Raw genomic sequence first — 54,444 nt, forward strand, 5'->3', positions numbered from 1 at the left:
GCGCTGGAATTGCGGCCGCTTCGCCCTGGTCGCGGTGGAGGCGGTCACCGGCACCAGGCCGCGGCTCCGCGTCCTGCCGGATCTCGAGGCCACGGCCGACAGCGCCGGCTTCCCGCGCCTCCCGCCCGCCTTCGCCCGCCCGGGCGATGTCGTGCTCGCCGGCGATCCGCCGCGCCTCGGTGTCGTCGTCGATGGTGGCCGGGCTGCCTTCGTCGGCCCGCGCGGCCTGCTGCGCCAGCCGCTCAGCACCTGCACCACCGCCTGGAGGATCGGCCGATGCCCGCCGCCGTCCCGCTGATCGCCGTCGTGGCCTCCGGCGTCGCCTCGGCCGCGGTCGGCGGTGGCGTCATCGGCGCCCTGGTCGGCGCCGGCGCCGCCCTGGTCGTCTCCGCCGTCGGCGGCGCCATCTTCCCGGCCAAGAAGCCGAGCGTGCCGACCACCCCGGCGACCACCGGCTTCGACGCCAGCGCGCCGGGGGCTGGTCGGACCCAGTCCTTCCGCCAGCCCATCACCGAGCACCAGATCGTCTTCGGCCGCTGCAAGGTCTCGGGGCCGATCGTCTTCCTGCACTCCGCCCCCGACGACCAGGGGCGGGAGGACGGGTACTTCTACGCCGTGGTGGTTTTGGCCGCACACAGCGTGCGGGCGATCGGCGAGGTCTGGCTCGGCGACAAGCTGGAGACGGACGCGTCCTTCACCGGCCTGGTCCGGGTCGACCGCCACCTCGGCGCGCCCGACCAGGCGGCCAACGCCAACCTGGTGGCGGAGACCGGCGGCAAGTGGACCGCAGCGCATCGCGGCCGCGGGCGGGCCTACATCGCGGTCCGGCTGAAGCTCACCGCCGAGGCCTTTCCCTCCGGCCCGCCCAACATCGCGGCGATCGTCGAGGGCGCCGACACCATCCTCGATCCGCGCACCGGCGCGACCGGCTGGAGCGACAACCCGGCGCTGTGCCTCGCCTGGTATCTGACCGCGCCCTTCGGCTGGCGCGCCTCCTGGACCGACATCGACATCCCCGCCCTGATCGCCGCGGCGAACGTCTGCGACGAGTTGGTCGGCACCCGTCGTGGGGTCTACGAGCGCCGCTACACCTGCAACGGCCGCGTCTCGCTCGGCGAGGGCAAGATCGCCATCACCCGCAAGCTCATCTCGGCCATGGCCGGCGCCCTGGTCGTCTCGGGCGGGCGCTTCTTCATCCACGCCGGCGCACCCGCGCTGCCAGCAGCGACGCTGACCAGCGACGACCTGCGCGGCGACGTCACCATCCAGGGCAGCCGGCCCCGGCGCGATCTCTTCAACGGGGTGCGCGCGGTCTATGTCGAGCCGGCCGCCAACTGGCAGCCGACCGACGCACCGCCGCTCCTGGCCAGCAACTACGTCGCCGAGGACGGGGGCGAGGCGATCTACCGCGACATGGAGTTCCCGCTCACCACCTCGGTCAGCACGGTGCAGCGGATCATGAAGGCCGAGCTGGAGCGCAACCGCCGCCAGCGCGAGGTGGCCTTCCCCGCCAACCTCTCCGCCCTGCGGCTGCGGCCCTGGGAGGCGGCGATGGTCGCGCTCGACCGCCTGGCGCCCTTCCCGGCGCGGGTCACCGGCTGGTCGCTGTCGCCGGACGGCGGGGTGAACCTGACGCTCGCCGAGGAGGACCCGGCGGTGTGGGCCTGGAACCCGGCAGTGGACGAGCGCGCCACCGGCGACAGCCCCGCGGTGGTGCTGCCGAACCCGGGGCGCATCGCCGCGCCGGCGAGCATCGCGGTCGGCACGCCCACCGGCACCAGCTTCGCCGCCCTGGCGGTGTCCTGGGCGGCCGTGGCCAGCGCCCACCTGGCGAACTACGAGGTCGAGTTCATGCCGGCCTCGGTCGCCGCCTGGCAGGGCTACGGGGCCGGGCAGGGCGCGACCGCGGCCTCGATCCCCACCGCCGAGCCGACCGCCTTCCGGGTGCGCGCCGTGGCCCGCAGCGGGGCGGTGTCGGGCTGGCGCGAGGCCCTGGTGCCGGCCGCCGTCTCCGCGCCGACGGCCACCGGCATCACCGGCGGGATCCGCCTCTCGGGCGGCTTCCCCGCCGATGCGGTGCGGCTACAGATCTTCGAGGCCGCCTCGAACAGCCTGGCCGCGGCCGCGAAGCTCCCGGCCGAGCCGACCGGCCTCTTCTACGACCGCACCGGGCTCAGCGCGGGCGAGACCCGCTGGTACTGGCTGCGCGCCGTCTCGGCCGAGGGCAACGCCTCGGCGCTCGCCGGGCCCGTCTCCGCCACCGCCCTCTGATCCGGAGGCACGCACCATGCCCGCCCGCATCGACGACCTGCTGGTGCTCGACGCCGCGGTCAGCAAGACCGACCTCGCCAAGTACCTGCGCGACCGCGAGGCGGTGCTGCCCAGCGACTTCGGGGGCCTCGGCGACGGCGTCGCCGACGACCGCGCGGCCATCCAGGCCGCCTTCGACCGCGCCGCGGCGGACCAGAAGTTCGCGGTGGTCCCGCCCGGCACCTGGAACGTCTCCGCCGGCGTCACCCTCGGCGGCGGCGCGCGCGGCCTGCTCATGCGCGGCATGATCCAATACACCGGCACGGCGCCGGCGACGGTGCTGACGCTCGGCGACGGCGGCACGGTGCGGAACGGGGAGAAGCTCTACGCCGGCCTGCAGGTGCGCCGGCGGACGCAGTCCGATTGGCTCTCCGAGGCCGACATCGGCATCCTGGCCCGCAACCTCGACGCCAGCGTGCTCGACCTCCGCCTGGTCGAGGGCTTCACCATCGGCCTGCGCACCCTCGGCGACGGCCGCGGCTTCGAGGACACGACGCTCCACCTCGGGCGCATCCTCAACAACAAGATCGGGCTTGACGTCCACTGCGCGACGGTGACGGCCTGGAACACCTCGGTCCGCTACTACGGCGGCCACTTCGCCTGCGCCACCGGCATCAACCCGACGGTCGACCGCTTCGGGATCCGGCTCGGCCAGGCGCCGGGGGCCTACACCAACCACAACCGGCACGTCTTCGACGCGCCGAACTTCGAGCTCCGCCAGCTCGACCCCAACGTCGCCATCCCCTTTCTGAACGAGACCAACGGCTCGGCGGTCATCGGCCGGGCGCTGCGCATGGAGGCCTGCTCGCCGATCGTGGCGCGGCACACCGGCGCGGCGCAGGACTGCGAGTACGAGGTGGCCTGGAGCAACACCTACGCGGTCGGCATCGAGTACACCGCCACCGCCACCCGCTGCGGCAACGCCGTCCTCAACCGCCACCGCGCCCCGGCCTCGCGCCACCTGCGGCTGCTCGGCAATGTGCCGAACCTCCGCGCCGCCGCCTTCCGGCACAGCGCCGCCGAGATCGGCGTCGAGGGGCTGGCCGCCGTCGCCACCTCGACCACCAGCGCCACCACGCTCGCGGAGCTGTCCTTCAACGGCCTGGACGGAATCACGCCGACCGCCCGCGGGCTGCTGCTGGAGGCCACCAAGGGCTTCGCCTTCGTGGTGGACTGCTCCCGGGCGAAGGAGTTCGCGCTCGCCCACTGGCTGGTCGGCGGCGCCGACGGCGGGCGGATCTTCGTGCGCTGCTTCGACGCGGGCATGGCCGTGCGCGAGGACGTCGCCGGCGACGTGCTGGCCTCGCTCAGCACCATGCTGTGGAACGCGCCCTCGAAGGCCTGGACCGGTGGCGCCACCATGGCGGATTCCTCGCTGAACCGCCGCATGACGGTGCGGCTCGGGCCCGCGGTCGCCGTCGCCCAGATCGGCATCGTCGGCTTGGACGGGGCGATCGAGCTCGAGGCGCTGCGGCTCTACGGCCTGCCGGAGAACGCGCCGGCGCTGCTCTGCGGCACGCCCGCCCTGCCAGTGGGCCAGCGGGAGTTCGCGGCGGAGGTCGCCTGGGACCTGCCCTCGCTGGCGCCGGGCGCCACCAGCCTGCTCGACGTGACGGTCACCGGCAGCCGGCAGGGCGACCTGACCGACGCAGCGCTCGCCGCCTCCACGCGCTTCGTCGAGCTCGACACGACCGCCTGGAGCAACAACACAGTCCGGGTGATGGCGCGGAACATCTCGCCCACCGCCACCTTCGACCTCGGCCCGGCCACGCTGTCCGTGCAGGTGACGAAGCGCAGGGTGCCGTGAGAGTCAGGCTGCGCGGGAGAGGAGGATCTGGACCTCGGCGGCGAGGCGTCGTGGATCGAATGGTTTCGCGTAGGTTCGCTCATAGGTCCCAGGAGGCAAGCGCTCCAAGTTGCTGGTGTCGCCGCTGACCACAACAAGACAGACCCGTGGCCAGCGCCGACGCACCTCGCCCGCAAGAGCAATGCCGTCCATCCCGGTGCCAAGATTCACGTCGGTGATGATGACAGTCGGCGGCGCCGCATCATCATGGATCCTGGCGAGGGCGACTTCGGCGCTCGATGCCTCGGCGACAGAGAGGCCAGTCTCAGCCAATTCTTCAGCGATCAATTCGCGGACCAGCGGTTCATCGTCTACTACCAAGACTTCCATGCGCCTGACCGTCCTCGTGTGCGAACCGCAGCGGTGATGACGCTTTTCGAGTCCCGCGGCGTCGCAGAGCTAAGCCGTCGCGTTCGGGTCGGTTTGTTGCCATGCTCAACCAGCCCTGCTGTCAAGCTTCCGATCACGGGCAGTTGTGAGTACGCGAGCAGGTCTCGTGAGCTACGCCTCGATCGCAGGCCAGGTTTCGGAGATTCCGACTTGGTTGCAGGATGCGGTCAGAGAATTTCTAGATACCCAATTTTTGGAATGCCGCGAACGTGGGTGGGTTTATTTGTCATTATCTTCTACGCTGCGCCGCAGCAAAGAGGATTTATTCGTGAACTTCAGAACAATGATGCAGAGCGGCCCGGCCAAGGCGATCGAGCTGTTCTCGCGGCTGGCCGACACCTCGGATGGTGCGGTGAAAACCCGGGAAAGGCTGTTCGCCGAACTCAAAGCGGAGCTCGAGCTCCACAGCAGCCTCGAGGAACAGCACCTGTTCCCGATCCTCCGCAAGAACGCGGAGACCCGCGACCTGGTCGCGGACGCCATCCGGGACAACAAGGAGGTCCGTGCGAAGCTGACTGAGCTCGAGGCCATGCCCAAAAATGACCCGGCCTTCGCCGAGAGGGTCACCGAGCTGCAGAAGGCCTTCCGTCAGCACGCGCGCGACGAGAAGAAGGAGTTGCTGCCCGCCGTGCAGCGCGCGCTCAGCGACGAGCAGGTGCAGGACGTGACCGAGCGGATGGAAGCCGGCTTCGCCGAAGCGGAGCAGGCGAAGCAGGATGAGGCGGAGGAGCGCCGCGCCAGGCTGCGGCAGGAGCGCGAGGAGGCCGAGTTCATGGCCCGCCAGGCTGAGCTCCGGGTCGAGCAGGCGCAGGCAGCCGAGCGTGAGCGCGCCGCCGCCGAGCAGCGCGCCCGTGCCGAGGCGCGGCGGATAGCCGATGTTGCAGCCATGCCGGCCAAGGCCGTGGGCGAGACCGCTCGCCTGGTAACGGCCGCCTCCGACGATGCGCGCCGACGCACTCAGGCGCAGGCGACGGCTATGACCAACATGTTCATGTGGCCCTGGATCGGTGTCATGCAGAACATGTCGCAGCCTCGGCAGGCCACGCCGGCACGAGGCCCCTCCGGCATGGAGGAGGTTATCCCGCTCGGCGAGGAAGTCCTTGAGATCGGCAAGCGCACCGAGAACCGCGGCATGGCGCGCATCCATCGCTTCGTCGTCGAGACCCCCGTGGAGCAGCAGGTCACCCTGCAGCGCGAGAGGGTGGTTGTGGAGCGCCGGCGTCCTGTCAGCGACAAGGTGACGGGGGAGATCCTGACCGAAGTTACGGTCGAAGTTGTCGAGACCGAGGAGGTCCCGACTGTCGGGAAGCGCATGCGGCTGCGCGAGGAAGTTGTCGTCCGCACCGAGCGCACGCAGCGGGTGGAGACGGTGCGAGATACGGTCCGCCGCGATGAGGTCGAGATCGAGCAAGCAGGCCGGAAGGGCGCGAACCGGCAGCTTCGGACGGTTGCCGCGGAGCACTGAACTCTCGGACGGTCAAACAGGAGGCGAGCATCAGGAGGCTGTCTGAACAGCCGACCTGGTGCCCGCCGCGACCACGCTGGTGGGAAGATCACGGCTCCGCGCCGAGCACGGTCATTCCCGGCCGGTGCATCAGGGCTGGCTCGCGCCCGCTCCGCTGCCGCTACGAATCTGCCGAGGTACAGTCTTCCGCACCTCTATGCGGCAATGACAAAGCGCACGCCGAGCATGATGGTGGCAAGCGCCACGAGGACTGCGAGACCGGGCCCGATATGTATCCAGGTCAGAGCTGCAGCAGCAGCTGCGAGCAACGCCGCTACCCCCCAGTAGATCAGAGCACCGGCCATGGTGTGGATCCTTCCGGGCATTGGGTGTAGCCGAGACACAGCTCCGCCGCAGGTAGCGGTCGGCGGGACATCGGCTTATCTGGCTGCCGGACGAGCTCCTGTCCGGACCTGCAGCGGATTCTGAAAGGACAATGCGCCCGTGCAGGGTCTTCGGCACGGCGGCAAGGCCTCCCTGCGGAGGCGGTCTGCGTCCGGCCTGACCCTACTAGGTTTGGTGCCCCCTGGACTGTGCGGGGGGATAGGCCGATTGCGTCTCGGCTTCAATGCGCTCGCGCGCGCGATACCAGTACTCGTCAGACCTACCCTCCGGCCTGCCCTCCGCTTCCCACATCAGGTAGGCACACAGCTGGATGCGGCGTTCAAGGTCCTGATCGGCTTCTGACATGCCCTTCCTCCCGCCATGCAGCCCCCAACGCTCTTGCATGGGAGAACGCCGCACGCCGCAGCAAAATGAATCGGGTTGGACGTCGCGCACGGCGCGAGTCATTGCCGGTACGAAGGTGATTCGAGTTCTCCGGTGCGACCTCCTGGGCGACGGGGCGACTGAGACAGAACTCGAGTGGGAGATCGGGCGACGAAGGCATCGTGACATTGAGCTTGTCGTTCAGCCGCCGACCTGCACCGAGCGTTACCATGTGACAGGCGATCATCGTCAGGGCCACGGGCATGCATCGAGACTTGAGGGACGACCCGCGGCTGAGCCAGCTGCCCAAAGAGCCCATTGATCGCCTGACCAGGCCGCTTACGCGTTTCCTGCGCATCGAGACGGCCAGCGGCGCAGTGCTTCTCCTGGCAGCCGCGGCCGCGCTGATCCTTTCCAACTCGCCGTGGGCCGACAGCTTCCTCGCGGTCTGGGAGGCGCCTCTGGGCCTCCAGATCGGCACGCTGACGCTCGTCCACCCGGCAAGGGACTGGATCAACGATGGCCTGATGACGCTGTTCTTCTTCGTCGTCGCTCTGGAGCTCAAGCGCGAGTTGGTGCTCGGCGAACTCAGGCACCCGCGGGTGGCGGCGTTGTCCATCGCAGCAGCGCTCGGAGGGATGCTCGTGCCGGCAGCCATCTATCTCGCGCTGCAACTAGGCGAGTCTGGCCAGCACGGCTGGGGCACGGTGATGGCGACGGACACCGCCTTCGTCATCGGATGCCTCGCCATCCTCGGCAGGCGCGCCCCGACAGGTCTGCGCGTGTTCCTTCTCTCGCTCGCCGTTGTCGACGACATCGGCGCTATCCTCGTGGTCGCGGTCGGCTACAGCGACGAGATCGGCTGGGCCTCCCTCATCGCCGCCGGAACCGGTGTCGCAGCCGTGCGGGCGCTGGCGCTGGTCGGCGTCCGGAGCGTCCCGATCTACATCCTGGCGGGAGCTCTGATCTGGCTCGCCGTCGATGCGTCCGGGATCCATCCCACTGTTACCGGTGTGGCGCTCGGCCTGCTGACGCCGACACGCGGCTGGGTGAGCGACCGGCGCCTCCGCGCCATTCTGGGCCGTGTCCTCGCCTTCCCACCAGGCGGCGACCACTGGAGTGGCAGCACGGAGGACCGTAGGGCGCTCCGCTCAGCTGCACGAGCTGCGCGGGAGACGCTGTCCCCGGTCGAGCGGCTTGAGGCCGCCCTACACCCCTGGGTCGCCTTCGGCGTGATGCCACTCTTCGCTCTCGCCAATGCTGGAGTGGTCCTCTCCTCGGACGCCTTAGCTGAGCCGCTTGTCTTGGCCATTGTGGTGGGCTTTGTGTTTGGCAAGCCTCTCGGCGTGGTGAGCTTTGCCTGGCTCGCGGTGCGCTCGGGCCTGGCAGCTCGACCCCGCGATCTTGGCTGGGCCGCGCTGGCCGGAGGCGGCATGCTCGCCGGCATCGGCTTTACCATGGCGCTGCTGATCGCTGACCTCGCCTTCGAGGGCGCGCTTCTCGACGCCGCAAAGCTCGGCATCCTGGCTGCGTCCATCGTGTCGGCGACCGCCGGGCTAGCCCTCCTGGCCTGGCTGGGCCGACCAGGCCGGGACTTCGCCTCGATTTCGGACCGCACGAATGCAGACGGCCGGTCCCACATCAGGTCCGAGAGGAAGGAGTCCGCAGTATGACCAACCTAAATCTGGAGAACAGCCGTCGCGCCCTCGCCCTGGCGAGCAGCGCTCTGAGGGCAGTTGGGATCCGGCGTGTCTGGATCGAACAGGGAGGCGCCCACGGCGCGGTGTTCCTGGTCGAGACAGAGACACCCGGCCCGAGTGCCTCCGATCCGCCGCGTGAGGCCACCGCCGCGCTGCGCCAGGCTCTCACCGGTCTGCATGCACCGCGCTGGCAGGCTCGGGACGGATCTCTCACTCCAGACGAGTTGGTGGTCTGCCGTGTCAGCGCTCCGGGGGCAGGGGCATCACACGGCGTGGATTCGATCGCCTGGCCGCCCGCCGAGATAGCTGTGGCGCTCGAGCGCGACCTGACGCGTGGCGACGAGTACAGCAGGCGTCTGTCCGAGGCCCTCGCGGAACTGATCCGACTGGAGCAGAAGAGCGGCGCGAGCACTGCCGTAACGCCGCCTGAGAGCGACGACTGACCGAGGTCCTCGGGCTTCAGGGTGCGCCTGCGTGAGTGATGGCTGCCCGGTGGCATCCCCCAATGCTGCCACTCTACCGTTCAGCCGCGCTGGCCCTCTTCGTCCTGGCTTTCGAGCCTCCGCAGCAGACTGACAGGTTCGTCGTTGACATGGATTTGGCCGCCCGTGCCGACCTCGACCTCGTATGGTCCCCAGGTGCCGCCCCCAGCCTGGATTGCCCGCGCACACGCAATGAGCGTCATGGCGCCGGCTGCGGTGTTCGTATCGCCCGGTGCGTCTCGGTGCCCCTGGCGGACGCGACAGGGCGCCACCTCTCCTGAAAGCTGCCGCTCTCGCTGTTGGTCCGAGGCGTCTTGCGCCAGACCCTGCAGCGGCAGAGCGAGCGCGAGGGTCAACGTCACTCCCTGCATGGTCCTCATGACGTTTCCTCTGCGAACGCCGGACACAGTAGACCTCCAAGGGGATCGCATGCCGCTTGTCGTGTGAACTTGATTTCCCTCGCTCCCGATCCCGCCTGGTCGCAGTGGTCGCTCGTCTTGGACGCGCACCGATTAGGGATAATGGCCAGTCGCCGGCCGCCATACCAGGGCGGCCAGAGCGACGCCGGTCGGATCATGTATCACTTGGGACGCTTCCCGTGCTCAGCACCACCCATCCGACGTTCCGTGGCGGACCCGGACCAGGCTCTTGGTCTGGCCGAGGATCCGGACGCCCGAGTAGATGCGTGCCACGATCAGATCGGCAGACCTGAGTTCTGCCGTAACGTTGTAGGTCCTTCCATCCTCCGGATTGTAGAACCAGCCGCCGTCCCAGCGACTGGGACCAGACGAGCGCAACCCCCACAGAATGGTCATCCCACACAGCCGCCGCTGCCGCAGCGCCGGGTCGGGGTTGTGCCGGTCCCGGTTCAGCTGACCCTGTGGGTCGCGGGGCGTCTGCAGCCAGAGAATCCTCCCGCAGAGCAGACCGTCGCAGTCGAAAATCTGCACGGCCGCCTTCCCGTCGATGAGCCAAACGCCCTCCGGAACGGCAGCCAAGGCGCTGGTGCGCAGAATCGCCAAGGCCATGAGGGCAGTGAGTATTAAGGCCGCTCGACAGAGCCTGTGCGGCAAGCCGGACCGAGAGTTCCCCATTCGATCCGGGCGGGGACCGGCGTCAACCGAACGTGGCAGCACGGCCGCCTCCTCCATGTTGTTGCCCGCCGTCCCTCCCTCAGCTTGAGCGGCGGGGTAGCGGGCCCGAGAGCACGTAATGGTGCTCCGGGGCACGCTGTTATTCGCCGTCACGAAACACGATCTCATGCACACAGGCGCACGCGGTGCACCTTGCTCCACAAACGCCGCGACCATGCGCTGAGCCGCGATCTTCGCGGCCGAACGATCGTGGAATACACGTGATGAAGCCCAACCCCGCTGACGAGATCGCCGACCGTGCTGCCGAGGAGCGGAGCGAGAACGAGGGCATGCCGGAGCACGCAGCCAAGGCCCGGGACCCGGTCCGCTGGGCCGCGGACCGCGGGAAGAGGGTGAGCGCACGCTCGCCCAGCCGGAGCGGCGTCCTTGGTTTCGCCTTCGTTGCATGCGCCGCGACGGCCGCGCTCACGATCGCTCGGGACGCATACCGCTGGGCCCGGCAGGAACGCCCCGGCACGGCGTCCCGATCCGGCGCTCACCGCGCCGCTGCGCACCGGCCCAGTGCACCGGCCGGTGGACGCCCGACCGCGCCACCGACCTCTTGAACCAGGAGAGCACCCATGGCCAAGGGCCAGAAGCGGAAGAGCCGCGAGGCGAAGAAGCCCAAGCAGCCGAAGGCGAAGCCCGTCGCAATCGCCTCACCGTTCGCGGCGGCGCGGGCGCAGGCTGCACCCGGATCTCCGAAGAAGGGATAGCAGTGCGCAGATCGACGGGAGCATCGGCCATGGGTAAGGACAGGATCGGGCCGACGAACACGGTGTCGCGCCTGGAGGTCCATCTTCCGGTGGCGGCCGCCAGTTCGGACGAAGCAATCGCCGAGCGAGTATTGCAGGTCCTGTTCTCCGCTGCACCGCTGCGACGCGAGCGCATACGGGTGAGGATTGCGCAGGCGCGGGCCACACTGACTGGAACGGTCGGGACCGAGGTGGAACGCGTGGAGGTCGAGCGACTCATCGTCGGTGTCGAGGGTGTGGTGGCTGTCGCCAACCAGGTCACGGTCGAGCGTGACGGACGGAGCACTGAGGCCACACGCGGCGTCGCCGAGGCCTATGGCGGTGACGCGGAGAGCGGCGATGTCGCTGGCCGCATCGAAGCCGTCTTCGTACGCGAGGCCGGACTGGGCGCGATGGAGGTATTGATCACCGCGGTCGGCGGCAAAGTAGTCCTGAGCGGGCAGGTGCACTCCTGGCGGGAGCGCGATCTCGCCGAGCGCATCGCCTGGGCAGCCCCCGGCGTCACCGAAGTGATGGACCGCATCACGGTTCGATCACGTAGCCCAGGGCAGAACGCGTTGACTGGGCGAGGAGATGACAATGCAGATCCACACACGACGTCCATACCTGGCGCCCTTCACCGACTACGTGTCGGAGCACCGCTTCCGCCTGGTCATGGCGCTCTGTCTGCTGTCGATCGCGATCATGCTGGGAGCGATCTATAGCACGATAGGCTTCGGCCCGCTCTGGGCTGTTCCAGTGATTCCAGTGGCGTCGTAGCAGCTCGCCGAGCGCATAGGGCACCGCCAGGGATGAAGTCTTTGTCCGGTGAGGAAGCCAGAGCGAGAACAAGGGCGTGCTGGAGCAGTGTGGGATAGCGGGCGAGGAGAGGGCTGTGCTGGAAGGTGGACGGACAGTCTTCGCTCCAGGTGATGCAGGCCCGCAACTCCAGCGGGAAGCCCGACCGCACCAGAGCGGGAGGAACGCAGTCAATGGGCACCAAAGATTCGCGCAGTGTCGATGTCGGGCGGAGCAGCGGACGGCAAGCCGAACCCGCATCCGGAGGACCACAGCCCCTATTCTCGCTCTCCCTCGACGACCTCTATGCGGCGCGGGTCGAGCGGGACCGTCGCAGCGAGGCCGCCGCGGAGGACGTCGCGCGACGCGCGCGCGAGCAGCGGGCCGACGCTCGCGGACGCTTCGAGGCTCGTCGCCTGACCGACGCAGATCGCAACACCATGCTCTCGAAGGTCAAAGCCGCCTTCGAGAATGACCAGCGGGAGGTGATGCTGGTCTCGTTCCCGTCAGACTTCTGTACAGATGGCGGGCGGAAGATCAACAACCGGGTTCCAGGCTGGCAGGACACGCTGCCGGCCGGCGCACAGGTCTTCGTCGAGTTCTGGCGTGACGCCTTGCAGCCTGGTGGCTTCGGTCTCGGCGCCCGGATCCTAACCTTTCCGGGTGGGATGCCCGGCGACGTCGGCCTCTTTGTCACCTGGCCGCAAAGCAGAGGCTGATGCCGCCGGCCGCCGGCATCGACGCCCACCGCCCCGCGACGACGCAGGGCCGATCCGATCGGCGCGATCTCAGGACAGTCGCCTTGCGCTTCCAGGAGGCGCTACCGCGTGCCGCCCTGTCGCAGATCGCGACAACCTTCCCGCCGCTGCTCGCCCTGCTCGCGGCGATGCACGCCGGCCTCCGTCTGGGATGGTGGCCGATGTTCGTGCTTGCGCTCCCGGCGGCAGGTCTCGTGGTCCGGGTCTTCGCCCTCCAGCATGACTGCGGGCACGGCTCGTTGTTCCGCTCCCGGCGCGCGAACGACGCGGTGGGCCGTTTCTGCTCCCTGTTCACGCTCACGCCATACAGTCACTGGCGGCGGCAGCACGCGGCGCATCACGCGGTCTGGAACGACCTCGACCACCGGGACCGCGGCGCCGACATCTACTCGACCTGCACGACTGTCGCCGAGTACCAGGCATTGGGACGCTGGCGGCGGTTGGGTTTCCGCGCAGTGCGGCATCCGCTCGTCGCGCAGCTCCTCCTGCCGCCGCTCGTTTTCCTCGTGCTCTACCGCATCCCGTTCGACGCACCGCCGGCTTGGCGCCGGGAACGTCGCGGCGTGCATCTGACGAACCTCGCGCTCGCCGCCGCCTATGGTGGCCTCTGCTTGATACTGGGGTTCTGGCCGATGGTGTCGGTGCTGCTCGCCGTGATGGTCCCGGCGAGCATCGCCGGCGTTTGGCTGTTCTCGGTGCAACACCGCTTCGAGGGCGTGCGCTGGATCCGGCACGCGGCGTGGGACCCCTTGACGGCGTCGCTGGAGGGGAGCTCCTACCTGCGGCTGCCGCCGATCCTCCGATGGTTCACGGGCCGGCTCGGCTTCCACCACGTGCACCACCTGGCGCCGCGCATTCCAAACTACCGGCTGGAGGACTGCCACAACGCGCACCCGGCCTTCGCCGGCGCGCACGTCGTCACCCTGCGCGACGCGCTCTCCGCGCCGTGCTATGTGCTGTGGGACGAGGTTGCCGGACGCATGGTAACCTTCGCGGAGGCCGCGGGCAGGCAGCCACGCGGCCGAGACTAGGCGTCAGGTAGATTTGGGCGGGCTTTCCCAGGGGGAATCTGGCATGTTGCCGGGCAGCATCCTTGCCGCATCCGAAGGTGGTTAACAGGGTACGACGGCAAAGGAGCCTTCCTTGGCGCCTCGCTGGCCTCCAGCCGCTCCGCGACACAGGTCGCCGCTGCCAAACCAGGAGAAAACCATGCGCAGGGCCGAGAAGCGCTTTCCCGTCGTCGGCATCGGCGCCTCCGCTGGCGGCGTCGAGGCGCTGCAGGCGCTGTTCCGCGCCATGCCCGAGCCGCCCCTCGCCATGGCTTTCGTCGTCGTCACCCATCTCGGTCCAGATCATGAGAGCGCCCTGCCGGCGATTCTCCGCGACTGCACCTCCATGCCCGTGGTGCCGGCGCGTGATGCCGAGGCGGTGGAGCCGGGCCACGCCTACATCCTGCCGAATGACGCGGTCATCACCATGGCGGCCGGGAGGCTCGTCCTGCGACGCCAGCCCCCGGAGGCCCGCCGTGAGCGTCAGCCGATTGATGTCTTCCTGGCCTCGCTCGCGGAGGACCAGGGTGAGTGGGCGGTCGGCATCGTCCTCTCCGGCAGCGGTAGCGACGGCACGCTCGGTCTCAAGGCCATCAAGGAGTGGGGCGGCCTGACCCTGGCGCAGGGCACCGATGGCACCACGCCGCGCTACCCCGAGATGCCCGCCAGCGCCGTCGCCGGCGGCGCCGTGGATCTCGTCCTCCCGGTCGAGGAAATGCCGGTCAGGCTCGCTGAACTCACCGGGGGGCTCGGCACGCCCGGGGACGCCATCGCCGCGGATGCGCACGCCGAGGAGGCCGGGCGTGCCGCCGCGGCGCAGGAAGCCATCTGCGGGGTCCTGCGCGCCCGGATTGGCCACGACTTCTCCGGCTACAAGGACAAGACCTTCTTCCGCCGGGTGCAGCGCCGGATGCAGGTCCTGCGGCTGCCGGACCTCGATGCCTACCTTGCGCGTCTGCGGCAGGATCCGGAGGAGGCGGCCACCCTCTTCCGCGACCTCCTCATCGGCGTCACCGGCTTCTTCCGCGACGCGGACGCCTTCGCCGCCCTGGCCGAGCGCGTCATCCCCGCCCTGTTCGAGGGCCGCGGTGCCGACGACACGGTGCGCGTCTGGGTGCCCGGCTGCGCCACGGGCGAGGAGGCCTACTCGCTCGCCATCCTGCTGCGCGAGCGGATGGACGCGCAGCCCGGCGGCCCCCAGGCGCAGATCTTCGCCACCGACATCGACGAGGCGGCGCTCGCGGTGGCGCGCCGTGGCCGCTACCCCGCCTGCATGATGTCGGGTGTCGCGCCGGAGAGGCTTGCGCGCTTCTTCGCGGGCGACGGCGCCGCCTACGCGGCGTCGAAGGAGCTCCGCGACCTCTGCGTCTTCTCGACGCACAGCGTCATTCGCGACGCGCCGTTCTCCCGCATCGACCTTGTCTCCTGCCGCAATCTGCTGATCTACCTGGGCGGACAACTGCAGGAGCAGGTGATCCCGCTGTTCCACTACGCGCTGCGGCCGGGCGGCTTCCTGTTCCTCGGCGTTTCCGAAACCATCACGCGGCACGCCGACCTGTTCACGCCCGAGGACAAGGCCCACCGCATCTTCCGGCGCCGCCAGCATGCGCCGATAGCGGGGGTGCCGCTCCAGATCCAACCCGCCGCGCAGGGCGCCATGCGGCCGTGGCGCGCCGCGCCACCGCCTCGCCGGGCCTACGCCGGCGGCGGGACCGGGCTGCGACAGGCGGTGGAGAGCTTTGTCCTCGAGCAGTTCACGCCGCCCCACGTTGTGGTGAACCGCGACGGCGACATCGTCCACCAGTCGGCGCGGCTCGGGAAGTACCTGGAGCCGACCACCGGAGCGCCGAGCCGCCAGCTCCTCTCGATGGCCCGGCGCGGCCTGCGGCTGGAGCTTCGCGCCGCGCTCCGCGAGGCGGTTGAGACGCGCCGCCAGGCTGTGCGACCGCGCGTCGAGGTCGAAGTGGAGGACCGCAGGCAGGCGATCGCGCTGACCGTCGCGCCGCTGCCGGTGCGTGATGACGCCGACCCGCTCTTCGTCGTGCTGTTCGCCGATCTTGGGCCGCCGCTGCCTCGGACGGATGCGCCCATGCCTGCCGGCGCCGAGCTGCAGGGGGACGGCGCCGTCGTGCAGCTTGAGCGCGAATTGCGCGACACCCGCGAACGGTTGCAGTCCACGGTCGAGGAGTACGAGACCGCCACCGAGGAGCTGAAGTCCGCCAACGAGGAAATGGTCTCAGTTAACGAGGAGCTGCAGTCCGCCAACGAGGAGCTGGAGACCTCGAAGGAGGAGCTGCAATCGGTGAACGAAGAGTTGCGGACGGCCAATTTCGCGCTCTCCGGCAAGGTGGACGAACTCGACCGGGCGAACGCCGACCTGCGCAACCTCTTCGACAGCACGCAGATCGCGACGGTGTTCCTCGACCAGCACCTCGTGATCCGCAGCTTTACGCCGGCGGTGACCGCGATCTTCAACCTGGTCGCCACCGACCGAGGCAGGCCGCTCACCGATTTCGCCAGCCACCTCGACCGGGTGGACCTGCGGCGGGAGACGCGCCGCGTGCTGGACGAGCGGGAACCGGTCGAGCGGCGCGTCACCGCGCGCGACGGCGCCGCCCACTACCTGATGCGGATGCTGCCTTACCGGACGGCGAAGGGGGCCGTGGACGGCGTGGTTGTGACCTTCTTCGACGTCACCCAGGTGGTCGAGGGCGAGGTCCTCGGGACCCTCGTGGACGAGCTGAATCACCGGGTCCGCAACATGCTGCAAGTGGTGCAGGCGGTCGCGACCAGCACGCTGCGGCGGGCCTCGTCGCTGGAGGAGTTCGGCCGCACCTTCGGCGGCCGGATCCGGGCGCTCGGCCGCGCGCACGAGCTGGTCTCGCAGGGGGGCTGGAGTGACGTACCGCTGCGGGACCTGGTCCTGAAGGAGCTGCGGCCCTATGCGGAGGGGCTGGACCGCGTTGCCGCTCAGGGCCCGCCGGTGCGGCTGAAGCCAAAGGCGGCCCTCGCGCTTGGTATGGTGCTGCACGAACTGGCGACAAACGCGACAAAGCACGGCGCCCTGTCAGCGGAGCACGGGCGGGTGAGGGTGGCGTGGTCGGTGGCGGGCGAGGGCGCGGCGGCACGGCTCGTCCTGCGCTGGTGCGAGGAGGACGGCCCGCGGGTGCAGCAGATCTCCGGGCGGCGCGGCTTTGGTTCGGAGCTCATCGAGCGGCAGCTGCGCCACGATCTCGGCGGCGCCATCGAGGTCGAGTTCGCCGAGGCGGGGCTGCGCGCCACGCTGACGCTCCCACTCAGCGTCACCTCGGGCCCTGGCCGTGGCGGGCTGGACGACGTGGTCGCGAGGGGCGGGCCCCCGCCGTCAAGCTGAACGAGAGGCCTGACAGAGAGGGCGGAGGCGGAGCCCTCGGAGCGGAGCACCCGGGAGCGCCGGCCGCGGCCGGCACCACCGATGGCGTCATGCACCGCGGCCAACGGCGCCAATAACCAGCGCCGCTGCAGTGCTGGATGAAGGCCATCCTCGCGCCCATCCACAGGCAGGTTGGACGTGCTATCGGCGTGCTCGAGATTGCGGCGGCAGCGAACGATACCTCAGAGATGGTTGGATTCCGGTTCCTCTCGCCACACCATTCCTTCCTATAAACTCGCTCTCCGGTTGGGTAGGCGGCGCCTGGAACCGCAGGTTGCGCCAGGGTTGGCGCGTGAACCTTGGGAGTGCCGGGGTCTGAGCGGGCCGGAATTCTCTCTCCAGACGGCGCATCCTCTCCAAACCTTGGGACTTGGCCGCTTCAGTCTACAAGGCCTAAAGCATTGATTTCAGTATGATGTTGGGCAACTTTGCAACCAGTTAGCTTGCGTTTTCGATGCTGGCCGATCGAGCCTGAACGCGAAACTTAAGGCTGGCCCAGCCACACGGTCCGGCGCGGTGCCAAACTCGCCGCCCGGGAAACTGGCCTAGTGGGGTACGTCCAACCTCTGGCGTGCTGTGCCCGCCAGGGTCGGACGGCCGTGCACACAATGATGTTCTGCCTCTCTTCCAGGCTGCGGCGCATTCAGGGCCAGGATCTCCTAGCAGCCAAAGCATCCCGCAATTGACCGACTGAGGCGATTCGCCTTGGCGCCGATCCCGAGAAAGCAGCTTGGCTCCCGGCCGGCTCAGCGCAGTGAGTGGGCTCCACGCACCTGGAGTTCCCAATGGCCGACTCACACCCACAAGATTCTACTTATCCCGGCTATCCACAAGCGGCGACGCTCGAAGCAGGTCCTGCTTCAGCGTATGATGCGAATCATCATCTGATTCGCGGCGCTGACGCCGCGTCGTGGAACGAAGACATGCGGGCAAACCTCAAGGCAGAAGCGGATCAGAAGGCGATCTTCCAGGAGATCCGAAACTTCCTAGCAGGCCGTATGCTCGGCGCAACGCGAGATCGAGCCTTGCTCGAGGAGGTCATGAAGTGCCTCTTCGCTCGCAAGCAGATGCTCCTGCTTGGTGCCCTAACCGCTCGCACCCCAGTCGACGATCTTGATTTGGCTCGGAAATATCGCGAGCACTTTGAGCCAATCCCCGGGGTGTTCAATGAGCGGGACGAGATCCTGCTCGATCCGAGTGCAATACGCTATATTGACCGGCAGCTCGCACGCATCGACCTCTTCGCTTCCGACCGTGACCCTGTCGGTGATCTCTACGAGACGTTTATCGGTGCCTCAATCCGGGGCTCCGAGGGGCAATTCTTTACTCCCCAGAATGCGGGGCGTTGGCTGGTGGATGCAGTGGCCCCTTCCTCAGGCGAGAAGGTCATTGATCCTGCCTGTGGGGCTGGCGGTTTTCTGGTCTGGGCGGCACAAAACACGCCAAAAGGCCTGCATCTATTTGGAATCGAAAAAGACAGTTATCTCGCAGCGCTTGCTCGCGCCCGTACTGCCATCTTAGGTGTGCCTGCCAAGGTTTATGGGGCGAATGCGCTGTCTTTCGAGACAGACGAAAAAGATCTTGATCCGTCTGATCTCCTTGGCGAATTCGATGTGGTTTTGACGAATCCGCCCTTTGGTAAGAATATCCAGAGCGTCTCACCTACTACACAGCTTGGATTCGCGCTTGGCCGCAAGTGGAAGCGAGCTAAGAGCGGCGGTTACGAGCAAGGCTCCCTGGCAGCAAGTAAAGCGCCACCGCAGGTGCTCTTTATGGAACGGATTATCTCGCTTTTGCGAAAGGGGGGGCGAGCTGGCATTGTCGTTCCAGAAAGCATGCTCGGTAGCCGCTCCTATGGCCATGTAGTGCAGTTCATACGCGACCATGCCGCAGTTCGCGCTGTGGTCGGCATGCCAGAGGCACTCTTCAAGTCTTCGGGTAAGGGAGGCACTCATACTAAGACGTGCCTGCTGGTCATCGAAAAAGGTGCGCGCGCGTCCAGCATTTTCATGGCCGAGGCCAAATGGTGTGGCCATGATTCCCGCGGACGCACTATCCCGAAGGATGATCTTCCCCAAATCGCAGACGACTATCAGGCATTCAAAGAAGGAAAAGCGGGGGAGCTTGGCTACAAGGTCGATCCAAAAGTCCTGAAGGCGAATATTCTATCCCCTCGCTATCACGAACCGACCGCAGCCAGGGCGACGCATCACCTAACTAAAACGCACGAGCTCGTATCGGTACAAGAACTGGTCGATGAAATGGCAATCGAGATCAGGACCGGTGATGAGGTCGGGAAGCTTGCATACGGGACAGGACCAATTCCCTTCGTTCGAACGTCTGACTTGTCCGGCTGGGAAATAAAAATTGACCCGAAGCATTGCGTGTCAGAAGAAGTCTATGAGCGCCTAAAGGAAAGTCAGGATGTTAAGCGTGACGATATCTTGATGGTTCGTGACGGCACATATCTCATTGGAACTTGTGCAATCGTTTCTGAGTATGATGAGAGGATTGTATATCAGAGCCATATTTATAAAATCCGTTGCCTTCGTCCAGACCGTCTCTCGCCATACCTCCTCCTGGCGGCGCTCTCGTCTGAACCTGTCCAGCGGCAGATTAAGGCCAAGACCTTTACGCAAGACATCATTGACTCGCTTGGGAATCGGATTAACGAACTTGTCCTGCCACTGCCAAGATCTCGTGAGGCTCGCCAGGAGATTGAGGAAATTGTCAGGAAGGTTGTAGCTGATCGAGTCGAGGCCCGAGAACTAGCTCGCCGTGCAAAACTCTTGATCGTTGACCCTAAATTCTCTCCGTCAGCAGGGAGTCACTCTAAGTCTTCCTCCGAGGCAGATGCATTCATTGCCGCTGCTGTGGCCTCTCCCTCGATTTGAATCTCACCGAGGTCAAAATATCGCCCGATGAGTTTCACGAAATAAATTCGTGATTCTCGGAGGGTCATATCGCCTTGGATGAGGTTGCTCCTTTTTGTGCGCCACGCCGTGTTATCGGGTGTGTGCTTCGGTTTGCGCGTTGGATCCTCATGCCCGAGGTGAAAGCTTGAGTGTCCATGCTTCGGGTTGAGGCCTTCAGCGATCAAGTCATTGAAGTCAAAGCGCTCCAGCAGAAGCGAGTCCCTGTAGGTTCCAGGTTCAATCGGGTGACCTAGGTATTGATCTTCAAAGATTTGCTTGAGATCTGGGCCTAGAGGCTTAATTTCAGCTCCCACACGCGATAGTTGAGTAGGCACTGGCGGGGCGTTGTCGAAGCAGAACGCCTGCGCGATAAGCTTAACAAATATAATCTTGCAGTCGTGTTCTGTCCCGTATTGAGGATGAGAGGTGGACTCCTGCCATCTATACTCTCGGTTCGTGGCATGAAGGCCCGTTGTCTTGCGGGCTGTTTTAAGCGCTTTTGTGCGAATTGCGGTGACAAAGTCACCGGGCACACCTGCTCCACGTAGCGCAGCACCGGCCGCTATCCCGTGGAGATTGGCCTCGGCCAGCGAAGGATATTTAACCATCTACGCAGGATGGCCGATCCCTTAATCAACTTCAATCATCCGCTTGGGCTGCAATCCCAAAGGTGGGTTGGCCCTGTGGGGTGAACCGCGGGAGGTGTTCACCGCGTAGGTGCAGAGGGGATACCGAAGCTGCTGGTGCGTTGCTGGTCCCACTCTACTGGAAATGGCTCCAGCAAGGTCGGCAGCCTGAGGTCGACTGGCTGCCGTCCATCCAGGATCGCCTCGACGATGTCCGGGGCGAGCAGCGTCAGCTGCAGGAGGCGGCCGAGATAGCCGCGGTCGATTCGCTCGGCGGTGGCCATTTCGCTGATGGAGCCATAGCGCCCCTGGTCCAGTAGTTTCCGGTACCGGAACGCCCGGGCCAGCGCCTTGACCAGGGCCGGATCTGCCCGCGTGCGCGCCGGAGCGGCACCAGGCACGCTGCCGTCCGGCGTGACCACCAGCTTCCGCCCGCCACGGCGCCGGACGGTTAGCGGGACACGGACGGTGATGCTGGCGGCCGTGGTCATGCGGCTCTCCGGGTATCAGCGCCGATGCCGCCGAGGTCACGCACGAGACTGGCAAGCCCCTCCAGCCGCAGCCGGATGTCGGCCCCGGTGGGGCTGACCTCGACTCGCTCGACCAGCAGCCGGACGATGCGGGCCTGCTCGGCCGGGAACAGTTCGTCCCACAGCGGGTCCAACCGCTCCAGGGTGGCCAGGGTCTCGGCCTCGGTCAGGTCCGGCGCCTCGGCTCGCGCCGCCCGCCATGTGCCGACCACCACCTCGGGCTGGCGCAGCAGTGCCCGGACCTGGTCCACCACTGCGGCCTCGATCTCGGCCGCCGGCAGCCGCCGGACCGGGCAGTCGCTGCTCTCTCCTTTCAGCACGGCTTGGCTGACATAGTAGCGGTAGAGCCGCCCCCGTCGTCGGGTGTGGGTCGGCGACATGGCGCGCCCGTCCGGCCCGAAGATCAGGCCCCGCAGCAGCGCCAAGGTCTGCCGCCGGTTCTGATTGGCGCGGACCCGCGGGCTCTCCTGCAGGATGGCATGGACGCGGTCCCACAGCTCCTGCGGCACGATGGCCTGGTGCTCGCCGGGGTAGACCTTCCCCTTGTGTGTAACCTCGCCGAGGTAGGTCGCGTTGTTCAGCAGCCGGTAGAGCGCTCCCTTGTCGAAGGGTCGACCGGTCTTGGTCAGCACGCCTTCGGTGCGCAGCCGCCGGACTGCCTCCACGCCGGAGCCGGTCTCGGCGAACAGCTCGAACACCCGTCGCGCCCGCGCCGCCTCGGCCTCGTTCACCACCAGCTTGCGGTCGCGCACCTCGTAGCCGAGCGGGACCGAGCCGCCCATCCACATGCCGCGCGCCTTCGAGGCGGCGATCTTGTCCTGCACCCGCTCCCTGATGACCTCCCGCTCGAACTGGGCGAAGGAAAGCAGGATGTTGAGCGTCAGCCGGCCCATGCTGGTCGTGGTGTTGAAGCTCTGCGTCACCGAGACGAAGGTGACGTTATTGGCGTCGAAAACCTCAACCAGCTTGGCGAAGTGCATGAGCGATCGGCTGAGGCGGTCGATTTTGTAGACCACCACCACATCGACCCGCCCGGCCTCGATGTCGCGCAGCAGGCGCTGCAGGGCGGGTCGCTCCAGGGTGGCCCCGGAGACGCCGCCATCGTCGTAGCGGTCCGGCACCAGCACCCAGCCCTCGGCGCGCTGGCTGGCGATGAAGGCCTCGCAGGCATCGCGCTGGGCGTCGAGGCTGTTGAACTCCTTCTCCAGCCCCTCGTCGGTCGACTTCCGGGTGTAGACGGCGCAGCGGAGCTTCTTCACCGTGGCCGGCATCGCGGTCTCAGCCGCGGCGGTCGCCTTGCGCCTCATGCCTGCCCCCGCTGGCTCTTCAGGCCAAAGAACGACCAGCCGTTCCAGCGCGTCCCGGTGATGTGCCGGGCGATAGCTGAGAGGGAGCGGTAGGGCCGGCCCTCATACTCAAAGCCGTCCGCCAGTACGGTCACCGTGTGCTGGATACCCTGGTACTCCCGGACCAGCCGCGTACCGGCGATCGGCCGGTCCTCGCCGGCACGGACGCGGCGCAGCACCACGTTGCCGCCATCGAGCTGCTCGCCCAGGGCCTCGAGCCTGGCCACAGTCTCCGGTTTGAGCCCGCCATAGGCCAGTTCCTGGATGCGGTAGGCGAGCCGGCTCTCCAGGAACTTCCTGTTGTAGGGTGGCGGCTCGGTGCCGCAGAGCTCGCGCCACTGCTGCTTCAGCTCGGCGATGTCGGCGGTCTGCAGGGCCGCCAGCCGGGGCAGCACGCTGGCCGGCGGAATGCTGGTGACCACCGCGGCCGGCGCCTCGGGGGGCTGGGTGGTGCGATTCGGGCGTTTCGTCATGCCTGTCTCCGACGAGTCGGGTTGGCATGACGGCGCTGCCGGGGCGCGGAGTGTAGGCGACCCTCTCCCGGCTCCCGAGGCTGTTCCGCATCCTGGGCCAGTTCCTCGGCAGCGCGGCTGCGCAGCCGCAGGAGACCAGCAGCCAGGATGGCACAGACCTCGCGGAGGTGGGGTGGAAGGTGAAGGTTGATGGGGCTCGGGCGCATGATTGCGAGCAACATCGGGCGGATTGGCCAGAAAAAACAGCAAAAACAATCGTCTAGCGAAGCATCGCGGCTAGAAAGGAACGGGCGCGCAGTCGTGCGTAGGGGCCTTCAAGCCATCCAGCCGGCGTAGGCGCGAGGCGACTCCGCGAATCGGACCTGCCTTCGCAATGCCGTCCGAAAATCCCAGGCCCATGAGAATTCGTCGCTTGACGGAGGACTCGCCCCCCGACTACGGCAATCAGCGAAGTGCTGAGGCAAGGATTTCGCTGGATGCAAAGGATATGACGGCGCGGACGCCTACTCTGGGGCAGGCCATCGTTGCCGCCAGAAAGGCCAAAGGGATTAGTCAGAAGGACCTTGCGGCGGCGGTCCAGAAGGACGACGGCACCGGCCCGATATCGCCGCAGTACCTCAATGACATCGAACACGACCGCCGCAGCCCGACCTCCGACCAGCTGATTCGGGAGTTTGCGAAGGCGCTGGACGCCGACGAAGACTACCTCTTCGTTCTTGCGGGCAAGATTCCCGACGAGGTTCGACGCGAAGCGAAAGATCCTGCTACTGTTGCGCAGGCATTCCGGGCCTTCCGGAGGAATTTGTCGCAATAGAGCTGGAGCCGTGGCGAGCTGGTCGATTGACAAGTCGGGACGCTTCCCGCAGCGCCTCTACCTACGTGCGGCCGAGATCGACCGCGATTCCGAGCGGCTCGTCGCTGACTTCCTGCAGCGGCGGTATGGGGAGGTCCGCTATCCGCTACAGACGGATGACCTCACAGTCCTGGTCGAACAGTACAGCAGCAGCCTGGACCAGTACGCCGACCTCTCGGCCGAGGGCGACGACGTCGAAGGGATGACCTGCTTCCTGCCAGGCGAGATGCCGCAGGTCATGATCTCCGAGCACCTGGCGAACGAGCCAAAGCGAGAGAATCGCCTCCGCACGACCCTGGCCCATGAATTCGGCCACGCCTTCTACCACCGGGCCGTCTTCGACCAGCTGTTCGCCGCTCAGCCGCACCTGTTCCGCAGTTCTCCCGCCGACACCCGGACGGTCTGCAAGCGCGCGACTATGGTGGAGACCAAGGAGTTCGACTGGATGGAATGGCAGGCCGGCTATGTTAGCGGCGCCATCCTCATGCCGGCATCGGTGGTCCGGCGCGCCATCGCGGACCTCCTCTCTGGCTATGGTATCCACGGCGCGGCGCTGATCGGGACGGCGCCGGCGGAGGAGGCCGAACGCCACGTCATGGCCAAGTTTCAGGTGTCCGCCGACGCGGCCAGGGTGCGGCTCCGGAAGCTGGGTCTCGTCTCCGACACTCCGACCGCCCCGACACTGTTCGGCTGACCAGGGCGAGCTACGCATAAGAGCGTAGAATTTCTCTTGCGCTCGCGCACTGGAGATTGATACGTCAATCCGCGAAACGCCGGATAGGCCGGCGCGATTCGGAGTATCGCCTCCCTTGCCCACCGTTCCCGACTTCATCCGCAGCACGCCACCCGCGTCCCTGCAGTCCTACTTCGCCGCCATCCATGCCGTCCTGCCGGACGACGTCGTGTGGGAGGGCGCGGCCAGTGCGATCGTGCCTCCCCTGCTGCGGGCGGTTGATGCCATGACCGACACCGATCGCATGCGCGTCATGAACGACGCCGACCGCGTCGGCGCCATGGCTGACGAGGCTGGGCAGGCGGCGCTCTACGCCGTCACGACCGCCAGCGAGACACTAGACGCGTTGGAAAACGGCCATGCCCGCGCGCTGTGGATGTTCCTCAACGACCAGGGTGGCTTCGACCGTGCCGAGGAGGTCCGCTACGCTGACGATCGGCGGTACGGCCGCATGTGGGACGCCTTCGAGTGCCAGCCCGGGCTGACGGTACCGCGCGCCGGCACTCCCGTGACCACCTTCCAGAAGGCGATTGCCGAACGCTTCGACAGCCAGAATGTCGAGGCCGAAATCTGCGACCGCTCCCGGCCGTCGTTGGAGGGTGACGACGCGGAACTCATCCAGGTCGCCATCTACCGGGAGGGGCGGGCTGGGGACCGGCGCGCCTTCGTGAATGGCAAGCTCGACCGGCTGCCCTTCAGGCCGGTGATCGAGGCGGCGATCACCTATGAGCCGGCCACCGGCACGATCGAGGTGGTGGCGCAGGCCCGCGAGACACGTGAGGACCTGGTGCGGCTCTTCGCGGAGCACATGCTGGGTGCCCCCTTCCAGGGCGAGCGGATCCCGGTTCGCCAGTATTCGCTGGACCACCTCCTGCAGCCCTTCGACTTCCCGACGGACCTCGAGGACAACATCGAGTCGGTGAAGCTGACCATGATGCGCCTGATGCCCTATGAGACTCAGGGCGAGCGGGTGACCCTGGAATGCATGCGTGGCGCGGAACGCAGCATTTGGCAGGCCGCAGCCGCGCGCTTTGGCGAATACGACCCGCTTGCCGGCGGTTACAAGATCACCCAGGTGCGCTTCACCATTCGCTTCCGAGCGGTGCCTGGCTCCCGCGGTGGCAGGACGCTGCCGATCACCATCTCCATGCCGAAGGGCTGCGACTTGAAGGACCGCACCGATCGTGAGCGCCTCATCGGCAGGAAGTACCTGCGGCGCTGGCGGTTGCTGCGCGATGTCTGACAACCCTCCACGGTTGTCGGCCGAGGCCGTAACCCTGCTCCTCGAGGTCCTGGACCTTGAGGAGCCCAACCTCAGCGGGGCCGTGGCGGAGTTGTCGCCCGGCCCCGTTGCCGTTCTGGCCACCCGCGGCCTCCTGGCCCCGCATGGGTACGAAGCAGTTTCTGCGTCCCAGGCGGACCACGACGACGTGCCGGTGGCTCTGATTCCCGCCATCGGTGGACTTGCCTACTTCAGCTCCGCCGCGGGCCTGACCCAGGTGCCAGCAGAGCGGCTGACCCGCTACCAGGTCGGGTTTTCTCCCTTGTTTTCTGCCTTCGGGGGCAAGCTCGATTGGGCCGCTGGCCGCTCTCCCCGACAGCTGGTGGACGGGCTGCTGTGGGAACTCGGTGAAGCCAGGCTCGGCAAGCGCCCCGCGCGGACCCCTATCTGGTTCGCCCGTCGCTTGTGGGAGCCCGCTGCACGCCGGCAGGTGGAGGCCGCACTCTCGGCCCGGCCTTATCCTGGCGATGTGGTCCTTCTCTGCAGTAGCCGCCCTGCGCGCCTGCAGAGCATCTCGCTGCCTGGCGCGATCGTTGTGGCGATCAGGGATGTGCTGGCCGCGGACAATGGTCTGGCGGTAAGCCCCGAAATCCTGGATGCCAGATTGCGCGGCGTCGCCATGGCCCCTTCGAGAGGACCTCTGGATCTATCGCCCGATGGAACCCGGCTCCGTATCGGCAATGGCGACCCGATCCCCTTCAAGTCCGCCGATCAGATCGCCGCCATTAAGAAACTGGTGGCTGCCTACTACGCCAACAAGCGCTTGCGCATCGGCGAGCTGACTCATCATGGCAGCCTTGCTCGCCTCTTTGGCCGGGAGAAATGGGCCTTGCTGAAGCCGCACATCAAGTCGGTGAACCGGCTTTGGGGTTTCGACCTCTAGCCGGATTTCTCCCGGTTTTTCTCCCGGTCGCTGGCTCGTTCTTCTCCCTGCTCTGAAGCGACCTTCCCCGCAGTCGTTGGACACGAAGCGGGGAAAAGCGCCATGACGCTGAGGCACCTTAACCAGACCGAGCTGGCCCGCCGCTGGGGCGTTTCGCCGCGCACGCTGGAGCGCTGGCGCTGGATCGGCCAGGGCCCTCGCTTCCTGAAGATCGGTGGCCGCATCGCCTATCGCCTCGAGGACATCGAGGCCTTCGAGGCGGCGCAGCTGCGTGACAGCACCGCCGCCGGCGCCCCCGCGCGCGCCGCCTGATCCCACCCGGTTTCCTGCCGGGTCTTCCAGGGAATGCAACACCGCCGTCAGGCGGAAATACCTGGACGGTCTGCTCCGAACCGCGTCGGGGCCCGGCAGTCTCCACCACGACAAGACGGAGCGCGACGACACAGGAGTTCGCGCTCATGTTGAAGATCAAACTGCCGCCGCCGCGGTCCGTGGAAGCGGCTGCGCAAGAGGCCCGGGAAGCGTTCGCCGCCTCCCTCGGTGCCCATCAGATGGCGACGACCGCGAACCGGCTCTGCGATGGCATCGCCGACGCGGCGCCGGGCACCGTCTTCATCTACCACCTGGGCCTGCTTGCCGAAGACCGCGAGCCGACGGCCTCCCGCCTGCCCGAGGAGCAGCGGCGCGAAGTGCAGCTCGTGGCCGATCAGGCGCTGGGCTTCGCCGAGAGGGGCCGGGCTCACCTGCTGCAGCGCCGGATCGGGCCGCACGCCTTCGCTTACCTGCTGGTCGTGCGCCCGAAGGCTCGGCCTCGGTCGGCCTCGGTCGTGCGCCTTTCGCCCGCGGTCCGCGGAGGGGTGGCGTGATGCCGACGGCCATCCACAACCGGCCGACGCTGGACTCGGTGCGGCAGATGCCGCTCGGCGACATCGCCGCGCTTTCGGCTGACCAGCTGGCGCTGCTGCAGGCGGATGCCCGCGAGGCGGCGGACGGCGCCAAGCGCATGCTGGACTGGATCGAGGGCGCGATTGCGATCCGCTACGAGCAGCATGCCATCGCAGCCCGCGCCCAGGCCGGCAAGGACACCGGCACGGTCCGCTTCGAAGATGGTCCGGTCACCGTCGTGGCTGATCTGCCGAAGAAGGTGGAATGGGACCAGCGTCGGCTCGCCGCGCTCGTCGAGCAGATCCGCGCCGGTGGTGAGGATCCGAGCGAGTACGTCGAGGTCAGCTTCAAGGTGCCCGAACGCGCCTATGTCGCCTGGCCGGAGCGCATCCGCCAGGCCTTCGAGCCAGCCCGCACCGTCCGCACCGGCCGGCAGACCATCCGTCTCACCCTGAACGGGGAGGCCGGCTAATGGCGCTGCGCATCATCACCGCCGACGAGCGGCTGGCCGAGCCGCGCGGCGTCAAGGCCGTGATTTTCGGCAAGAGCGGCATCGGCAAGACCTCGCTGCTCTGGTCGCTGCCCGAGGACAGCACGCTGTTCGTCGACCTGGAGGCGGGCGATCTCGCCGTGCAGGGCTGGCCGGGCGCTTCCGTCCGGCCGCGCACCTGGGAGGAATGCCGCGACCTGGCGCTGTTCCTGGCGGGCCCGAACCCGGCACTGCGTGACGAGCAGCCCTATTCCACCGCGCAGCACGCCCGCGTGGTGCAGGCGTATGGCGACCCGTCCAGCATGGCGCGCTTCCGGACGCTGTTCATCGACAGCATCACGGTCGCCGGCCGGCTGTGCTTCCAGTGGTGCCGCGGGCAACCCGAGGCCTTCTCGGAGCGCACCGGCAAGCCGGACATCCGTGGCGCCTACGGGCTGCACGGGCGCGAGATGCTGGGCTGGCTCACCCATCTGCAGCACGCCCGCGGCCGCGACGTCATTTTCGTCGGCATCCTCGACGAGCGTCTCGACGACTTCAACCGCAAGGTCTTCGTGCCGCAGATCGACGGCAGCAAGACCGGGCTCGAGCTGCCCGGCATCGTCGATCAGGTCATCACCATGGCCGAGATCAGGCCGGAGGTGGCCGCGGGTCAGGAGGCCACGCCGCCGTACCGCGCGCTGGTCTGCCAGACGATCAACCCCTGGGGCTTCCCGGCCAAGGACCGCTCCGGCCGGCTGGACCTGGTCGAGCCGCCGCATCTCGGGCGGCTCTTCGAGAAGATCGCCGGCCCGGCGCGCCCGCTCGCGGAGCGCCTCGCGCTGCCCGCGCCGCCGGCGCTCGCCACCCCTTCCGACACCACCGACGCCTGAGCCGAGGAGCAGACCCATGGCTTCCTGGAACGACTACAACGACGCCCAGCAGAACCCGAACCTGATCCCCAAGGGGACGCTGGCCAAGGTGCGGCTGACCATCCGCCCCGGCGGCTTCGACGACCCGGCGCAGGGCTGGACCGGCGGCTACGCCACCCGCGGCAGCACCGGTGCGGTCTACCTCAACGGCGAGTTCACCGTGCTGGAGGGGCCCTACGCCAAGCGCAAGATCTTCACCCTGATCGGCCTCTACAGCCCCAAGGGCCCGGACTGGGGCAACATGGGCCGCAGCTTCGTGCGGGCCATGCTGAACTCGGCCCGCGGCATCTCCGACAAGGATGTCTCGCCCCAGGCGCAGGCGGCGCGGCGGATCAGCGGCTTCGCCGACCTCGATGGCCTGGAGTTCGTCGCCCGCATCGACCTCGGCACCGACGCCTCCGGCGAGGCCAAGAACGAGATCCGCGCCGCGGTCACGCCGGATCACCGCGACTATGCCCAGATCATGGGCACCCGGACCGCGGCGGCGCCGGCCTTTGCCCCGCCGCCCATGGCGCAGGGCGCGTTTCCCGCCGCCCCCGCCGCCGCGCCGGGCGCCGCCGCCGACCCGCGGCCGGCCTGGGCGCGCTGAGGGGCACCGCCACCGGCATGCTGCTCCGTCCTCGCCAGAAGCTGTTCGTCGAGCGCAGCCTCCGCGCGCTAGACGAGCACGGCAATACGCTCGGCGTCGCCCCCACCGGCGCCGGCAAGACGATCATGCTCTCCGCCGCCGTCGGCGAGCAGATCGGCAGCACCGCGGCCAAGGCCGCGGTGCTCGCCCACCGCGACGAGCTTACGGTCCAGAACCGGGCGAAGTTCCGCCGCGTGAACCCGGGGCTCACCACCTCGGTGGTGGACGCCTCGGAGAAGTCTTGGGCCGGTCAGGTCACCTTCGCCATGGTCCCGACCTTGGCGCGGCCGGCCAATCTCGACGCCATGCCGCCGCTCGATCTGCTGGTGATCGACGAGGCGCAGCATGCTGTGGCGGACAGCTACCAGCGGATCGTCGACCGGGCCAAGCGGCGCAACCCGGCTTGCCGGATCTACGGTGTCACGGCCACGCCGAACCGGGGAGACCGCAAGGGGCTGCGCGCCGTCTTCTCGAACGTCGCCGACCAGATCCGCCTCGGCGAGCTGATCCGCTCCGGCCATCTGGTGCCGCCCAGGACGTTCGTCGTCGATGTCGGCGTGCAAGACGAGCTTCGGGCGGTCCGCCGCGCCGGCGACGACTTCGACATGGCCGAGGTGTCGCGGGTGATGAACACGGCGCCGGTGACCGACGCGGTCATCGCGCACTGGCGCGAGAAGGCCGGCGATCGCCAGACCGTGGTGTTCTGCTCCACGGTGGAGCATGCCACCGCGGTCACCGCCGCCTTCAACGCCTCCGGGGTGCCGGCGGTGCTGGTCACCGGCGAGATGCCGGACGGGGAGCGCAGGGCGGCGCTCGCCGCCTACGCCGCGGGCAGGACCCAGATCGTGGTCAATGTCGCGGTTCTGACCGAGGGCTGGGACCACCCGCCGACCTCCTGCGTCGTCCTGCTCCGGCCGAGCTCCTTCAAGTGCACCATGATCCAGATGGTCGGCCGCGGGCTGCGGACGGTGAACCCGGAGGAATACCCCGGGGTCGTCAAGACCGACTGCATCGTCCTGGATTTCGGCACCTCCTCGCTGCTGCACGGCTCGCTGGAGCAGGATGTCGACCTGGACGGGCATGTCGCCGAGGGCGCGCCCCCGACCAAAACCTGCCCGTCCTGCGACGCGAGCATCCCGCTCGCGGCCAGCGAGTGCCCGCTCTGCGGCCATGCCTTCGACGCCGGGGGGGACGGCGCCGCCGCACCGCTGTCCGACTTCGTCATGACGGAGATCGACCTGCTGCGGCGCTCCAGCTTCGAGTGGTGCGACCTGTTCGGTGACGACGCGGCGCTGGTGGCCAACGGCTTCCACGGCTGGGGCGGCATCTTCTTCCTGAACGGCCGCTGGCACGCCGTCGGCGGTGGCAAGGGCGAGCGCACGCGGCTGCTGGCGGTCGGCGAGCGCCTGGTCTGCCTCGCCGCCGCCGACGACTGGCTGAACGAGCAGGAGACGGACGAGAGCGCCCACAAGAGCAAGGCCTGGCTGCGCCAGCCGCCGACCGACAAGCAGCTGGCCCACCTGCCGCCCACCGCCCGGGCCGATTTCGGCCTGACCCGGTACCAGGCCTCGGCGCTGCTGACCTTCCAGTTCAACCGCAGCGCCATCCGCCGCCTGGTCATGGCAGCCGATGGGGCCGGGCTGGAGCAGGCGGCATGACCGGCCATGCGCGCCCCCGTCCCACCCTGCGCCGTCTGCTCGCGCCCGGCGCGTGGCTTTGGCTGGTTCGACCCGGTGCCGGGGAAGAAGCCGCGGCCCTCGGCCTCCTTCTGCTCCATGCCCTGCCAGGGCTTCTGGACGCGCTTGGCACGGAGCTCGCCCGCCATGGTTGACCTCACCGAGCAGGAACAGGCGGCGATCCGCGCTGCCATGCGCCGGGTCGCCGAGACGATGGCCGAGATCGGCTGGGACACCCGCCTGCAGGACCTCACCGAGGCGCAGGTGCTGACGCTCATCGAGGTCGCGGTCGGCGGCTTCCAGGAGGCGATGGCGAAGATCGCCCGAGGCGAGCCGGCCTGGGAGGCGGTCCTCTGATGCTGGACTTCAACAGCCGCGGGCAGACCGCCCTACATGTCAACGCCGCGATCGACGCCGCCCTGGTGGCCCGGCAGGCGGCGACGCCGCCGCGCAGCTACCTCGGTGGCTCCCGCCTTGGCCACGCCTGCGAGCGCGCCCTGCAGTTCGAGTTCCTCCACGCCCCGAAGGACGAGGGGGCGGAGTTCGACGGGCGCATCCTGCGGATCTTCGGCATCGGCCACGCCCTGGAGGACGTCGCCGTCACCTGGCTCCGGGGCGCCGGCTTCGCCCTCTACACCCGCAAGGGCGACCGTCCCGACGGTGAGCAGTTCGGCTTTGCCGTTGCCGGCGGGCGCATCCGTGGTCATGTCGACGGCATCCTGGCCGGCGGGCCGGAGATCCCCGGTCTGGCATTCCCGGCGCTCTGGGAATGCAAGACCATGAACGCCAAGGCCTGGCGGGAGACCTCCAGCAAGGGCGTCGCCGTCGCCAAGCCGATCTACGCCGCCCAGATCGCCGTCTATCAGGCCTACATGGACGCCGTGGTCCCGGGCGTCGCCGACCACCCAGCGCTGTTCACCGCCATCAACAAGGATACCGCCGAGCTCCACCACGAGCTGGTGCCGTTCGATGCCGAGCTGGCGCAGCACATGTCGGACCGGGCGGTGCGGGTGCTGCGGGCCTGCGATGCCGGCGACCTGCTGCCGCGCATCGCCACCAGCCAGGACTTCCACGAGTGCCGCTTCTGCCCGTGGGCCAAGCGCTGCTGGAGCCTGCCGGCATGAGCCTCTGGGGCGACTTCAACGACGCGCCGAGCCTGCCCTGGGAGGAGGAGCCCGGCATGCCGGCGATCAACCTTGGCGCCATCGCCACCTTCCTCGAGGTGGTGTTCGGCTACTGCGACGGGCTGATCCCGGTGCGGGGCTTCGTGGATCAGGGCCAGGGCATCGACAGTCGCCCCCATAACATCTGGATCCCGGCCGATCGGCACGCCACGGAATCCCTTGGCGCCTACGCGACCTGGGCCGCGCGCGAGGGCACCGCGGTCTATGTCATCCCTGGCACGGTGGCGGAGCACGGCCAGGCCCGCGCCGAGCACGTCCAGCAGATGCAGGCCGTGGTCGTGGACCTGGACGCCGGCGACATCGAGGCGAAGCTCGGCCACCTCGTCCACCACCTTGGCGCGCCCACCCTGCTGGTGGAGAGCGGCGGTCGCACCGCCGAGGGCGCAGCGAAGGTGCACGCCTGGTGGCGGCTGACCGAGCCGGTCGAGGGCGAGGACCTGGCCCGGCTGTGCCGGCTCCGTGGCGAGATGGCCGAGAAGGTCGGCGGCGACCCGCACTTTCGCTCCGCCCACCAGCCCATCCGTGTCCCCGGCACGGTCTACCGCAAGGGAGGCGCCGAACGGGTCGTCGCCATCCGCCACCACGACCCGCGGCGCGAGGTGGACTTCGCGGAGTTCGCCGAGGCCGTGGCCGCCATGCCCTTCCTGCCCGGCCAGGAGCGCCCCCAGCCCGCCCCGGAGGGCGATCGGCCGAGCCTGGACGCCGTGCTCACCACCCCGGTCCGCGAGGGCGCTCAGGACGGCTGGACCCGCTTCCAGGGGGCCAGCGCCGCGATCGGCCACTTCGTCCGCCAGGTGCATGAGGGCCGCCTGACCCCCGACCAGGGCTGGGAGGCGATCTGCGGCTACAACGCCGCTTGTCTCCGCCCTGCCTGGCCGCTGGAGCGCCTCAGGGCCGAGGCGGACGCGATCTGGGCCCTGCATGTCGAGCGCAATGGTCCGCCGCTGCTCCGGGCCGAAGCGCCGCCTGCAGCCGTCCCCGCCCATACCCTCGGCGCCTTGCTCGACGACACCTCGCCGATGCCGGAGGACCTGATCGGGCCACGGCTGCTGACACCGGGCGGCATGCTGGTGCTGGGCGGGGCGCCGAAGGTCGGCAAGTCCGACTTCCTGATCAGCCTGCTGGTGCACGCCGCCGCCGGCGCGCCCTTCCTGCGCTTCATCGCGCCGCGGCCGCTACGCGTCTTCTACCTGCAGGCCGAGATCCAGTACCACTACCTGCGCGAGCGCCTGCAGCAGCTTCGCCTTGACCCCGCCATCCTAGCCCGCGCCCGCGACACCCTCGTCGTCACGCCGAAGCTGCGCATGTTGCTGGACGCACAGGGCGTGGCGCTGGTCGCTGCGGCGATCCGCCAGGCCTTCCCCGACGCACCGCCCGACATCCTCTGCATCGACCCGATCCGCAACCTGTTCGATGGCGGCCCTGGCGGCGAGGGTGAGAACGACAACGCGGCGATGCTGTTCTTCCTGCAGAGCCGCGTCGAGGCGCTGCGCGACCAGGTCGCGCCCGAGGCCGGCATCATCCTGGCCCACCACACCAAGAAGCTGAGCAAGCAGCAGGTCAAGGACGACCCCTTCCTGGCGCTCTCGGGCGCCAGCGCGCTGCGCGGCTTCTACACCTCAGGGATGATCCTGTTCCGACCGGACGAGGAGCACACCGCGCGCGAACTGCACGTCGAGCTTCGCAATGGCCCCGGCCTCGAGCCGATGCGCGTGGACAAGGTCGCGGGCCGCTGGGTCGAGCTCGGCCGCGACGGCGAGCGCCTGGTGCGGAGGGAGCTGGGCCGAAAGCTCGATGCGGAGCGCACCCGCCGCCACGACGTCATTCTGCGTCTCATTGCCGAGGAGGCCGAAGCCGGCCGGCTCTGCACCACCAACGCCTTCGCGTCGAGGTACGAGAACAAGCGCGGGCTCGGTGGCAAGGACACCATCCGCGACCGGATCGCGGTGCTCGCCACCAAGGGCTACATCAAGTTCCGTCGCAATGCCCGCGACCTCGGCCAGCCCTACACCAGGTCGAAGAACGGCTACCTCGTCGTGCAGGACATGGTCCTCGCGACGGGTGAGGAGACGGTCGATCCCGAGACCGGCGAGATCGTCCCGACCACCGTCCGGGTGCTGCCGAGCCACTTCCAATGCCCCCGCAGCGAGGCTCTGCTCGAGGTCGAGAACCCCGAGGTGTGGGTATTGCACGACCCCGAGGAGGCCGCCTGATGGCTCCCTCGGACCGCCTCCGCACTGACCGAAACTGCTCCCGAAACTGCGCAGTTTCGGTCCGAATCTGCTCCCCCGCCGAAACTGCCAAACTGGTTTCCGCCAAGCAAATCAATAGGTTCCGAGCGAAAGCAGTTTCGCGTAACGAATCTGCCCGAAACTGCTCCGAATCTGCTTTTTCCGCTGTAAAATCAGTGGCTTGGAGCAGTTTGGCAGATTCGGTTTTTCGCCACCCCCCTACGGGGGGTGTGCGTGCGCGCCAGTTTGGCGCGCGCACACCACACCCGGGGCGAAGGGGACGGGCGCGTGGACCACCCCCTGCCGACCCCTGACCAGGCAGCCGGGCAGCGACGGCGAGCTCCGCCAAGAACCGCGCCGTCGCCGCCCACACCACAGCCATCCCCTCTCGGAGATCACCATGGCAGCCCCGACTCTCACTGCGCCCGCCGCCGAGGCAAGCTCGCCGGCCGGCATCGACCCGCCCCTCCGGCAGACCGGCAGCACCGTCCTCGCCCTCGACCTCGGCACAACCGTGGGCTGGGCCCTGCGCATGGGCGACCACAGCATCCTCTCGGGGACGCAGACCTTTCGCCCCGGCCGGTTCGAGGGCGGCGGCATGCGCTACCTCCGCTTCACCGACTGGCTCGTCGAGGTCGCCATGCGGGCGCATGGCATCCGGCGGGTGGTGTTCGAGGAGGTGCGGCGGCATGCCGGCACCGACGCCGCCCACGTCTATGGGGGCTTCCTCGGCACCCTGACCGCCTGGTGCGAGGAGCACGAGATCCCCTACCAGGGCGTCCCGGTGGGCACGATCAAGCGCTTCGCCACCGGCAAGGGGAACGCCGACAAGGCGGCGATGATCGCGGCGGTCAGGGCCCGCGGCTTTGCGCCGGCCGACGACAACGAGGCCGACGCCATCGCCCTGCTGCTCTGGGCGACCGATCCGCAGGGCGGCCGCGCATGAGGCTCGCCGGTGCGCCGCGCCCGCCCCGGTCGTCTCTGGACCTGGCTCACAGCCCGACCTCCGCGGTGGAGCTCGATGCCATGCGCGCCGCCGCCTGGCACCGGCATGGCGTTGCCGCCTTGGCCGTGGACGACATCGCCGATCCCTGGCTCCGCCAGGCCGTCATCAACGAAGCGAACCGGCGCTGGGGGCGCCGGCATGGAGGGATGCAGCATGGCCGGTAAGCGCAAGAGGAAGCACACCATGCCGGAGGTGGAGGATTTGTCGAAGCCCTCGAAGTGGCGGCTGCAGCATGGCGACTTCTCCGAGGCCATGCGCGAGGCCGATCCGGAAACGGGGACACCGGTGCTGCATCGGCGGGCGGTCGATACGCTGGGCCAGATGCTCGCCAACGGCACCATCACCCAGGAAATGCACGACGCTGGCGGCTACTTCCGCGCGCTGTTCCGACGCGCAGCGCTCGACGGCATGGCGCGATCGCCGCTGATCCGGCTGCCTGGCAAGACCGCGGACGCCCTGTCGGAACGGAACATCGACGCACGTCGCAAGGTCGCCGAGGCGCTCGACGCGCTGGGGGGACACGACAGCGCAGCGGGCTCCTGCGCCTGGTACGTCGTCGGCCTGGAAATGTCCGTGCGCGAGTGGGCGATGCGCCAGGGATGGGGCGGGCGGCCCGTCGCGCCGCCGCAAGCGCAGGGGATGCTGGTCGCGACGCTCAGCGTGCTGGCGGGGCACTTCGGGCTCGTGCCGCGGACGCGGGCGGCGTAAGGCCCGCAGTGGACAGGGAACGCCTGGCGTTCCCATGATCGAAGGATCACGATGGGAAGCGATGGTCGGCCTGCAAACCGAGGTGAATGGATGGCTTTGAAGCCCCTCGATGTGTTCCGGGAGCTCACGGCTCGTGAGCCGGTCGCATTGGACGCGCTACCCTATGATCACGGGATTTATGCGCTTTACGACCATACCGGCCTAATCCGCTACATTGGTATCACCAAGAATGACAAGTACGGATTCCATGGACGAATCCATGGCCGCCACGTTGGTGGCTCAGAGGGACGCAGCCATAAGTTCTCGCACGCCTACAATACGGGTAGGATGTGGCGAGCCAAGAAAGATGATAGCGCGGATGCTCTGCAAGCGAAGGCGCTGCGCAGGGCATTTGCCCGACGGTACTGTCGCGCGGCATTCCTCGTGGTGCCATCGACGCTCTCTAGCGATCTGGCAGCGCTTGAGCTGGCGGTTCAGGCAATAGCACCAGCAGAAATGCTGGCCTGGGGGAGCAAGCGCAGTTTCGCCCCTGTGCCAGAGCCAACCAGTCTCGTTGACGCTCTGCTCGACGAGCTGCGCTACACGCCTGAGCAGCATGCTGCGATTCGTCGTCAAGCGGCCAAGTGCCCGGGCACCTGACAAACCATCAATGAGGGGAGCGCAACGCCACTGGCTTTGCGAGACGAAGAAAGACCGCGCGAGCTAAGACCAGCGTAGCGCAGCGAAAGAATGTCGCGTTGCGAAGCGAAATCCACACGGCGTATCATCAGGACATCTCGAAAAGGCGCGACCGCGCCGCGGCTCACCAGCCACAGCGTCGCTCGATCGAGATAGTGGCTCTCGAGCCGCAGGGTCCTTCCTGGGCCCGGCGTATGCGGGGGGCGGAAGCGCGCGACTTCGCTAGCGCCAGGCCGGAAATATGGTTCGCGGTTCGCACCACACGGCCCTGATCTCAGTCGTTTAGCTGCGAACCGTGGCGGCGCGAGGCTCGCGCCGGCCACGCGCACAGTTCGCACCCACCCTGATCCCGGACGGTCCGATGACGCTCCCCTGGATGGCGGCGAAGATCCTGCTGCGCCCGGTGGCGGAGCTGCGTACGCACCCCGGCAATGCCCGGGTGCACGGCGCGGCGCAGCTCGAGCAGATCAAGGCCAGCATGCTGGCCTTCGGCTTCACCAACCCGCTGCTGGTGGACGAGGCCGGCGTGCTGATCGCCGGCCATGGCCGGCTGGAGGCGGCGGTGGCGCTCGGCATCGAGCGGGTACCGGTGATCGTGCTGCGCCACCTCTCGCCGTCACAGAAGGACGCGCTCCGGCTCGCCGACAACCGCATCGCGGAGAACGCCACCTGGGACCAGGCGCTGCTGCGCGAGGCCCTGGTCGGTGTGCAGGCCGCCGCGGAGATCGACGTGGCCACGCTCGGCTTCTCGGCCGACGAGCTGACCGCGATCCTCGCGGCGGCGGAGACGGCCGTCACCGATGGCGAAGCGCCCGAGGAGGCAGATCAGCCGGAGGCCGGCGGGGACGGTGCGCCTGGCGCGGCGGAGACGGAGGATTCGCCGGCGGATGATCCCGCCGATGCCGAGCCGGATCCGCCGCGTCAGGCCGTCACCCGCCCGGGCGATCTCTGGCTGCTCGGCGAGCATCGCCTGCTCTGCGGCGACAGCACCGATGCCGCGGCCGTGGCCCGCGTTATGGGCCAGGACCGCGCGGCACTACTCTTCACCAGCCCGCCCTACGGCAACCAGCGCGACTACACCACCGGCGGCGTGTCGGATTGGGATGCGCTCATGCGGGGCGTGTTCCAGCATCTGTCGCTGGTCCTGCGGGACGACGGCCAGGCTCTGGTGAACCTCGGCCTGATCCACCGCGAGGGGGAATGGCTGCCCTACTGGCAGGGCTGGCTGGACTGGATGCGGGCCCAGGGCTGGCGGCGGTTCGGCCTCTACGCCTGGGACCAGGGCCCCGGCCTGCCCGGCGACTGGAATGGCCGCCTCGCCCCAGCCTTCGAGCTGGTCTTCCACCTCAATCGCCAGCCGCGCCAGCCGAACAAGATCGTGCCCTGCAAGTGGGCCGGCACCCCGAACAAGGGCAGTGGCCTGCGCGCCGCCGACGGCGAGGTGAAGGCCTATACCCATATCGGCCTGCCGGTGCAGGAGAGCCGGATCCCGGACAGCGTGCTGCGCATCACCCGCCACAAGGGCCGCGGCATCGAGACTGAGCACCCGGCCGTTTTCCCGGTCGCCCTGCCCGAGTTCCTGATGCGCGCCTACACGGACGAGGGCGAGGCGGTGTTCGAGCCCTTCGCCGGCTCCGGCACCACGCTCCTCGCCGGCCAGCGCACCGGGCGGCGGGTGCGGGCCATCGAGCTCGCCCCGGCCTATGTCGACCTGGCGATCGCCCGCTGGCGCCTGCTGCACCCCGACCTGCCGGTCACCCTGGCGGAGGACGGGCGGGACTATGACGCCGTTGCCGCGGCACGGGCGGGGGCCTTGGCCGATGCAGCCTGATCTGCAGGTCACCACCGTGGCAGTGGTAGCGCTGGTCCCCTACGCCGAGAACGCCCGCACCCATTCCGAGGCGCAGGTGGCACAGATCGCTGCCTCGATCGCCGAGTTCGGCTTCGTGAACCCCGTGCTGGTCGATGCCGCCGGCGTGCTGGTGGCCGGCCACGGCCGGGTCATGGCTGCCAGGCGCCTCGGCATGGCGGCGGTGCCGGCGATCCGGCTGTCGCACCTGACCGAGGCGCAGGCCCGCGCCCTGCGGCTGGCCGACAACCAGATCGCGCTCAACTCCGGCTGGGACGAAGCGCTGCTCGCCGCCGAGATCGCCCGCATCCGCGACGAGGCGGTGGTCGACCTCGACGTGCTCGGCTTCTCCGGCATGGAGCTCGACCGGCTGCTGGCCGCGGCCGATGCTGGCCTCGGCGAGGAGGCCGACGATGCCCCGCCGCCGCCCGCCGTCCCGGTCACCCGCGCCGGCGACCTCTGGCGCTGCGGCGAGCACCGCCTGCTCTGCGGCGACGCCACCAAGCTCGCCGACGTGCAGCGGGCGCTCGGCGCCGATCGCCTCGCCGACATGGCCTTCACGGACCCGCCCTACAACGTCGCCTATCGCGGTGGCACCGCGGCCAAGATGACCATCGCCAACGACGCGCTCGGCGAGGGCTTCCTCGATTTCCTCCGCCCGGCGCTGGCCAACCTGCTCTCGGTCACCAAGGGCGCCTGCTATGTCTGCATGTCCTCCTCGGAGTGGCCGACGCTGCACCGCGCCTGGCAGGAGGCGGGCGGCAAGTGGTCGAGCACCATCATCTGGGCGAAGAACACCTTCGCCCTCGGCCGCGCCGATTATCACCAGCAGTTCGAGGCCATGCTCTACGGCTGGAAGCAGGGCAGCCAGCACTACTGGTGCGGCGCCCGCGACCAGGGGAATGTCTGGCACTTCGACAAGCCGGCCCGGAACGACCTGCACCCGACCATGAAGCCGGTGGCGCTGGTGGAGCGGGCGATCCGCAACAGCAGCAAGCAGCGTGACACCGTGCTCGATCTCTTCGGCGGCTCCGGCACCACCATGATCGCGGCGGAGCGGACTGGGCGACGGGCGGTGCTGCTCGAGCTCGACCCGGCCTATGCCGATGTCATCGTCCGGCGCTGGCAGGAGGCGACCGGGGAGGCCGCCGTGCTGGAGGGCGAGGACCGCACCTTCGCCGACATCGCTGCCGCACGCGGCGTCGCGGATCATGATGTGATCCAAACCGCCGGATCATAGCAATCCCATGACGATGCATGTTGCTTGGCTCGGGCGCGCGCCAGCGCGAATGGTCCGTCACGCGATGAGCACGACGGAGAGCAGGATGACCAAGCGCCAAGCCAACCAGCAGAAGAGCCTGCAAGCCTTCCTGGCCAAGAAGGCCGAGTTCGATGCCCTGCTGGCCGACCTGCAGCGGATGAGCGCCGACCACTTCGGCGCCGATCCCGAGGACGTCCTCTGGGGCCAGGTCGGGAACCTGGAGTTCTACACGGAACAGATGCGGCGGGTGACCGACGCCTACTTCAAACGGGGCGAGCACGCCGAATAGGCGACCTTTCCCCCGCACTGCCCCGACCGGGTGCGCCCGGCGGGGCTCCCGGCCGTAGGGGGCCGGCGGTCGGCTCCCAGCAAGCCGGAGCCCCGATCATGGCCCTTTCCGAGACCCAGCGCAGCATTCTCACCGCCGCCGCCCAGCACCCGCATGGCTTGGCGGAGCCGCCCGAGAAGCTGCCCGCCGCCGCCTGCGCCGCGGTGGGCAAGGCGCTGCTCAAGACTGACCTGGTGATCGCGGTCCACCGTCCGGATTACGAGGCGCGGGCGCTCTGGACGATCGACGGTGACAGCATGCTTCTCCGCATCACCGACGAGGGCCTGCGCGCCATTGGCCTGGACCCCGCCCAGCCCGCCACGGGTGCGGACACGGCGCCGCCGGCGGAGGCGCCGCAGGCAGACCCCGCCCCGGCCGCCGAGGCGGCCCAGGCCGCGCCCTTGGCGGAGGACCTGGCCCTCTTGGACGAGGCCCTGGCCACGCCACTGCCGGCGCGCCGCGTCAGCCTGCGCGACGCCGCGCAGCGGGTGCTGAAGGCCTGGGATGACGAGGCCAATCAGCGCTACGACCTGGCCGACGCCATCGAGGCGCTGCGCGGGATCCTGGCCAAGCCGGGCCGCGAGGCCCGCGACCCCGCCGCGCCGCGCAAGCCGCGCGAGGGGACGAAGCAGCAGCAGGTGCTGGCGCTGCTACGCCGGCCCGAGGGCGCCACGGTGGCGCAGATCGCCGAGGCGACCGGCTGGGCGCCGCACACAGTGCGGGGCTTCTTCGCCGGCCTGAAGAAGCGCCAGGGGATCGCGGTCGAGGTGCTGGAGCGCGTCCGCCAGGTCGGGCCGAACAAGGAGGGCGCGCGGGGGAGCTACACGATCTACAAGATCACCGGTTGATACAGCCGCTGAATCGATCAGGGCTCGCCGGGCTGAGGCGAGCCCTCATTCTTTTTCGAGTGCTTCCGCTTCGGCTTCTGCCGATCGAGCGCTCCCAGCAATTCCGCCACCTCCCACTTCTGACGCTTCGCCGCTTTCAGCACACCGATGAGGACCCGCCGCGCATCGTCCATAATCGCACTCTCGGCAACGGGCGTTCCGCTATAGATCTCCTCGCGCTCCAGCACCTCCGCGGTCGCTGCCACTATCCTCTCTGGATCCTTCTCCGGCTCCTTCATCGACATCGGGCTACTCCACGCAGGTAGACGCGATCATGCATTGCGCCGGATGCGGCGTGCAGCAGCAATCCGTCGCATCGCACGGCATCATCAAACACCGTTGACGAGGCCCGCATCATCGTCGCGCACGGCGGGAGGTCGCCGCCATGCCGGAACTGACCCCATCCACCCGCGAGGCCGCCAGGCGTATCGGCATCAGCGAGACCGCGCTGCGCAAGGCCGAGGGCAGCGGCCGCATCGCCCGCGAGTCGGACGGCCAGTGGGACATCGATAAGACCCGCCGCCGGCTGGTGGAGACCGCGGATCCGCACCGCTCACCGCTCGCAGCGGGTGCTGGCACCGAGGGTACGCCCTATGCCCGACTGAAGGTCGCGCAGCTCGCGCTGAAGGTGGAGGCGCAGCGGCTTGCCCTTGACGAGAACAAGCGCCGGCTGCTCGATGTCGCCGAGGCCAACGCCACGATCGACGAGATCGCCGGCGCGATGCGCGACGCGCTGCTGAACTGGCCCGCCCGCGTCTCGGGGCTGATCGCCGCGGAACTGAACGTCGACCCGCACCTGCTGCAGACCATCCTGCAGCAGCACGTCGCTGACCTGCTGACGGAGGCCGCCGATCGCTTCGATCCCTCAGGCCTCGGAGATCGGGCCGCGAACCCGTGAGCATGTGCGCCGGCGCGCGGGCAGCATGCTCCGCCCACCGCCACAGCTCACCGTGTCGCAGTGGGCGGAGCGGCACCGGATCCTTGGTTCGCGTGCTTCGTCCGAACCCGGCCCCTGGCGGACCAGCCGGACCCCGTATCTCCGGGAGGTGATGGACGCGCTGTCCGCGGTGCATCCGGCCCGCCGCATCGTGTTCATGAAGGGTGCCCAGGTCGGCGCCACCGAGAGCGGCAATTGCTGGCTCGGCTATATCCTGCACCACGTGCCGGCGCCGGTACTGGCGGTGCAGCCGACCGTCGAGCTGGCCAAGCGCTTCTCGCGCCAGCGCATCGACCCCTTGCTGGAGGAAACCCCGGCGCTGCGGGAGCGGGTCGCCCCGGCCCGCGCGCGGGACAGCGGCAACACCCTGCTGTCGAAGGAATTCCCCGGCGGCATCCTGGTGCTGACCGGCGCCAACAGCGCGGTCGGCCTGCGCTCGATGACGGCGCGCTTCTTGTTCCTTGACGAGGTGGACGCCTATCCGGGCGACGTCGAGGGCGAGGGTGACCCGATCGCGCTTGCCGAAGCCCGGGCCCGCACCTTCGGCTGGCGGCGTAAGGCCTTCCTGGTCTCGACCCCGACCATCGCCGGGCGCAGTCGGATCGAGCGGGAGTACCAGGCGTCCGACCAGCGCCGCTATTTCGTGCCCTGTCCCCACTGCGGCGAGATGCAGTGGCTGCGGTTCGAGCGGCTCCGTTGGGAGAGGGGCAACCCGCGCTCGGTCCGCTACCACTGCGAGGCGTGCGACGAGGGGATCGAGGAGCACCACAAGACAGCCATGCTGGCCGGCGGCCAGTGGCGCCCTACGGCGGTGCCCGAGGACCCGCACACGGTCGGCTTTCACATCTCGGCGCTCTACTCGCCGGTGGGCTGGCTGTCCTGGGAGCAGATCGCCCGCGATTGGGAGGCGGCGCAGGGCAAGCCCGAGGACCTGAAGACCTTCCGGAACACCGTGCTGGGCGAGACCTGGCAGGAGCAGGGCGAGGCGCCGGATTGGGAGCGGCTGGTCGAGCGCCGGGAGGATTTTCGGATGGGAGTGGTGCCCGCCGGCGCCCTCTGCCTCACCGCTGGCATCGACGTGCAGGACGACCGCCTTGAGTGCGACGTCTGGGGCTGGGCCGAGGGGTACACCTCTTGGTTGGTCGACCACGTCGTGATCCCCGGCAGCCCGCGCGAGCGCGAGCCCTGGGACGCGTTGGTGAAGGTGCTGGTCCGGGACTGGCCGCGCCAGGGCGGCGGCACCATGCGGATCGCCAAGGTCTGCGTCGACACCGGCGGGCGGGACACCGCGGCGGTCTATGGTCACCTCCGCCGGCTTCGGGATCCGCGGATCGCGCCGACCAAGGGCGTCGAGGGCTGGAACCGGGCGCAGCCGGTGCAGGGGCCGACGCCGGTCGATGCGCTGGTCGATGGCCGCAAGCTCCGCCGTGGCCTGAAGCTGTGGACCGTCTCGGTCTCGACCTGGAAGGCTGATCTGTATCGCCGGCTCTGGCTCGGCCGCGGCGACGCCGAGGCGTTCCCGCCCGGCTGGGTGCACCTGCCGCAGGGCATCGAGGCCGAGTGGGTGAAGCAGCTGGTCGCCGAGCAGCTGCGTAGCGTGAAGGACCGGCGCGGCTTCGCCCGGCAGGAATGGGCCAAGCTGCGGGAGAGGAACGAGGCGCTGGACTGCGCCGTGCTGGCCCGCGCCGCGCTCTGGCTGCTCGGCGCCGACCGCTACGGCGAGCGCTTCTGGGCCAGGCTGCGGGAGGAGGTGGCGAATGCGCCGCTCACGGTCACCACACCACCTGCTGCGCCGCTGCCGGAAGCCCCGGAACCGCCGCCCGCGGCACCGGAACCGCTGCGGCCACGCGGCTGGCTGACATCGCGTGGCGGCTGGCTGCGCTGAGGATCGTACTCGATGAACCCTGACGTCCTCGCCTGGGCGCTGGCCCGGCCTGCGGGCGACCGCTGGCGCGGCCTGGCGGACGCCTTCGCTGGCGGCACCACGCGCGTGACCTTCGACGGCCGCACCGTCGAATACCGTTCGCTGGATGAGATCGCTCGTGCACTGTCCGCCGGCCATGCCGCGGAGAACGCCACGGCACGTCGCCCAGGCACCACGCTGGCGTCCTTCTCGCGGGGCAGCGCATGAATCCCTGGCGATGGTTCTGGAACGTCGTGCGGGGCTATGCCGCGGCGCAGGACAGCCGCGCCTCGGCCTGGGCGCCCGCGGGTGGCAGCGCCAATGCCGAGGTCGGCGCCGCCGCGGCCACCGTCGCCCGGCGGGCCCGCGACGCGGTCCGCAACGACCCGTATGCCGCGCGCATCGTCGACCTCTGGACCGGCAATGCGGTCGGCGCCGGCATCACCACCCGCTGGCCAGACCGGGCGCATGCGGAGGCCTGGCGCCGCTGGGCCGAGGGCACCGGCTGCGACGCCGAGGGCCGGCTCGACCTCGCCGGCCTGCAGGCCCTGGTCATGCGGGCGGTGGTCGAGAGCGGCGAGTGCTTCGTCCGGCTGCTGCCGGCCGAGGTCAGCCCGGCCAACCCGGTCGGCCTCCGGCTGCAGGTGCTAGAGAGCGACCATCTCGACACGGCGCGGAACGGCCGGGTCGAGGGCCGGCCGACCCTGCAGGGCATTGCCCTGGGCGAGACTGGGGAGCCGGTGGCTTACTGGCTGTACCGGGTGCATCCGGGCGCGTCCTGGCTGCTGCCCTCCGGCGGTCGGCTGCAGAGCGAGCCAGTGCCGGCCAGGGACGTGCTGCACATCTACCGCAAGCGTCGGCCTGGACAGCTGCGCGACGTCTCCTGGCTGGCGCCGGTGCTGACCCGGCTGCGCGACCTCGGTGACTACGAGGCCGCCCTGCTGATGAAGGCCAAGATCGAGGCCTGCCTCGCCGCGGTAGTCTCGGAGGACGGTGAGGAAGCCCTGACCGGCGCCGCGGCCGGGCTGCTGCGGGATGCGCAGGGCCGCGCCGTCGAGAGCTTCGAGCCGGGGATGATCCTCTACCGCCGCGGGATGGGCAGCGTGGAGGTGGTGAACCCGAGCGGAGGGGGATCGCACGCCGCCTTTGCCCGCCGGGCGTTGGAGGCCGCCGCGGTCGGCACCGGCCTGACCTACGACCAGGTCTCGGGCGACCTGACCCAGGCCAACTACTCCTCGCTGCGCGCCGGCAAGATCGAGTTCCGCCGGCTCTGCGAGCAGGTCCAGTACGGCATGCTGATCCCGATGCTGGTCCGGCCCATCGCCGAGCGCTTTCACCAGCAGGGCGCGCTGCTCGGGCTGTGGGAACCGGACATGCCGGCCGAGGTCAGCCATGTGCCGCCGGCGCACGAAATGATCGACCCGCTGAAGGACACCACCGCGCTGATCGCCCAGGTACGGGCCGGCTTCGTGCCGCAGCCCGAGGCGGTAGGCGCCTTCGGCTACGACTTCCGCCAGGCGGTCGAGCTGATCCGCGAAGCGAATGCCTTGCTCGACGACGCCGGCCTCGCCCTCGACACCGACCCGCGCCGGGTCGCCAAGTCCGGCAGTGCCCAGGACGCGGCGCAGCTCGCCGCCATCGAGATCGCCGCCACCGGCGCCGCCGCCCCACCGCGGCCCGAGCCGGCCGCCGCAGCAGCAGGAGCACAGCCATGACCGCGGGCGCCTACGACTGGGCGGACGACATGCTCAAGATCAAGAGCATGCAGAAGAAGTTCCGCGACAGCTTCAACGGCACGGAGGTCAATCCGGCCCGCTGGGAGGTCGCGGCTACCGGCTCCGGCATGATCGCCACCGTCGCCGACGGCACGCTCACCGTCTCCACCGGCACGGTGCTCGATGACGAGCTGGTGCTGACCACCCGGCAGAGCTTCACCATCCCGCTGCGGGTGATGGTGGCGCTGAACCTGAGCCAGCGCATCGCCGGCCAGTCGGTCTGGCTGGAGCTGGTCAGCGTCGATCCCGCAACCGGCCTGCCGGACGGGCGTGGTGTCGCCGCCTGGCGGCTCGACGGTACCAGCCCGACGCTGGCCAACTACGAGGTGGGGAGCGAGGGGGCGCCGCGGCTGGCCAGCGCCTCGGCCTCGACCATCCCGACCACCGCGCCCGCCGGCTGGTCGGTGCTGGAACTCGAGCCGACCAATGACGAGTGCTGGTTCCACGGCCGGCTCATCGACAACACCGCCGCCCGCTCGAACTCCTACGTCCGCCACCAGCAGATTCCGGAGCCGAACGCCGCCTACCGCTTCCGGATCCGGGTGCGGAACCGGCAGTTCGTCAACGGCATCTCGGCAGTGGCCAACAACGGCTCCGGCCTGGTGCGGATCACCCGCGCCGCGCACGGCTTCACCACCGGCGACAACGTCACCGTGGCGGATGTCTCCGGCGTGCCGGGCGCAAACGGCACCTTCACCATCACGGTGATCGACGCCAACACCTTCGACCTGGTCGGCTCGGCCTTCTCCGGCGCCTACGTCAACACCGGCTGGGCTTCGGTCTCGCGCAACCTGGCGCCGGCTTCCAGCACCGATGTGAAGGTGCAGTTCGTCACCATCGCCGACTACGCCGAGCTCACTACCGAGATCACCGCCGGCCGCGGCCAGTCCGTCGCCGGCCAGGGGCTTGGGGTCAACGTGCTCAGCACCGTCGCCCCGGGCGTGACGCCGGTGGGCGGTCAGGCCCGCAACACCAGCGGCGCGCTGCCGGTGCTGGCGGCGACCGGCTATTCGGCGAACCCCTCGGCGGTGACGACCGGCCGCGGCGTCGACCTGCTGGCGACGCTGATCGGTGCGCTGGTGACCAAGCCCTACGCCATCCCGGAGGCGGACTGGCAGTACGCGGCGGCCGCGGGCGGGATCACCAACACCACCGACGTCGCCATCAAGGCCGCCGCCGCGGCCGGCATCCGCAACTACGTCACCTCGATCGATGTCCGGAACGCCCACGCCACGGTGGCGACCGAGGTGGTGATCAAGGACGGCGCGACCGTGATCTGGCGGCAGCTGCTGCCGGCGGCGATGCCGGCGCCGGTCGAGATCACCTTCCCGACGCCGCTCAAGGGCAGCGCGGCCACCGCGCTGAACGTTGCCTGCCTGACCACCGGCGCGCAGGTCTACGTCAACGCCCAGGGCTTCAGCGCGCCCTGAGGCGCGGCCCACAGCACGGATCCAGCATGACCGAGACGATCGAACCGGGCGCGGGAGACCCCGCGCCGGACACCCCTGCCGTGCCGATCGTGGCGCAGCGTGCCCTGGCCGCGCCGGCCACCGTGGACCGGGCGGCCCGAACCGTCGAGGTGGTCTGGTCCACCGGCGCCCGGGCCCGAAACCACGTAGTCGGGCTCGGCGCCATCACCGAGGAGCTCGACATGCGCCCCGAGGCGGTGCGCATGGACGGGCTGCGCTCGGGCCGCGCCCCGGTGCTCGATGCCCACCGGCGTGGCGGCGCCCGCGACGTGCTCGGCCGGGTGGTGGCCGCCCGCCTCGAAGGGGGCCGCGGCTACGCCATGCTGCAGTTCAGCACCGCGGCCGATGTCGAGCCGGTCTGGCAGCGGGTGGCCGACGGCACGCTGCGGGCGGTCAGCGTCGGCTACCGGGTGCACCGCTACGAGCCGGTGCCCGACCCTGTCACCGGTCAGACCGTCCACCGCGCGGTGGATTGGGAGCCCTTCGAGATCTCCGTCGTGCCGGTCCCGATCGACCCGGCCGCCGCGGTGCGGGGCGAGGGAGACCAGCGCGCGCCCGCCACCGCCTACGAACCCCCCCTGCCCAACGAGGAGCCCCGCATGCCCGAGACCACGCCGCCCCTGCCGGCGGCCGACCCGCTGCCGCCCACCACCTCGCCCCAGGAGCCCAGCGTGACGGCCACGCCCACGCCTGCGCCCGAGCCGACCCGTGCTGCGCCGCCTGCCGCGGATCTCGATGCCGTGCGCGCCGAGGCCGAGCGCGCCGCCATCGAGCGCCTCGCCGCCTACGACACGGTGCTGGCCGGGGCGCGTGGCCTGCTGGCCGAGGACCTGCTCGATGGTCTGCGCCAGACCGCCATCCGCGACCGCATCGCTCCCGAGGTGCTGCGCGGCCGGCTCTGGGAGGCCTTCACCCGCGGCACGCCGCGCCCCTCCATCCCCGCCCGGCCTGAGACCGGTCCGGCCAATGACGATCCGGCGGTGCTGATCGACGCCATGGCCGAGGCGCTTGCCGCCCGCTCCATGCCCGGCTACCAGCCGCAGGGAAGTGGCCGGCATGCCGAGTTCCTGGGCTGGCGGCCTTCCGACATGGTGGGCGAGCTGCTCCGGGCCCGAGGCGAGCGCAACGTGCCGCGCAACCCGACCCTGCTGGCCGAGCGCGCCTTCCACACCACCTCCGACTTCCCGCTGCTGCTCTCGGCCGCGGCCAACAAGATGCTGCTCGCGGCCTATGCGCCGGCGGCGCCCAGCTACCGGCAGATCTTCCTCCGCCGCGACTTCCGCGACTTCAAGCCGCACCGCCACCTCCGGGTCGGCGACTTCCCGACCCTGCTGCCGCTGCTGGAGAACGGCGAGATCCAGGCCGGCACCATGTCCGAGAGCCAGGAGATCGTCCTGCTGCAGACCTTCGCCCGCCGGATCCGGGTCACCCGGCCGATGCTGGTGAACGACGACCTCGGTGCCTTCACTGATTTCGCCGCGATGATCGGGCGGCGGGTGGCCGACTTCGAGAACGCCACCGCCTACGGCCTGCTGAACTCGGCCAATGGCGATGGCCCGACGCTCACCACCGGCAATGCTGCGGTGTTCGGCACCGGCGCGGCGCGCGCCAACAAGGCAAGCGCGGGCACCGCGCTCGACCTGCCGAACCTGGCGGCCGGCCGTGCTGCGATCATGAAGCAGAAGACCCTGGACGGCCTGCCGATCGCGGTCGGCTCCTCCATGCGCCTGCTGGTCGGGCCGAACCAGGAGCTCGCGGCACGGCAGCTGACCGTGTCGGTGGGGGCGAGCCAGACCTCGAACGTCAACATCTACGCCGGTTTCGTGCAGCCTTTGGTCGAGCCGCTGATCCAGGCGAACCGCTGGTACCTGTTCTCCGACCCGGTCAGCGCGCCTGTTTACGTCTATGGCTACCTGAACGGCGCCGAGGGACCGCAGGTCACCACCGGGCCCGTGTCGGGCGTCGATGGCGTCGAGGTCTCGGTGATCTTCGACTTCGGCGTCGGCGCCATCGACTGGCGCGGCGCCTGGTTCAACCCCGGCACCTGATCCCCACCACCCTGACAACCTGACCGCACGCGGGGCGCCCATCGGGCGCCCTTCGTGTTTCTGAGGACCTGCTCTCATGCGCAACTACGTCCAGCCGGGCGACAGCCTGGCCGTCTCTGTCCCCTATACGGGCGGGGTCACCGCCGGCCAGGGCGTCCTGGTCGGTGCCCTGTTCGGCGTCGCCGCGGTGGATGGCGCCCAGAACGCCACGATCGAGGTGCAAACCAAGGGGGTCTTCGACCTCACCAAGGAGCCCGCGCTCGCCATCACCGCCGGCGCCCGGGTGTTCTGGGACAACAGCAACCGCCGCATCACCACGACGGCGACCGGCAACTTCCAGGTCGGCCTCGCCACAGCGGCCGCGCTCGCCGCCGACGCAACGGTCCGGGTGGTGCTGCTGCGTGTGCCGGCGAGCGGCGCATGAGAGGCATCGACCCTAAGGCCACGCGCGGCTACCGCAACCGCAACCCCGGCAACATTGAGCACGTCGCGGCCAACAAGTGGCAGGGCCTGGCCGAGCCGGCCTCAGACGGGCGCTTCTGCCGCTTCGTGGGCCACGAGTACGGCCTGCGCGCCCTGGCGGTGCTGTTGCTCACCTATCAGGATCGCCACGGACTGCGGACGCTGCGCGACATCATCGCCCGCTGGGCGCCACCGGCGGAGAACGACACCGCTGCCTACCTCGCCGCGGTGGCCCGCCGCATGGGGGGCGGGCCGGACGACCCGCTCGACCTGCACCGGCACGACCATCTCCGGCCGCTGGTGGAGGCTATTGTCGCGCACGAATGCGCCGGGCTGGCCTATCCGGCAGCGGTACTGGACCGGGCCCTGACCCTGGCCGGGGTGCCTCCAGCAGCGCCGCGGACACTGGCGCAGGTCGCCGCTGCGACCGACACCGGCCGCGGTGCGGTGCTGGTCGGCGCTGCGGGCATCGCCACGGCCCTGGCGCAAGCTGCCCCAGCCATCCAGGCGCTCGGTGACCTCGCCCCGGTGGTCGCCATTGCCGTCGTCCTCGCCGCCGTCGCGGCCGTGCTGGCCTGGCGCCTGGGCCGGCCGGCATGAGCGCCTTCGCCGCGGCCCTGGGCGTCCTGGCCGCGGATCCAAACCTCGGCAGCGATGCGGTGTACCGCGCCGGCGGCTCCGGGCCGGAGGTGGTGCTCCGGGTCCTGCGCTCCAGCCCGGACCGACTGGGTGACGCCTTTGGCACGAGCCTGGTGCAGGCCACCGACGTCCTTGCCGTCGCAGTCACCGCGCTGCCGGCCATTGCGCCGGGCGACACCTTCGCCCTCGGTGGCGAGGTGCTGACCGTGCAACACGCCGAGCGTGACGCCGCCGGTGTCGCCTGGCGCGTCGTCTGTCACCGATAGCCTGCGATCGGTCCTGCATCAGTAGCAGCACCGACGAGCCAGATATGATGACTCTGAAGCTTCGAGAGGCAGGTCCGGCCAAAGCCTCGAGGCCGAGATGTCAACTTGGCGGACCCGGCGCAGCTTGGACGAGACCTAGCGCGCAAGTCCGCGGCTGCGGACCGCAGCTAGGACGCGGGCATTAATGCTCTGCCGCGTCGCCTCCTGTTTTAGGCTCAATTGGCGCTTCCGCAGCGTGCTCTGCTGGAACTTGTATTCCCATTCGCTGATCACCCCGCGCTCGTAAAAGAAGGCGGTGGCCGCGGCATTCAGGGCCTTGGTGTCGTCGTCAGCTATACGCTTTAGCCCCTGGAAAACCAGGCCGTAGTCGAGGCCGAGGAAGCGCTTAACACAGACATTTCCAACCTCAAGGTGCTGGCCGGTGATCCGGTTGTTTAGCAGGCACAACTCGCGGATAGGATAGTGGCCGCAGGCGCAGGTCTCCGGCTCATCGGCCATGCTGATATCGACCAGCTTCCACTCTAGTCGAGCAACCGGCCATTCCGTCGCTCGGCTGCGCGCCAAGATTGCCGCCTTCAACGTCTCGAAATGGTAGCCATCGCCCATACCGCCTTCATAAATATTTCGGCCAAGTTAGCAACGGTTAGGTGATGCGCTCACAGTCAGGCCGACACCCATCGAGGAGGCACCTATGCCCGACCCCGAGCGCCTTGGTGCGATCCTCAATGAGGCCCTGCTCGCCGCCGGCCTCGGGGCGCTCGGCACCATGGCCCGGCTCGCCGCAGCCGACCGGCCGCTGCTCACCGGCGGCTTCCTGCTGCACGCCCTGGCGGGCGGCAGCCTCGGTACCGGCGCTTGGCTGATCGCCCGGGCGGTCGAGCTCGAGGGCTGGTGGCTGTTCGCGGTGCCCTGGCTCGCCGGCACCCTCGGCTACGCCGCCCTGCACGACCTGCTGCTGCGGGTGCTGAACCGCCGTCTCGGCGGGCCGTAACGGGTGCGCCTCGCGGCCGCCGTCGGCGATCTCCGACAGGCGCTGGCGGCGGAGGTCCGTGCCGGCGAGCGCGCAGCTACGCAAGCAGTCCGTGAGGGCACCGAGGCGCTCAAGCGCGAGCTGCGCGGCCAGGTGCTCGCGGCTTTCGGCGGTCGGGGCCGCGGCCTCGCCAGTGCCTGGCGCAGCCAGGTCTTCCCCCGCTCGGGTGTCAGCCTCCGTGCCGCCGGCCTAGTCTGGACCAAGGTGCCGAACGTGATCGATGCCTTCGAGCGCGGGGCGCTGATCCGGGCCAAGGGCGGCCGGCGCTTCCTGGCCATCCCGACCGGCTTCAACGCCGCCCGCGGCTGGCGCGGTCGCGGCGACAAGGGCCTGCGGGTCACGCCGGCGCAGATGGTCGCCTCCAGCCAGGGCTTTCTGCGGCCCTTCCGCTCCGGCCGCGGCTTCGTCTGGTGCCTGCCGCTGCGCCAGGGCGAGCAGACCGGCCGACGGCGCCGGACCCGCCTGATCGCCGGCGGGCTGACTGAGGTCGGCACCGCCAACCGCAAGGGTCGGGAGGCCTGGGCCCGCGGCCTGCTGGAGCAGGGGATGGTGCCGATGTTCCTGCTGCTGCCGCAGGTCCAACTCGCCAAGCGCCTCGACGTGAAGGGGGCGGCCGACAGCGCCGGCGCCCGGGTGCCGCGGCGCTTCGTCGCGCTGTGGGAAGCCGAAGCAGGAAGAGCAGCATGAGCGCCCGCGAGACCGCCATCGCGGCGCTGCATGCCCGGCTGCAAGCCGGCCTCGCCGCCCGCGCCCCGGCGGCGCTGGTGCTGCGCAACGAGACCGTGCCACAGCGTCTGCCGCCGGGCGGGCTGGTGGTGCTGCGCGACGGCGAGACGGCGGAGGAGACGCCGCTCCTCTCTCCCCTGGCCTGGGCCGTTGAGCATCGCGCCGAGGTCGAGGTCACCGTGGCCGGTGCCACCCCGGCCGCCCGCGCCGCCTTGCTCGATGCGCTGCTGGCCGACATCGCCGCCGCGATCGCCGCCGACCGCACCCTCGGCGGCGCGGTGGAATGGGCCCAGCCCGGCAGCCCCGGCTTCGAGGACGTCGAAGTCGAGGGCGCCGCCGCGGCCCGCGCCGCCCTCGTCCCCGTGACCCTCTGGTTCACCGCGGCGGGCTCGCCGCTGTCCTGACGGAGACACCCCCACCATGGCCCGCGCCATCGGCGCCAACACGCGCCTGCTCATGCTGCCCGAGAGCACCTACGGCACCGCCCCCACCGGCAACTTCCGGCGGCTGCCCTTCCTCTCCTGCGACCTCGGCGCCGAGCAGCCGCTGCTGGACGCCGACGTGATCGGCCTCGGCGGCACCCGCGACGCGGCCGCGCCGTTCCTCGACACGGTGACGGTCGCCGGCTCCGCGGTCGTCCCGGTCGACCTGATCAACATCGGCCACTGGCTACGGCTGCTGCTGGGCGCGCCGACCACCAGCGGCACCACCAACTACACCCACACCTTCAAGTCGGGGGGCGCCTCGCTGCCCTCGAACAGCATCGAGCTCGGCTACCCGGACGTGCCGAGCTACGACCTGATCACCGGCGTGCGGGCCGACACGCTGGAGATCGACTTCTCGCCCTCCGGCCCGGCCACCGCCAGCTTCGGCCTGATCGGCCAGGGCTCGACCCGCTCCGGGGCAAGTTCCGGCGGCACGCCGACCAGCGCCGCCTACACCGCCTTCAACAAGGCCCAGGGCTCGATCAGCCGCAGCGGCTCGGCGCTGGCGCAGGTAACGGGAGCGAAGCTCAGCTTCACCAACTCGGTCGAGACGGTGCGCACCATCCGCGCCGACCGCAAGATCGAGGGCGCCGATCCCGGCATTTGCCGCGCCACCGGCCAGGTCACGGTGCGCTTCGCCGACACCACGCTGCTGACCCAGGCGCAGAACGGCAGTTCGGCCGACTTCGCCTTCGCCTACACCATCGACGCCAACCGCGGCCTGACCTTCACCCTGCACGAGGTCTACCTGGCGCTGGCCAAGACGCCGATCGAGGGCCCGGGCGGCATCGAGGCGGCGTTTGACTTCCGTGCCGCCTACAACGCGACCGCCACCACCATGATGACGGTCGTGCTGAAGAACCAGCAGGCTGCGACGGAGTATGCGTGATGCTATCGCGCTGCGTGAGGACGGCTTTAGGCGAGAAGCGATCACAGGACTGGCTCATACCCTAGAGCCATCCTAGACGTGCCTAGCGTAAGGCTCCTTACTATCGATCAGCAAATGTCTCATTCTTCCACTTAACCAAACAGTCTAATGCGTCCAGCTACCATAACGCCTCACGAGCTTGGTTGACGCACCTTAGGGTTCACATTACGTTCTGATCCGTGTGGGGAGAAAGGCCGTGTCTCAAGGCAGCAAGAGGAAGCTAGTAGTTGCTGCGTGCTGCCGTTCGTGCGGGCGTCCCCTGTCGCAAAACGGAGGCGTAGTGGCTGCCTCGAGCTACGGGCGCTGCTGTTCCGACGCGCGTCGTCAGAAAGCTATGACGAAGCTTGGTCTCAGTCCCATCACGCCCGCCGACTTTGACGGTCCGTATCTCATCCGCCGCGACCGCTGACGCAGCTAGTGCTCTGACGCATTCAGACGGTACACGGGGCAGAGCTGTTACCCTTGGTGCCAACTGGGTATTCCGCCCTGCGGCATGAATCTCCGTCTGCATCAGAGTACTAGCACGAGGCGAAATACGCTTTGAGCTCGTTGAGGCAGGAAGTTCCTCCGATCTTGCCGTTCGATCCACCCA

Annotated in this window: 58 protein-coding genes (2 of these 58 cut by a window edge); 46 read left to right on the forward strand and 12 right to left on the reverse strand. The window is 69.1% G+C overall.

Annotated features, from left to right (window positions below):
• The 3 genes in view from E5N76_RS21160 to E5N76_RS21170 are tightly spaced (at most 16 nt apart) and all read left to right on the forward strand, a layout consistent with a single transcriptional unit that may run on beyond the window.
• Positions 1-298 carry the 3' portion of a DUF6950 family protein gene (locus E5N76_RS21160; protein ID WP_149539315.1) on the forward strand. It extends 77 nt beyond the left edge of the window, so only the last 298 of its 375 coding nucleotides appear in the window; its start codon lies beyond the left edge, outside the window; its stop codon occupies positions 296-298.
• The gene (locus tag E5N76_RS31090; protein ID WP_149539316.1) at positions 277-2,271 is read left to right on the forward strand and encodes a phage tail protein; all 1,995 of its coding nucleotides are present in this window, start codon (positions 277-279) and stop codon (positions 2,269-2,271) included. Before E5N76_RS21160 ends, E5N76_RS31090 begins: the two co-directional genes overlap by 22 nt.
• A gap of 16 nt (positions 2,272-2,287) precedes the next feature.
• Positions 2,288-4,117: a pectate lyase family protein gene (locus E5N76_RS21170; protein WP_149539317.1), complete on the forward strand. Its 1,830-nt coding sequence runs from the start codon at positions 2,288-2,290 to the stop codon at positions 4,115-4,117.
• A gap of 3 nt (positions 4,118-4,120) precedes the next feature.
• On the opposite strand, the gene E5N76_RS21175 is transcribed toward E5N76_RS21170, so the two are convergent.
• Complete coding sequence (locus E5N76_RS21175) at positions 4,121-4,486, reverse strand: response regulator (protein ID WP_149539318.1); 366 nt, start codon at positions 4,484-4,486, stop codon at positions 4,121-4,123.
• 166 nt (positions 4,487-4,652) lie between these two features.
• Here E5N76_RS21175 and E5N76_RS21180 point away from each other — a divergent pair, with 166 nt between their 5' ends.
• Positions 4,653-6,011: a DUF2382 domain-containing protein gene (locus E5N76_RS21180; RefSeq protein ID WP_207792057.1), complete on the forward strand. Its 1,359-nt coding sequence runs from the start codon at positions 4,653-4,655 to the stop codon at positions 6,009-6,011.
• Positions 6,012-6,205: 194 nt separating this feature from the next.
• Here the strand turns inward: E5N76_RS21180 and E5N76_RS29695 are convergent, their stop codons facing one another.
• Both E5N76_RS29695 and E5N76_RS21185 read right to left on the reverse strand, forming a co-directional pair.
• Positions 6,206-6,355 (reverse strand): hypothetical protein, encoded by a 150-nt coding sequence (locus E5N76_RS29695; RefSeq protein ID WP_187830309.1) that lies wholly within the window; start codon positions 6,353-6,355, stop codon positions 6,206-6,208.
• Positions 6,356-6,560: 205 nt separating this feature from the next.
• Positions 6,561-6,740, reverse strand: a complete 180-nt coding sequence (locus E5N76_RS21185) for a DUF2934 domain-containing protein (protein ID WP_149539319.1) — start codon at positions 6,738-6,740, stop codon at positions 6,561-6,563.
• Between the two features lie 293 nt (positions 6,741-7,033).
• On the opposite strand from E5N76_RS21185, the gene nhaA reads away from it, so the two are divergent.
• Both nhaA and E5N76_RS21195 read left to right on the forward strand, forming a co-directional pair.
• Positions 7,034-8,431 (forward strand): Na+/H+ antiporter NhaA, encoded by a 1,398-nt coding sequence (gene nhaA, locus E5N76_RS21190; RefSeq protein WP_235907805.1) that lies wholly within the window; start codon positions 7,034-7,036, stop codon positions 8,429-8,431.
• Positions 8,428-8,901: a hypothetical protein gene (locus E5N76_RS21195; protein ID WP_149539321.1), complete on the forward strand. Its 474-nt coding sequence runs from the start codon at positions 8,428-8,430 to the stop codon at positions 8,899-8,901. The genes nhaA and E5N76_RS21195 overlap by 4 nt, the downstream gene beginning before the upstream one ends.
• 80 nt (positions 8,902-8,981) lie before the next feature.
• Here the strand turns inward: E5N76_RS21195 and E5N76_RS21200 are convergent, their stop codons facing one another.
• Together E5N76_RS21200 and E5N76_RS29700 are read right to left on the reverse strand one after the other, a co-directional pair.
• On the reverse strand, positions 8,982-9,320 hold the full coding sequence (locus E5N76_RS21200; RefSeq protein ID WP_149539322.1) for a hypothetical protein: 339 nt from the start codon (positions 9,318-9,320) through the stop codon (positions 8,982-8,984).
• A gap of 222 nt (positions 9,321-9,542) precedes the next feature.
• Positions 9,543-9,968: a DUF2147 domain-containing protein gene (locus tag E5N76_RS29700; RefSeq protein WP_207792058.1), complete on the reverse strand. Its 426-nt coding sequence runs from the start codon at positions 9,966-9,968 to the stop codon at positions 9,543-9,545.
• A gap of 686 nt (positions 9,969-10,654) precedes the next feature.
• On the opposite strand from E5N76_RS29700, the gene E5N76_RS31095 reads away from it, so the two are divergent.
• From E5N76_RS31095 to E5N76_RS21230, 6 genes are all read left to right on the forward strand, one after another.
• The gene (locus tag E5N76_RS31095; protein ID WP_268921317.1) at positions 10,655-10,789 is read left to right on the forward strand and encodes a hypothetical protein; all 135 of its coding nucleotides are present in this window, start codon (positions 10,655-10,657) and stop codon (positions 10,787-10,789) included.
• A gap of 29 nt (positions 10,790-10,818) precedes the next feature.
• Positions 10,819-11,532: a BON domain-containing protein gene (locus tag E5N76_RS21210; protein WP_149539324.1), complete on the forward strand. Its 714-nt coding sequence runs from the start codon at positions 10,819-10,821 to the stop codon at positions 11,530-11,532.
• A 267-nt stretch (positions 11,533-11,799) separates the two neighbouring features.
• Entirely contained in the window at positions 11,800-12,324 is a 525-nt protein-coding gene (locus E5N76_RS21215) for a hypothetical protein (protein WP_149539325.1), read from the forward strand.
• Positions 12,324-13,394: a fatty acid desaturase family protein gene (locus E5N76_RS21220; RefSeq protein ID WP_149539326.1), complete on the forward strand. Its 1,071-nt coding sequence runs from the start codon at positions 12,324-12,326 to the stop codon at positions 13,392-13,394. The genes E5N76_RS21215 and E5N76_RS21220 overlap by 1 nt, the downstream gene beginning before the upstream one ends.
• Before the next feature lie 178 nt (positions 13,395-13,572).
• On the forward strand, positions 13,573-16,785 hold the full coding sequence (locus E5N76_RS21225) for a chemotaxis protein CheB (protein ID WP_149539327.1): 3,213 nt from the start codon (positions 13,573-13,575) through the stop codon (positions 16,783-16,785).
• Positions 16,786-17,609: 824 nt separating this feature from the next.
• On the forward strand, positions 17,610-19,718 hold the full coding sequence (locus E5N76_RS21230) for an N-6 DNA methylase (protein ID WP_207792059.1): 2,109 nt from the start codon (positions 17,610-17,612) through the stop codon (positions 19,716-19,718).
• Here E5N76_RS21230 and E5N76_RS21235 read toward each other — a convergent pair.
• The 4 genes from E5N76_RS21235 to E5N76_RS21250 form a co-directional block, all read right to left on the reverse strand.
• Complete coding sequence (locus E5N76_RS21235) at positions 19,652-20,347, reverse strand: hypothetical protein (RefSeq protein WP_149539328.1); 696 nt, start codon at positions 20,345-20,347, stop codon at positions 19,652-19,654. The two genes, E5N76_RS21230 and E5N76_RS21235, sit on opposite strands and share 67 nt — an antisense overlap.
• Before the next feature lie 98 nt (positions 20,348-20,445).
• Positions 20,446-20,856: a hypothetical protein gene (locus E5N76_RS21240; RefSeq protein WP_149539329.1), complete on the reverse strand. Its 411-nt coding sequence runs from the start codon at positions 20,854-20,856 to the stop codon at positions 20,446-20,448.
• Positions 20,853-22,202, reverse strand: coding sequence for a recombinase family protein (locus E5N76_RS21245; RefSeq protein ID WP_207792060.1), 1,350 nt, complete (start codon positions 22,200-22,202; stop codon positions 20,853-20,855). The genes E5N76_RS21240 and E5N76_RS21245 overlap by 4 nt, the downstream gene beginning before the upstream one ends.
• Positions 22,199-22,714 carry a DUF2924 domain-containing protein gene (locus E5N76_RS21250; RefSeq protein WP_149539330.1) on the reverse strand — a complete coding sequence of 172 codons (516 nt, stop codon included), beginning with the start codon at positions 22,712-22,714 and terminating at the stop codon, positions 22,199-22,201. Before E5N76_RS21250 ends, E5N76_RS21245 begins: the two co-directional genes overlap by 4 nt.
• Before the next feature lie 412 nt (positions 22,715-23,126).
• Between E5N76_RS21250 and E5N76_RS21260 the strand changes: the two genes are divergently transcribed.
• The 21 genes from E5N76_RS21260 to E5N76_RS21360 all read left to right on the forward strand — a co-directional run bounded on the left by E5N76_RS21260 (position 23,127) and on the right by E5N76_RS21360 (position 41,145).
• Positions 23,127-23,528, forward strand: coding sequence for a helix-turn-helix domain-containing protein (locus tag E5N76_RS21260; protein ID WP_235907806.1), 402 nt, complete (start codon positions 23,127-23,129; stop codon positions 23,526-23,528).
• 10 nt (positions 23,529-23,538) lie between these two features.
• Complete coding sequence (locus E5N76_RS21265; protein WP_149539331.1) at positions 23,539-24,261, forward strand: ImmA/IrrE family metallo-endopeptidase; 723 nt, start codon at positions 23,539-23,541, stop codon at positions 24,259-24,261.
• Between the two features lie 115 nt (positions 24,262-24,376).
• A complete protein-coding gene (locus E5N76_RS21270) occupies positions 24,377-25,543 on the forward strand; it encodes a hypothetical protein (RefSeq protein WP_149539332.1) in 1,167 nt (388 codons plus the stop codon).
• Positions 25,544-25,556: 13 nt separating this feature from the next.
• Positions 25,557-26,465: a hypothetical protein gene (locus E5N76_RS21275; RefSeq protein WP_187830311.1), complete on the forward strand. Its 909-nt coding sequence runs from the start codon at positions 25,557-25,559 to the stop codon at positions 26,463-26,465.
• A 102-nt stretch (positions 26,466-26,567) separates the two neighbouring features.
• Positions 26,568-26,777: a helix-turn-helix transcriptional regulator gene (locus tag E5N76_RS21280; protein WP_149539334.1), complete on the forward strand. Its 210-nt coding sequence runs from the start codon at positions 26,568-26,570 to the stop codon at positions 26,775-26,777.
• A 146-nt stretch (positions 26,778-26,923) separates the two neighbouring features.
• Positions 26,924-27,331, forward strand: a complete 408-nt coding sequence (locus E5N76_RS21285; protein ID WP_149539335.1) for a hypothetical protein — start codon at positions 26,924-26,926, stop codon at positions 27,329-27,331.
• Positions 27,331-27,822 carry a hypothetical protein gene (locus tag E5N76_RS21290; protein ID WP_149539336.1) on the forward strand — a complete coding sequence of 164 codons (492 nt, stop codon included), beginning with the start codon at positions 27,331-27,333 and terminating at the stop codon, positions 27,820-27,822. The genes E5N76_RS21285 and E5N76_RS21290 overlap by 1 nt, the downstream gene beginning before the upstream one ends.
• On the forward strand, positions 27,822-28,709 hold the full coding sequence (locus tag E5N76_RS21295; RefSeq protein ID WP_149539337.1) for an ATP-binding protein: 888 nt from the start codon (positions 27,822-27,824) through the stop codon (positions 28,707-28,709). The genes E5N76_RS21290 and E5N76_RS21295 overlap by 1 nt, the downstream gene beginning before the upstream one ends.
• 16 nt (positions 28,710-28,725) lie before the next feature.
• Positions 28,726-29,337, forward strand: a complete 612-nt coding sequence (locus E5N76_RS21300; protein WP_149539338.1) for a hypothetical protein — start codon at positions 28,726-28,728, stop codon at positions 29,335-29,337.
• Positions 29,338-29,354: 17 nt separating this feature from the next.
• Entirely contained in the window at positions 29,355-31,034 is a 1,680-nt protein-coding gene (locus tag E5N76_RS21305) for a DEAD/DEAH box helicase (protein ID WP_149539339.1), read from the forward strand.
• Between the two features lie 165 nt (positions 31,035-31,199).
• Positions 31,200-31,409, forward strand: a complete 210-nt coding sequence (locus E5N76_RS21310) for a DUF6511 domain-containing protein (RefSeq protein WP_149539340.1) — start codon at positions 31,200-31,202, stop codon at positions 31,407-31,409.
• Entirely contained in the window at positions 31,409-32,176 is a 768-nt protein-coding gene (locus E5N76_RS21315) for a hypothetical protein (protein WP_149539341.1), read from the forward strand. The genes E5N76_RS21310 and E5N76_RS21315 overlap by 1 nt, the downstream gene beginning before the upstream one ends.
• A 56-nt stretch (positions 32,177-32,232) precedes the next feature.
• Complete coding sequence (locus tag E5N76_RS21320; RefSeq protein ID WP_235907807.1) at positions 32,233-34,449, forward strand: AAA family ATPase; 2,217 nt, start codon at positions 32,233-32,235, stop codon at positions 34,447-34,449.
• A 418-nt stretch (positions 34,450-34,867) separates the two neighbouring features.
• Complete coding sequence (locus tag E5N76_RS21325; RefSeq protein ID WP_149539342.1) at positions 34,868-35,413, forward strand: crossover junction endodeoxyribonuclease RuvC; 546 nt, start codon at positions 34,868-34,870, stop codon at positions 35,411-35,413.
• 80 nt (positions 35,414-35,493) lie between these two features.
• The gene (locus tag E5N76_RS30660) at positions 35,494-35,637 is read left to right on the forward strand and encodes a hypothetical protein (protein WP_235907808.1); all 144 of its coding nucleotides are present in this window, start codon (positions 35,494-35,496) and stop codon (positions 35,635-35,637) included.
• Positions 35,638-35,656: 19 nt separating this feature from the next.
• Positions 35,657-36,181, forward strand: coding sequence for a hypothetical protein (locus E5N76_RS21335; protein WP_235907809.1), 525 nt, complete (start codon positions 35,657-35,659; stop codon positions 36,179-36,181).
• A 90-nt stretch (positions 36,182-36,271) separates the two neighbouring features.
• Complete coding sequence (locus E5N76_RS21340) at positions 36,272-36,820, forward strand: GIY-YIG nuclease family protein (RefSeq protein WP_149539345.1); 549 nt, start codon at positions 36,272-36,274, stop codon at positions 36,818-36,820.
• Positions 36,821-37,220: 400 nt separating this feature from the next.
• Positions 37,221-38,690, forward strand: a complete 1,470-nt coding sequence (locus tag E5N76_RS21345) for a site-specific DNA-methyltransferase (protein ID WP_149539346.1) — start codon at positions 37,221-37,223, stop codon at positions 38,688-38,690.
• On the forward strand, positions 38,680-39,948 hold the full coding sequence (locus E5N76_RS21350) for a site-specific DNA-methyltransferase (RefSeq protein WP_149539347.1): 1,269 nt from the start codon (positions 38,680-38,682) through the stop codon (positions 39,946-39,948). Before E5N76_RS21345 ends, E5N76_RS21350 begins: the two co-directional genes overlap by 11 nt.
• A gap of 85 nt (positions 39,949-40,033) precedes the next feature.
• Positions 40,034-40,258, forward strand: coding sequence for a hypothetical protein (locus E5N76_RS21355; RefSeq protein WP_187830312.1), 225 nt, complete (start codon positions 40,034-40,036; stop codon positions 40,256-40,258).
• 98 nt (positions 40,259-40,356) lie between these two features.
• The gene (locus E5N76_RS21360; protein WP_235907810.1) at positions 40,357-41,145 is read left to right on the forward strand and encodes a DUF3489 domain-containing protein; all 789 of its coding nucleotides are present in this window, start codon (positions 40,357-40,359) and stop codon (positions 41,143-41,145) included.
• Positions 41,146-41,162: 17 nt separating this feature from the next.
• On the opposite strand, the gene E5N76_RS21365 is transcribed toward E5N76_RS21360, so the two are convergent.
• Positions 41,163-41,429: a hypothetical protein gene (locus tag E5N76_RS21365; RefSeq protein WP_149539348.1), complete on the reverse strand. Its 267-nt coding sequence runs from the start codon at positions 41,427-41,429 to the stop codon at positions 41,163-41,165.
• Positions 41,430-41,569: 140 nt separating this feature from the next.
• Here E5N76_RS21365 and E5N76_RS21370 point away from each other — a divergent pair, with 140 nt between their 5' ends.
• From E5N76_RS21370 to E5N76_RS21410, 9 genes are all read left to right on the forward strand, one after another.
• The gene (locus E5N76_RS21370) at positions 41,570-42,082 is read left to right on the forward strand and encodes a hypothetical protein (protein ID WP_149539349.1); all 513 of its coding nucleotides are present in this window, start codon (positions 41,570-41,572) and stop codon (positions 42,080-42,082) included.
• Between the two features lie 25 nt (positions 42,083-42,107).
• A complete protein-coding gene (locus E5N76_RS21375) occupies positions 42,108-44,006 on the forward strand; it encodes a phage terminase large subunit family protein (RefSeq protein WP_149539350.1) in 1,899 nt (632 codons plus the stop codon).
• 12 nt (positions 44,007-44,018) lie between these two features.
• On the forward strand, positions 44,019-44,252 hold the full coding sequence (locus tag E5N76_RS21380; RefSeq protein WP_149539351.1) for a phage head-tail joining protein: 234 nt from the start codon (positions 44,019-44,021) through the stop codon (positions 44,250-44,252).
• Positions 44,249-45,739, forward strand: a complete 1,491-nt coding sequence (locus E5N76_RS21385; protein ID WP_149539352.1) for a phage portal protein — start codon at positions 44,249-44,251, stop codon at positions 45,737-45,739. Before E5N76_RS21380 ends, E5N76_RS21385 begins: the two co-directional genes overlap by 4 nt.
• Entirely contained in the window at positions 45,736-47,229 is a 1,494-nt protein-coding gene (locus E5N76_RS21390; protein ID WP_149539353.1) for a ubiquitin-activating E1 FCCH domain-containing protein, read from the forward strand. Before E5N76_RS21385 ends, E5N76_RS21390 begins: the two co-directional genes overlap by 4 nt.
• A gap of 26 nt (positions 47,230-47,255) precedes the next feature.
• On the forward strand, positions 47,256-49,316 hold the full coding sequence (locus E5N76_RS31100; protein WP_149539354.1) for a prohead protease/major capsid protein fusion protein: 2,061 nt from the start codon (positions 47,256-47,258) through the stop codon (positions 49,314-49,316).
• Positions 49,317-49,392: 76 nt separating this feature from the next.
• Complete coding sequence (locus tag E5N76_RS21400) at positions 49,393-49,740, forward strand: DUF2190 family protein (RefSeq protein ID WP_149539355.1); 348 nt, start codon at positions 49,393-49,395, stop codon at positions 49,738-49,740.
• Complete coding sequence (locus E5N76_RS29705; protein WP_187830313.1) at positions 49,737-50,378, forward strand: structural protein; 642 nt, start codon at positions 49,737-49,739, stop codon at positions 50,376-50,378. Before E5N76_RS21400 ends, E5N76_RS29705 begins: the two co-directional genes overlap by 4 nt.
• Positions 50,375-50,683: a head-tail joining protein gene (locus E5N76_RS21410; RefSeq protein ID WP_149539356.1), complete on the forward strand. Its 309-nt coding sequence runs from the start codon at positions 50,375-50,377 to the stop codon at positions 50,681-50,683. The genes E5N76_RS29705 and E5N76_RS21410 overlap by 4 nt, the downstream gene beginning before the upstream one ends.
• 135 nt (positions 50,684-50,818) lie before the next feature.
• Here the strand turns inward: E5N76_RS21410 and E5N76_RS21415 are convergent, their stop codons facing one another.
• Positions 50,819-51,289 (reverse strand): hypothetical protein, encoded by a 471-nt coding sequence (locus E5N76_RS21415; protein ID WP_149539357.1) that lies wholly within the window; start codon positions 51,287-51,289, stop codon positions 50,819-50,821.
• 85 nt (positions 51,290-51,374) lie between these two features.
• Here E5N76_RS21415 and E5N76_RS21420 point away from each other — a divergent pair, with 85 nt between their 5' ends.
• The 4 genes from E5N76_RS21420 to E5N76_RS21435 are packed head-to-tail and all read left to right on the forward strand — an operon-like array spanning position 51,375 to position 53,813.
• On the forward strand, positions 51,375-51,674 hold the full coding sequence (locus E5N76_RS21420; protein WP_149539358.1) for a hypothetical protein: 300 nt from the start codon (positions 51,375-51,377) through the stop codon (positions 51,672-51,674).
• A gap of 3 nt (positions 51,675-51,677) precedes the next feature.
• Positions 51,678-52,400 (forward strand): DUF6441 family protein, encoded by a 723-nt coding sequence (locus tag E5N76_RS21425; protein WP_149539359.1) that lies wholly within the window; start codon positions 51,678-51,680, stop codon positions 52,398-52,400.
• Positions 52,397-52,843 (forward strand): hypothetical protein, encoded by a 447-nt coding sequence (locus tag E5N76_RS21430; protein WP_149539360.1) that lies wholly within the window; start codon positions 52,397-52,399, stop codon positions 52,841-52,843. Before E5N76_RS21425 ends, E5N76_RS21430 begins: the two co-directional genes overlap by 4 nt.
• A gap of 16 nt (positions 52,844-52,859) precedes the next feature.
• A complete protein-coding gene (locus tag E5N76_RS21435; protein ID WP_149539361.1) occupies positions 52,860-53,813 on the forward strand; it encodes a phage tail tube protein in 954 nt (317 codons plus the stop codon).
• Between the two features lie 557 nt (positions 53,814-54,370).
• On the opposite strand, the gene E5N76_RS21440 is transcribed toward E5N76_RS21435, so the two are convergent.
• Positions 54,371-54,444: the 3' end of a serine/threonine-protein kinase gene (locus tag E5N76_RS21440; protein ID WP_149539362.1), read on the reverse strand. It continues 961 nt past the right edge of the window; only the last 74 of its 1,035 coding nucleotides appear in the window; its start codon lies off the right edge, out of view; it ends in the stop codon at positions 54,371-54,373.

Source organism: Siccirubricoccus phaeus (assembly GCF_008360935.1).
Taxonomy (GTDB): Bacteria; Pseudomonadota; Alphaproteobacteria; order Acetobacterales; family Acetobacteraceae; genus Siccirubricoccus; species Siccirubricoccus phaeus.

Excerpts from the sequence above, each read along its gene's own strand:
- E5N76_RS31090 (WP_149539316.1), top strand. The coding sequence starts at position 277 with ATGCCCGCCGCCGTCCCGCTGATCGCCGTCGTGGCCTCCGGCGTCGCC.
- E5N76_RS21170 (WP_149539317.1), top strand. The coding sequence starts at position 2,288 with ATGCCCGCCCGCATCGACGACCTGCTGGTGCTCGACGCCGCGGTCAGC.
- E5N76_RS21175 (WP_149539318.1), bottom strand. The coding sequence starts at position 4,486 with ATGGAAGTCTTGGTAGTAGACGATGAACCGCTGGTCCGCGAATTGATC.
- E5N76_RS29695 (WP_187830309.1), bottom strand. The coding sequence starts at position 6,355 with ATGGCCGGTGCTCTGATCTACTGGGGGGTAGCGGCGTTGCTCGCAGCT.
- E5N76_RS21185 (WP_149539319.1), bottom strand. The coding sequence starts at position 6,740 with ATGTCAGAAGCCGATCAGGACCTTGAACGCCGCATCCAGCTGTGTGCC.
- E5N76_RS21195 (WP_149539321.1), top strand. The coding sequence starts at position 8,428 with ATGACCAACCTAAATCTGGAGAACAGCCGTCGCGCCCTCGCCCTGGCG.
- E5N76_RS21200 (WP_149539322.1), bottom strand. The coding sequence starts at position 9,320 with ATGAGGACCATGCAGGGAGTGACGTTGACCCTCGCGCTCGCTCTGCCG.
- E5N76_RS29700 (WP_207792058.1), bottom strand. The coding sequence starts at position 9,968 with ATGGCCTTGGCGATTCTGCGCACCAGCGCCTTGGCTGCCGTTCCGGAG.
- E5N76_RS31095 (WP_268921317.1), top strand. The coding sequence starts at position 10,655 with ATGGCCAAGGGCCAGAAGCGGAAGAGCCGCGAGGCGAAGAAGCCCAAG.
- E5N76_RS21210 (WP_149539324.1), top strand. The coding sequence starts at position 10,819 with ATGGGTAAGGACAGGATCGGGCCGACGAACACGGTGTCGCGCCTGGAG.
- E5N76_RS21215 (WP_149539325.1), top strand. The coding sequence starts at position 11,800 with ATGGGCACCAAAGATTCGCGCAGTGTCGATGTCGGGCGGAGCAGCGGA.
- E5N76_RS21220 (WP_149539326.1), top strand. The coding sequence starts at position 12,324 with ATGCCGCCGGCCGCCGGCATCGACGCCCACCGCCCCGCGACGACGCAG.
- E5N76_RS21225 (WP_149539327.1), top strand. The coding sequence starts at position 13,573 with ATGCGCAGGGCCGAGAAGCGCTTTCCCGTCGTCGGCATCGGCGCCTCC.
- E5N76_RS21230 (WP_207792059.1), top strand. The coding sequence starts at position 17,610 with ATGGCCGACTCACACCCACAAGATTCTACTTATCCCGGCTATCCACAA.
- E5N76_RS21235 (WP_149539328.1), bottom strand. The coding sequence starts at position 20,347 with ATGGTTAAATATCCTTCGCTGGCCGAGGCCAATCTCCACGGGATAGCG.
- E5N76_RS21240 (WP_149539329.1), bottom strand. The coding sequence starts at position 20,856 with ATGACCACGGCCGCCAGCATCACCGTCCGTGTCCCGCTAACCGTCCGG.
- E5N76_RS21245 (WP_207792060.1), bottom strand. The coding sequence starts at position 22,202 with ATGAGGCGCAAGGCGACCGCCGCGGCTGAGACCGCGATGCCGGCCACG.
- E5N76_RS21250 (WP_149539330.1), bottom strand. The coding sequence starts at position 22,714 with ATGACGAAACGCCCGAATCGCACCACCCAGCCCCCCGAGGCGCCGGCC.
- E5N76_RS21280 (WP_149539334.1), top strand. The coding sequence starts at position 26,568 with ATGACGCTGAGGCACCTTAACCAGACCGAGCTGGCCCGCCGCTGGGGC.
- E5N76_RS21285 (WP_149539335.1), top strand. The coding sequence starts at position 26,924 with ATGTTGAAGATCAAACTGCCGCCGCCGCGGTCCGTGGAAGCGGCTGCG.
- E5N76_RS21290 (WP_149539336.1), top strand. The coding sequence starts at position 27,331 with ATGCCGACGGCCATCCACAACCGGCCGACGCTGGACTCGGTGCGGCAG.
- E5N76_RS21295 (WP_149539337.1), top strand. The coding sequence starts at position 27,822 with ATGGCGCTGCGCATCATCACCGCCGACGAGCGGCTGGCCGAGCCGCGC.
- E5N76_RS21300 (WP_149539338.1), top strand. The coding sequence starts at position 28,726 with ATGGCTTCCTGGAACGACTACAACGACGCCCAGCAGAACCCGAACCTG.
- E5N76_RS21305 (WP_149539339.1), top strand. The coding sequence starts at position 29,355 with ATGCTGCTCCGTCCTCGCCAGAAGCTGTTCGTCGAGCGCAGCCTCCGC.
- E5N76_RS21310 (WP_149539340.1), top strand. The coding sequence starts at position 31,200 with ATGGTTGACCTCACCGAGCAGGAACAGGCGGCGATCCGCGCTGCCATG.
- E5N76_RS21315 (WP_149539341.1), top strand. The coding sequence starts at position 31,409 with ATGCTGGACTTCAACAGCCGCGGGCAGACCGCCCTACATGTCAACGCC.
- E5N76_RS21320 (WP_235907807.1), top strand. The coding sequence starts at position 32,233 with ATGCCGGCGATCAACCTTGGCGCCATCGCCACCTTCCTCGAGGTGGTG.
- E5N76_RS21325 (WP_149539342.1), top strand. The coding sequence starts at position 34,868 with ATGGCAGCCCCGACTCTCACTGCGCCCGCCGCCGAGGCAAGCTCGCCG.
- E5N76_RS30660 (WP_235907808.1), top strand. The coding sequence starts at position 35,494 with ATGCGCGCCGCCGCCTGGCACCGGCATGGCGTTGCCGCCTTGGCCGTG.
- E5N76_RS21335 (WP_235907809.1), top strand. The coding sequence starts at position 35,657 with ATGCCGGAGGTGGAGGATTTGTCGAAGCCCTCGAAGTGGCGGCTGCAG.
- E5N76_RS21340 (WP_149539345.1), top strand. The coding sequence starts at position 36,272 with ATGGCTTTGAAGCCCCTCGATGTGTTCCGGGAGCTCACGGCTCGTGAG.
- E5N76_RS21345 (WP_149539346.1), top strand. The coding sequence starts at position 37,221 with ATGACGCTCCCCTGGATGGCGGCGAAGATCCTGCTGCGCCCGGTGGCG.
- E5N76_RS21350 (WP_149539347.1), top strand. The coding sequence starts at position 38,680 with ATGCAGCCTGATCTGCAGGTCACCACCGTGGCAGTGGTAGCGCTGGTC.
- E5N76_RS21355 (WP_187830312.1), top strand. The coding sequence starts at position 40,034 with ATGACCAAGCGCCAAGCCAACCAGCAGAAGAGCCTGCAAGCCTTCCTG.
- E5N76_RS21360 (WP_235907810.1), top strand. The coding sequence starts at position 40,357 with ATGGCCCTTTCCGAGACCCAGCGCAGCATTCTCACCGCCGCCGCCCAG.
- E5N76_RS21365 (WP_149539348.1), bottom strand. The coding sequence starts at position 41,429 with ATGTCGATGAAGGAGCCGGAGAAGGATCCAGAGAGGATAGTGGCAGCG.
- E5N76_RS21370 (WP_149539349.1), top strand. The coding sequence starts at position 41,570 with ATGCCGGAACTGACCCCATCCACCCGCGAGGCCGCCAGGCGTATCGGC.
- E5N76_RS21375 (WP_149539350.1), top strand. The coding sequence starts at position 42,108 with ATGCTCCGCCCACCGCCACAGCTCACCGTGTCGCAGTGGGCGGAGCGG.
- E5N76_RS21380 (WP_149539351.1), top strand. The coding sequence starts at position 44,019 with ATGAACCCTGACGTCCTCGCCTGGGCGCTGGCCCGGCCTGCGGGCGAC.
- E5N76_RS21385 (WP_149539352.1), top strand. The coding sequence starts at position 44,249 with ATGAATCCCTGGCGATGGTTCTGGAACGTCGTGCGGGGCTATGCCGCG.
- E5N76_RS21390 (WP_149539353.1), top strand. The coding sequence starts at position 45,736 with ATGACCGCGGGCGCCTACGACTGGGCGGACGACATGCTCAAGATCAAG.
- E5N76_RS31100 (WP_149539354.1), top strand. The coding sequence starts at position 47,256 with ATGACCGAGACGATCGAACCGGGCGCGGGAGACCCCGCGCCGGACACC.
- E5N76_RS21400 (WP_149539355.1), top strand. The coding sequence starts at position 49,393 with ATGCGCAACTACGTCCAGCCGGGCGACAGCCTGGCCGTCTCTGTCCCC.
- E5N76_RS29705 (WP_187830313.1), top strand. The coding sequence starts at position 49,737 with ATGAGAGGCATCGACCCTAAGGCCACGCGCGGCTACCGCAACCGCAAC.
- E5N76_RS21410 (WP_149539356.1), top strand. The coding sequence starts at position 50,375 with ATGAGCGCCTTCGCCGCGGCCCTGGGCGTCCTGGCCGCGGATCCAAAC.
- E5N76_RS21415 (WP_149539357.1), bottom strand. The coding sequence starts at position 51,289 with ATGGGCGATGGCTACCATTTCGAGACGTTGAAGGCGGCAATCTTGGCG.
- E5N76_RS21420 (WP_149539358.1), top strand. The coding sequence starts at position 51,375 with ATGCCCGACCCCGAGCGCCTTGGTGCGATCCTCAATGAGGCCCTGCTC.
- E5N76_RS21430 (WP_149539360.1), top strand. The coding sequence starts at position 52,397 with ATGAGCGCCCGCGAGACCGCCATCGCGGCGCTGCATGCCCGGCTGCAA.
- E5N76_RS21435 (WP_149539361.1), top strand. The coding sequence starts at position 52,860 with ATGGCCCGCGCCATCGGCGCCAACACGCGCCTGCTCATGCTGCCCGAG.